The organism is Haloferula sargassicola, assembly GCF_040362925.1.
GTDB classification, from domain to species: Bacteria; Verrucomicrobiota; Verrucomicrobiia; order Verrucomicrobiales; family Akkermansiaceae; genus Haloferula; species Haloferula sargassicola.
Genome location: NZ_BAABRI010000001.1, coordinates 1 through 57,671 on the forward strand (window position 1 = coordinate 1; position 57,671 = coordinate 57,671).

Annotated in this window: 44 protein-coding genes and 1 CRISPR repeat array (1 of these 45 running past the window's edge); of the genes, 17 read left to right on the forward strand and 27 right to left on the reverse strand. The window is 63.8% G+C overall.

Annotated elements, in window-relative coordinates; translation table 11 throughout:
* The first annotated feature begins 165 nt into the window (after positions 1-165).
* Positions 166-3,811: direct repeats of the CRISPR family, unit length 33 nt; unit sequence GTTTCAATCCGCGCCCCTCGTGTGAGGGGCGAC.
* A gap of 185 nt (positions 3,812-3,996) precedes the next feature.
* From cas2 to leuB, 12 genes are all read right to left on the reverse strand, one after another.
* Complete coding sequence (gene cas2, locus ABXH26_RS00005; RefSeq protein WP_353564959.1) at positions 3,997-4,287, reverse strand: CRISPR-associated endonuclease Cas2; 291 nt, start codon at positions 4,285-4,287, stop codon at positions 3,997-3,999.
* A gap of 81 nt (positions 4,288-4,368) precedes the next feature.
* Positions 4,369-5,409, reverse strand: coding sequence for a type I-C CRISPR-associated endonuclease Cas1c (gene cas1c, locus ABXH26_RS00010; protein ID WP_353564960.1), 1,041 nt, complete (start codon positions 5,407-5,409; stop codon positions 4,369-4,371).
* A 46-nt stretch (positions 5,410-5,455) separates the two neighbouring features.
* Positions 5,456-6,097 carry a CRISPR-associated protein Cas4 gene (cas4, locus tag ABXH26_RS00015; protein WP_434783414.1) on the reverse strand — a complete coding sequence of 214 codons (642 nt, stop codon included), beginning with the start codon at positions 6,095-6,097 and terminating at the stop codon, positions 5,456-5,458.
* A 15-nt stretch (positions 6,098-6,112) separates the two neighbouring features.
* Positions 6,113-6,397 (reverse strand): hypothetical protein, encoded by a 285-nt coding sequence (locus ABXH26_RS00020; protein ID WP_353564961.1) that lies wholly within the window; start codon positions 6,395-6,397, stop codon positions 6,113-6,115.
* An 18-nt stretch (positions 6,398-6,415) separates the two neighbouring features.
* Positions 6,416-7,312 carry a hypothetical protein gene (locus ABXH26_RS00025; RefSeq protein ID WP_353564962.1) on the reverse strand — a complete coding sequence of 299 codons (897 nt, stop codon included), beginning with the start codon at positions 7,310-7,312 and terminating at the stop codon, positions 6,416-6,418.
* 3 nt (positions 7,313-7,315) lie between these two features.
* Complete coding sequence (locus tag ABXH26_RS00030) at positions 7,316-7,954, reverse strand: hypothetical protein (protein WP_353564963.1); 639 nt, start codon at positions 7,952-7,954, stop codon at positions 7,316-7,318.
* 3 nt (positions 7,955-7,957) lie between these two features.
* The gene (cas7c, locus tag ABXH26_RS00035; protein WP_353564964.1) at positions 7,958-8,809 is read right to left on the reverse strand and encodes a type I-C CRISPR-associated protein Cas7/Csd2; all 852 of its coding nucleotides are present in this window, start codon (positions 8,807-8,809) and stop codon (positions 7,958-7,960) included.
* A gap of 23 nt (positions 8,810-8,832) precedes the next feature.
* Positions 8,833-10,623, reverse strand: a complete 1,791-nt coding sequence (cas8c, locus tag ABXH26_RS00040) for a type I-C CRISPR-associated protein Cas8c/Csd1 (protein WP_353564965.1) — start codon at positions 10,621-10,623, stop codon at positions 8,833-8,835.
* Positions 10,624-10,648: 25 nt separating this feature from the next.
* Positions 10,649-11,368, reverse strand: a complete 720-nt coding sequence (cas5c, locus tag ABXH26_RS00045) for a type I-C CRISPR-associated protein Cas5c (RefSeq protein WP_353564966.1) — start codon at positions 11,366-11,368, stop codon at positions 10,649-10,651.
* A gap of 309 nt (positions 11,369-11,677) precedes the next feature.
* Positions 11,678-13,873, reverse strand: coding sequence for a CRISPR-associated endonuclease Cas3'' (locus ABXH26_RS00050; RefSeq protein WP_353564967.1), 2,196 nt, complete (start codon positions 13,871-13,873; stop codon positions 11,678-11,680).
* A gap of 190 nt (positions 13,874-14,063) precedes the next feature.
* Entirely contained in the window at positions 14,064-14,798 is a 735-nt protein-coding gene (locus tag ABXH26_RS00055; protein ID WP_353564968.1) for a hypothetical protein, read from the reverse strand.
* A 2,421-nt stretch (positions 14,799-17,219) separates the two neighbouring features.
* Positions 17,220-18,326: a 3-isopropylmalate dehydrogenase gene (leuB, locus tag ABXH26_RS00060; protein ID WP_353564969.1), complete on the reverse strand. Its 1,107-nt coding sequence runs from the start codon at positions 18,324-18,326 to the stop codon at positions 17,220-17,222.
* A 674-nt stretch (positions 18,327-19,000) separates the two neighbouring features.
* On the opposite strand from leuB, the gene ABXH26_RS00065 reads away from it, so the two are divergent.
* Positions 19,001-19,975 (forward strand): calcium/sodium antiporter, encoded by a 975-nt coding sequence (locus tag ABXH26_RS00065; protein ID WP_353564970.1) that lies wholly within the window; start codon positions 19,001-19,003, stop codon positions 19,973-19,975.
* Between the two features lies 1 nt (position 19,976).
* Here the strand turns inward: ABXH26_RS00065 and ABXH26_RS00070 are convergent, their stop codons facing one another.
* The 5 genes from ABXH26_RS00070 to ABXH26_RS00090 all read right to left on the reverse strand — a co-directional run bounded on the left by ABXH26_RS00070 (position 19,977) and on the right by ABXH26_RS00090 (position 25,034).
* The gene (locus tag ABXH26_RS00070) at positions 19,977-21,176 is read right to left on the reverse strand and encodes a peptidylprolyl isomerase (protein ID WP_353564971.1); all 1,200 of its coding nucleotides are present in this window, start codon (positions 21,174-21,176) and stop codon (positions 19,977-19,979) included.
* A 142-nt stretch (positions 21,177-21,318) separates the two neighbouring features.
* Positions 21,319-22,719: an AI-2E family transporter gene (locus ABXH26_RS00075; RefSeq protein ID WP_353564972.1), complete on the reverse strand. Its 1,401-nt coding sequence runs from the start codon at positions 22,717-22,719 to the stop codon at positions 21,319-21,321.
* Positions 22,720-22,788: 69 nt separating this feature from the next.
* The gene (gene nusB, locus ABXH26_RS00080; RefSeq protein ID WP_353564973.1) at positions 22,789-23,673 is read right to left on the reverse strand and encodes a transcription antitermination factor NusB; all 885 of its coding nucleotides are present in this window, start codon (positions 23,671-23,673) and stop codon (positions 22,789-22,791) included.
* Entirely contained in the window at positions 23,673-24,167 is a 495-nt protein-coding gene (gene ribH, locus ABXH26_RS00085; RefSeq protein ID WP_353564974.1) for a 6,7-dimethyl-8-ribityllumazine synthase, read from the reverse strand. The genes nusB and ribH overlap by 1 nt, the downstream gene beginning before the upstream one ends.
* Before the next feature lie 54 nt (positions 24,168-24,221).
* Positions 24,222-25,034 carry an ABC transporter permease gene (locus ABXH26_RS00090; RefSeq protein ID WP_353564975.1) on the reverse strand — a complete coding sequence of 271 codons (813 nt, stop codon included), beginning with the start codon at positions 25,032-25,034 and terminating at the stop codon, positions 24,222-24,224.
* Between the two features lie 118 nt (positions 25,035-25,152).
* Here ABXH26_RS00090 and mscL point away from each other — a divergent pair, with 118 nt between their 5' ends.
* Positions 25,153-25,551, forward strand: coding sequence for a large-conductance mechanosensitive channel protein MscL (gene mscL / locus ABXH26_RS00095; protein WP_353564976.1), 399 nt, complete (start codon positions 25,153-25,155; stop codon positions 25,549-25,551).
* A 6-nt stretch (positions 25,552-25,557) separates the two neighbouring features.
* Here mscL and ABXH26_RS00100 read toward each other — a convergent pair whose 3' ends face one another.
* The 3 genes from ABXH26_RS00100 to ABXH26_RS00110 all read right to left on the reverse strand — a co-directional run bounded on the left by ABXH26_RS00100 (position 25,558) and on the right by ABXH26_RS00110 (position 26,847).
* Positions 25,558-25,935, reverse strand: coding sequence for a type II toxin-antitoxin system VapC family toxin (locus ABXH26_RS00100; RefSeq protein ID WP_353564977.1), 378 nt, complete (start codon positions 25,933-25,935; stop codon positions 25,558-25,560).
* Positions 25,932-26,222: a type II toxin-antitoxin system Phd/YefM family antitoxin gene (locus tag ABXH26_RS00105; RefSeq protein WP_353564978.1), complete on the reverse strand. Its 291-nt coding sequence runs from the start codon at positions 26,220-26,222 to the stop codon at positions 25,932-25,934. The genes ABXH26_RS00100 and ABXH26_RS00105 overlap by 4 nt, the downstream gene beginning before the upstream one ends.
* Before the next feature lie 166 nt (positions 26,223-26,388).
* Positions 26,389-26,847 (reverse strand): c-type cytochrome, encoded by a 459-nt coding sequence (locus ABXH26_RS00110; RefSeq protein ID WP_353564979.1) that lies wholly within the window; start codon positions 26,845-26,847, stop codon positions 26,389-26,391.
* Positions 26,848-27,006: 159 nt separating this feature from the next.
* Between ABXH26_RS00110 and ABXH26_RS00115 the strand changes: the two genes are divergently transcribed.
* The 6 genes from ABXH26_RS00115 to ABXH26_RS00140 all read left to right on the forward strand — a co-directional run bounded on the left by ABXH26_RS00115 (position 27,007) and on the right by ABXH26_RS00140 (position 38,270).
* The gene (locus ABXH26_RS00115) at positions 27,007-28,152 is read left to right on the forward strand and encodes a class I SAM-dependent rRNA methyltransferase (protein WP_353564980.1); all 1,146 of its coding nucleotides are present in this window, start codon (positions 27,007-27,009) and stop codon (positions 28,150-28,152) included.
* 78 nt (positions 28,153-28,230) lie between these two features.
* On the forward strand, positions 28,231-29,832 hold the full coding sequence (locus ABXH26_RS00120) for an FtsX-like permease family protein (RefSeq protein WP_353564981.1): 1,602 nt from the start codon (positions 28,231-28,233) through the stop codon (positions 29,830-29,832).
* 85 nt (positions 29,833-29,917) lie between these two features.
* The gene (locus tag ABXH26_RS00125; protein ID WP_353564982.1) at positions 29,918-30,565 is read left to right on the forward strand and encodes a hypothetical protein; all 648 of its coding nucleotides are present in this window, start codon (positions 29,918-29,920) and stop codon (positions 30,563-30,565) included.
* Complete coding sequence (locus tag ABXH26_RS00130; RefSeq protein ID WP_353564983.1) at positions 30,562-32,643, forward strand: flotillin family protein; 2,082 nt, start codon at positions 30,562-30,564, stop codon at positions 32,641-32,643. Before ABXH26_RS00125 ends, ABXH26_RS00130 begins: the two co-directional genes overlap by 4 nt.
* Positions 32,644-32,687: 44 nt before the next feature.
* Positions 32,688-33,110 (forward strand): GxxExxY protein, encoded by a 423-nt coding sequence (locus ABXH26_RS00135; protein ID WP_353564984.1) that lies wholly within the window; start codon positions 32,688-32,690, stop codon positions 33,108-33,110.
* 51 nt (positions 33,111-33,161) lie between these two features.
* Positions 33,162-38,270, forward strand: coding sequence for a DNA repair ATPase (locus ABXH26_RS00140; RefSeq protein ID WP_353564985.1), 5,109 nt, complete (start codon positions 33,162-33,164; stop codon positions 38,268-38,270).
* A 355-nt stretch (positions 38,271-38,625) separates the two neighbouring features.
* Here the strand turns inward: ABXH26_RS00140 and ABXH26_RS00145 are convergent, their stop codons facing one another.
* Positions 38,626-39,258 (reverse strand): hypothetical protein, encoded by a 633-nt coding sequence (locus ABXH26_RS00145; protein ID WP_353564986.1) that lies wholly within the window; start codon positions 39,256-39,258, stop codon positions 38,626-38,628.
* Between the two features lie 88 nt (positions 39,259-39,346).
* Between ABXH26_RS00145 and ABXH26_RS00150 the strand changes: the two genes are divergently transcribed.
* From ABXH26_RS00150 to ABXH26_RS00175, 6 genes are all read left to right on the forward strand, one after another.
* A complete protein-coding gene (locus tag ABXH26_RS00150; RefSeq protein ID WP_353564987.1) occupies positions 39,347-40,270 on the forward strand; it encodes a helix-turn-helix transcriptional regulator in 924 nt (307 codons plus the stop codon).
* A 75-nt stretch (positions 40,271-40,345) separates the two neighbouring features.
* Positions 40,346-41,065, forward strand: coding sequence for a PEP-CTERM sorting domain-containing protein (locus ABXH26_RS00155; protein WP_353564988.1), 720 nt, complete (start codon positions 40,346-40,348; stop codon positions 41,063-41,065).
* Between the two features lie 62 nt (positions 41,066-41,127).
* Positions 41,128-43,296 (forward strand): SGNH/GDSL hydrolase family protein, encoded by a 2,169-nt coding sequence (locus ABXH26_RS00160; RefSeq protein WP_353564989.1) that lies wholly within the window; start codon positions 41,128-41,130, stop codon positions 43,294-43,296.
* A 62-nt stretch (positions 43,297-43,358) separates the two neighbouring features.
* Positions 43,359-43,925 (forward strand): ribonuclease H-like domain-containing protein, encoded by a 567-nt coding sequence (locus tag ABXH26_RS00165; protein WP_353564990.1) that lies wholly within the window; start codon positions 43,359-43,361, stop codon positions 43,923-43,925.
* 3 nt (positions 43,926-43,928) lie between these two features.
* Positions 43,929-44,795 carry a CvfB family protein gene (locus ABXH26_RS00170; RefSeq protein ID WP_353564991.1) on the forward strand — a complete coding sequence of 289 codons (867 nt, stop codon included), beginning with the start codon at positions 43,929-43,931 and terminating at the stop codon, positions 44,793-44,795.
* Between the two features lie 260 nt (positions 44,796-45,055).
* Entirely contained in the window at positions 45,056-47,002 is a 1,947-nt protein-coding gene (locus tag ABXH26_RS00175) for an amylosucrase (protein ID WP_353564992.1), read from the forward strand.
* A 12-nt stretch (positions 47,003-47,014) separates the two neighbouring features.
* Here ABXH26_RS00175 and ABXH26_RS00180 read toward each other — a convergent pair whose 3' ends face one another.
* Positions 47,015-47,818, reverse strand: a complete 804-nt coding sequence (locus ABXH26_RS00180) for a hypothetical protein (protein ID WP_353564993.1) — start codon at positions 47,816-47,818, stop codon at positions 47,015-47,017.
* 21 nt (positions 47,819-47,839) lie between these two features.
* The gene (locus ABXH26_RS00185; protein ID WP_353564994.1) at positions 47,840-50,755 is read right to left on the reverse strand and encodes a thrombospondin type 3 repeat-containing protein; all 2,916 of its coding nucleotides are present in this window, start codon (positions 50,753-50,755) and stop codon (positions 47,840-47,842) included.
* 281 nt (positions 50,756-51,036) lie between these two features.
* On the opposite strand from ABXH26_RS00185, the gene ABXH26_RS00190 reads away from it, so the two are divergent.
* Positions 51,037-51,549 carry a hypothetical protein gene (locus tag ABXH26_RS00190; protein ID WP_353564995.1) on the forward strand — a complete coding sequence of 171 codons (513 nt, stop codon included), beginning with the start codon at positions 51,037-51,039 and terminating at the stop codon, positions 51,547-51,549.
* Here the strand turns inward: ABXH26_RS00190 and ABXH26_RS00195 are convergent.
* Positions 51,546-53,030 carry an FMN-binding glutamate synthase family protein gene (locus ABXH26_RS00195; RefSeq protein ID WP_353564996.1) on the reverse strand — a complete coding sequence of 495 codons (1,485 nt, stop codon included), beginning with the start codon at positions 53,028-53,030 and terminating at the stop codon, positions 51,546-51,548. The genes ABXH26_RS00190 and ABXH26_RS00195 overlap by 4 nt on opposite strands.
* A gap of 311 nt (positions 53,031-53,341) precedes the next feature.
* Between ABXH26_RS00195 and ABXH26_RS00200 the strand changes: the two genes are divergently transcribed.
* Together ABXH26_RS00200 and ABXH26_RS00205 are read left to right on the forward strand one after the other, a co-directional pair.
* Positions 53,342-54,268, forward strand: coding sequence for a TerC/Alx family metal homeostasis membrane protein (locus ABXH26_RS00200; protein ID WP_353564997.1), 927 nt, complete (start codon positions 53,342-53,344; stop codon positions 54,266-54,268).
* 150 nt (positions 54,269-54,418) lie between these two features.
* The gene (locus ABXH26_RS00205; RefSeq protein WP_353564998.1) at positions 54,419-55,624 is read left to right on the forward strand and encodes a cation:proton antiporter; all 1,206 of its coding nucleotides are present in this window, start codon (positions 54,419-54,421) and stop codon (positions 55,622-55,624) included.
* On the opposite strand, the gene ligD (ABXH26_RS00210) is transcribed toward ABXH26_RS00205, so the two are convergent.
* The 3 genes in view from ligD (ABXH26_RS00210) to ABXH26_RS00220 are tightly spaced (each overlapping or abutting the next) and all read right to left on the reverse strand, a layout consistent with a single transcriptional unit that may run on beyond the window.
* The gene (ligD, locus tag ABXH26_RS00210) at positions 55,618-56,514 is read right to left on the reverse strand and encodes a non-homologous end-joining DNA ligase (protein WP_353564999.1); all 897 of its coding nucleotides are present in this window, start codon (positions 56,512-56,514) and stop codon (positions 55,618-55,620) included. The genes ABXH26_RS00205 and ligD (ABXH26_RS00210) overlap by 7 nt on opposite strands.
* Positions 56,511-57,512: a non-homologous end-joining DNA ligase gene (ligD, locus tag ABXH26_RS00215; RefSeq protein ID WP_353565000.1), complete on the reverse strand. Its 1,002-nt coding sequence runs from the start codon at positions 57,510-57,512 to the stop codon at positions 56,511-56,513. Before ligD (ABXH26_RS00215) ends, ligD (ABXH26_RS00210) begins: the two co-directional genes overlap by 4 nt.
* A protein-coding gene (locus ABXH26_RS00220) for a DNA polymerase ligase N-terminal domain-containing protein (protein WP_353565001.1) crosses the window boundary here: on the reverse strand, positions 57,509-57,671 show its 3' end. Its footprint extends 431 nt past the window's final position; the window shows 163 of its 594 coding nt (coding positions 432-594); its start codon lies beyond the right edge, outside the window — the gene reads right to left on this strand; its stop codon occupies positions 57,509-57,511. Before ABXH26_RS00220 ends, ligD (ABXH26_RS00215) begins: the two co-directional genes overlap by 4 nt.

Below are 57,671 nucleotides of genomic sequence, written 5' to 3' on the forward strand. Positions count from 1 at the left end.
CCCCATTTCGGGGCCCTCGCCACTCCACCCTTGCTTGAGAATCCAATCCAATCCTACCTCTCTGCCGACCCGCTCCACCATAGCTTAGTTTAGCCACTCAGTGGCCGGACTTTGGGGGCCAGCTCAGCGACCATTCCTCGAAGAGCACTCCATCCCATTTTCCAAGTTTCAATCCGCGCCCCTCGTGTGAGGGGCGACAAACGGACGAGCGGAGCGTGTCTGCCCAACGATAGTTTCAATCCGCGCCCCTCGTGTGAGGGGCGACCAGGAAGGGGAAGTAAGGAAGGGAAAGGAAAGGTTTCAATCCGCGCCCCTCGTGTGAGGGGCGACGGCGCCCGGAGCCCCATTGAACGAGCGAAAGATTGTTTCAATCCGCGCCCCTCGTGTGAGGGGCGACGAATGACGTGGGCATGCTGTGCGAGCTGGGCGAGTTTCAATCCGCGCCCCTCGTGTGAGGGGCGACGATCGACTTCGACTTCATGCGCGAGCGCCTCGTCGTTTCAATCCGCGCCCCTCGTGTGAGGGGCGACGCCTCGGCGTGACCATGCTCCCCGGGCTGACCGGGTTTCAATCCGCGCCCCTCGTGTGAGGGGCGACCGCGGAGTCCGAAAAGGCATAGATTGGCCTTCGGGTTTCAATCCGCGCCCCTCGTGTGAGGGGCGACACTGGCTCCAAAGCGTGGTGTCGTGCTGGGTGATGTTTCAATCCGCGCCCCTCGTGTGAGGGGCGACGGCCGGGCCGGCCACGTTAGCCCATGAGCGACTTGTTTCAATCCGCGCCCCTCGTGTGAGGGGCGACCCGTCAGGGATCTTTCCGCCTCAGCCGTTCCAACAGTTTCAATCCGCGCCCCTCGTGTGAGGGGCGACCTCCAGCCGCATCGGATCCCGGCTCATGCCCATGTTTCAATCCGCGCCCCTCGTGTGAGGGGCGACTCTACAGTGAAGGCGCGTCGTGGTTGGATGCGCTGTTTCAATCCGCGCCCCTCGTGTGAGGGGCGACATCGGCAAGCTTCCTTGGGGCGGCCTCTACTGGTCGTTTCAATCCGCGCCCCTCGTGTGAGGGGCGACGCTGCGGATCCAGGACTCCACCGAATCGACGTTTGTTTCAATCCGCGCCCCTCGTGTGAGGGGCGACCCGGCATCGGCGTCGACTACATCTCAATGAGTCAGTTTCAATCCGCGCCCCTCGTGTGAGGGGCGACAACTCGCCCCAGCGTGGACTCTCGATCCTCGGCAGTTTCAATCCGCGCCCCTCGTGTGAGGGGCGACACTGAAACGATGGGAGACTACGACAAAATTGGAGTTTCAATCCGCGCCCCTCGTGTGAGGGGCGACATGCTGGACTGGCTGCTCCTGACGAAGCGGCCTCAGTTTCAATCCGCGCCCCTCGTGTGAGGGGCGACTGCCACCTGTAACGCTCCACGTCCCGGAGCGAGTGTTTCAATCCGCGCCCCTCGTGTGAGGGGCGACTTACCTCATCTATGCCTGCGGCCTGAGGGTCAGCGTTTCAATCCGCGCCCCTCGTGTGAGGGGCGACATGAGGACGGTGTCGTTCACGTGTCCCGCGAGAAGTTTCAATCCGCGCCCCTCGTGTGAGGGGCGACCGCCCAAAGCTCAGCCTTGCGACCTGCATGAAGGTTTCAATCCGCGCCCCTCGTGTGAGGGGCGACGTTCTGAGGCGGTGGCACGGGCGGCAGCGTAGTCGTTTCAATCCGCGCCCCTCGTGTGAGGGGCGACCGCCCGCAATTCCGCGCCGGACTATGGCGTTGTGGTTTCAATCCGCGCCCCTCGTGTGAGGGGCGACACTATCGCAAACCGACTTTTTCGACCTACGGCGCGGTTTCAATCCGCGCCCCTCGTGTGAGGGGCGACGGGGCTGGGTTAACGAGGGTTTGCACCGTCACTGGTTTCAATCCGCGCCCCTCGTGTGAGGGGCGACCGGATTGCTCCGCGGTGGGGACCGCACCAGCGATGTTTCAATCCGCGCCCCTCGTGTGAGGGGCGACGCGCGGAGCTGGGCGGAGCGGGATCGTCGATACGGTTTCAATCCGCGCCCCTCGTGTGAGGGGCGACGCGCGTGATCCACGGCACCAAGGTGGACATGTAGTTTCAATCCGCGCCCCTCGTGTGAGGGGCGACACCTCTCGTCAACCGAACTTGGCCGTTTTCTGTGTTTCAATCCGCGCCCCTCGTGTGAGGGGCGACCGGCGGCAAGAGCGGCGGCATCCTCGTACTGCGGGTTTCAATCCGCGCCCCTCGTGTGAGGGGCGACGAGCGTCGGCGTGGCGAAATCCTCGATACTGACCGTTTCAATCCGCGCCCCTCGTGTGAGGGGCGACCTGAAAGGAATTCCCATTGCGGAAACTTCTTTCGGTTTCAATCCGCGCCCCTCGTGTGAGGGGCGACACGGCGAGGATGAGGTGGGGTTTCATGATAGTTCGTTTCAATCCGCGCCCCTCGTGTGAGGGGCGACCTGGCCCCGGCCTCGGAGGTCTCGGGTTATTTGCGTTTCAATCCGCGCCCCTCGTGTGAGGGGCGACCACGGCATCGGTTTCCGGCGTCTCGGAAGACGGAGTTTCAATCCGCGCCCCTCGTGTGAGGGGCGACGGTGCCCACGAACCGATGGATCCACCTTTATGCAGTTTCAATCCGCGCCCCTCGTGTGAGGGGCGACTGGAGCAGAGTCATCATGATGTCGCGTGCTTCGTGTTTCAATCCGCGCCCCTCGTGTGAGGGGCGACCGGAAGCGCTACGAGCTGGCCGGCCGGATCCAGGAGTTTCAATCCGCGCCCCTCGTGTGAGGGGCGACCCATCCCGCGGCTCAGCGGCAGATCCCAGCGAATGTTTCAATCCGCGCCCCTCGTGTGAGGGGCGACACGGTGGCCGTGGTAGTTCCCGCGGCCACCGGCTGTTTCAATCCGCGCCCCTCGTGTGAGGGGCGACCGCTCCCGGTTGTGCATGCCTCGTGCCGCCTGCGCGTTTCAATCCGCGCCCCTCGTGTGAGGGGCGACCTTTGATGCATTCAAGCAACGGCTCCTCATGGGGTTTCAATCCGCGCCCCTCGTGTGAGGGGCGACAAGCAGGACAGTCCCCGCCCGCGCCTCTCCAGCAAGTTTCAATCCGCGCCCCTCGTGTGAGGGGCGACACCACCACCCACGCCCGCCAAACCACTCCCAACGTTTCAATCCGCGCCCCTCGTGTGAGGGGCGACCGTCCCGCCACACCACCACCCAGGACTTGAACTGGTTTCAATCCGCGCCCCTCGTGTGAGGGGCGACCCTCGGTGACGGTGACGACGCCGACCGAGGGCGTGTTTCAATCCGCGCCCCTCGTGTGAGGGGCGACTCTTCGACGACGAGATCGAGGAGCCGGATCCAGTGTTTCAATCCGCGCCCCTCGTGTGAGGGGCGACAAACGGGCAATTGCGGTTCCAAAACGGGATGCTGTTTCAATCCGCGCCCCTCGTGTGAGGGGCGACTAGACGCTCTCGCTGCCACCCGTCCGCACCTTCTCGTTTCAATCCGCGCCCCTCGTGTGAGGGGCGACCACCGATCGCAGGCCCATCCCGCTGCCCCAGTCGTTTCAATCCGCGCCCCTCGTGTGAGGGGCGACGTCTTCCGCGGCCGCCGAGTTCGTGTAGTTCAGGTTTCAATCCGCGCCCCTCGTGTGAGGGGCGACCGGTCTTTCGCTGTGGATCCTAAGACATTGGAGCGTTTCAATCCGCGCCCCTCGTGTGAGGGGCGACCTCCGGGGCGGTAGGAAACACCCCGGAGCATGCTGTTTCAATCCGCGCCCCTCGTGTGAGGGGCGACCGTGGAAGCCTGAAGTCGTTCAGCGTGAATCACAAGCATTTCGAATTTCGCGAGCCCCCCGCGCGAGATTGGAAAACGCCCTGAGGCTTCTCAATGTGTTCTGTCAAAGACCTGAAAGCCAACAACTTCCGAAGAACGCGAACCTCCCGGGATTCAATGGGCGATCCGCGTTCGCGCAAGCTGGATTAAAGGATCAGCGGCCCATCGACATCATAGCCGGGCCGGGCTCCATGGTGCTCAACCTTGTGGTGCCAGTTCGAGCCCAAATGGTAGAACCGCACCGAGTCGGTTTCCTCATCGATCAGGTCCAGGAGCCTGCCCTTCAGGGTCACAAGCTGCGCCGGGTCCACCTTGCATTCGAACACCGAGTTCTGCACTCGCTGGCCGAAGTCTTCGCAGGCTTTCGCCACGCGACGCAGCCGTGCCCGACCCTGCGGAGTGGTGGTCGAGACATCGTAGGTGACGAGAACGTACATGGGAAAACGCTGAAACGCTGAAACGCTGAAAACTGAAAACTGAAAACTGAAAACTGAAATGCTGGAACGAGAAGGGTCGGGTCACCGTGCGAGGAAGGCGGGATAGGCGTCGAGGTCGCCGCGGAGATGACGAGCGAGGAGTCGCGCCTGAAGTTGCGGGAGCAGCCCGATCGTCGTTTTTTCATCCAGAAACGGATGCAAGATCTCAGCCTGCTTCCGTTCTTGCCAGGCGTGCAGAACGGTCTTGCGGGCATCCGGCTTCATCAGCACGGCACCGCTTTCCTTTATCTCGAAATCCGCACTCGTGAGCTGCCGCCGATTGAGCAAGGACAGCGCCGTCCGATCGGCGAGCCACGGCCGGAACTCTTCCATCAGGTCGAGCGCGAGCGAGGGCCGCCCCGGACGGTCGCGGTGGAGGAAACCACACTGGGAATCGAGTCCGCAGCTTTCCAAGGCACTTCGGCAGTCGTGCATGAGGAGCACGTAGAGGAATGACAGCAGCGCATTGATGGGATCCAGCGGCGGGCGGCGCGACCGGCCGGCCATCCGGATCTGGGGATCTTGGTTGGTCAGCAGATGGGGAAAGGAGGCGAAGTAGGCGGTGGCGGCGTCGCCCTCGATGCCGCGGATCGAGTCGAGCCCCGTGGCACGGGACAACAGCTGGATGCGCAGCGCGATGAAGTCCGCTCCCTGGGCCAGGGCGAGGGCCCGCTGCGGATCCTTGGCACCGTGGTCGCGGCTGGCGCGGAGGAGGACATGGCGGGAGTTCGCCAGCTTGGCGGCGATCATGTTGCGGGCGATCGCCGCAGCGGCGGGCTCATGGTCCGCCCGCCGGTACTGCTCCCGTCGTAGCAGGATGTTGCCACTCGCGAAGCCGTTTGAGGCGGCGAGGAACTTGCCGTGCGGCGTGTGGAAAGAGAGAGCCACCTTGGCATCGGCGCAGGCGGCCATCAGGGCGGCGGAGCAGGAGATGTCCCAGCCGAAGCAGGCGATGCCGTCCAGGTTGTGCAGCGGGACCCGGAGCTTCGTCTCGCCCTCATGCCGGATCTCGATGGCGGCTCCGTCTTTCCGCAGATAAGCGCCTTCGAGGGTGACGAAGAGGGTGTTGAGGTGGCGTTTCATCGAGGAAGATGGGAGATGGGAGATGGGAGATGGGAGATGGTGGGGGTCAGGGCTCCGGGGGGCGGCGGGTGGAGTTGAGTTGGGCGTCGAACCACGCCGCGACACCTCGCTTGAAACGCAGCGCTCGCGGCTGGCAGATCTCGATCAGCGAGCAGGCATCGCACTTCCGCGCCTCGTAGTCCGCAGGTGGCGTTTCGCGCTCGCGCATCATCGCGTGCAGCGCGGCTGCAAGCTCCCTGCAGAGCCCGCGCAGCTCCGCATCCAGCGCGACCTCGACCCGCCGATGGGTCTTTCCATAAAACAGCAGCGCTCGCGGAATCTCGACCCCGAGCATTTCCTCCAGCGCCATCGCCTGCGCCGCCACCTGCACCTCGTCCGCCCGGTGCGCCTTCGGCTTGCCGCGTTTGTATTCCACCGGCAGCACCCGGCCATCGGTGTGAAACTCGACCACATCGCACTGGCCGGACAGGCCGAGTTCGCGGGAAACCACCGGCATGCCCCGCGTGATCCGGATCCCCGGCCGCGACTCGTCCGGACCCTCGTGGGCGCGGGCGTGCATCCGGTTTCCCTCCGCCGTGTAGCGGTTCTCCGCCCAGGCCTGCTCCAGGTGGATCAGCGCGCACTGCCGCGGACAGTAGAGGAAATGCTGCAGCGCGGAGAGCGGGAGGAGGTCGTCGTCGGAAATCATGACGCGCGGCGTGTTTCAGTCGTCCTTCCGGACAACGCTCTTGATCTCCTCCGGGGTGAATTCCAGCGAGCCGATCCGGAGCCGCGGCTTGCCGTGCGAAGGTTTGGACTGAGCCAATTCGATCCGGCCGACGATGGACCGTGCATGGCCTTCGATCCGGATGCGCACCCGCCGGCCCAGAGGCACTCCCCAACGGCGCTCGAAACGAAGCCGCTCTTCGTCGAGCCGCTCCCTCCAGCGTCGGTATCCGCCACCGTCACCGGGGGCGTCGAAGTCGAACTCTCCTTGGTCGAAGCTCATGGAAAGACGGGGTTCTCGTTAGTCCGCCGTGTAGGGGTCGGGCGGCCAGCCCTCGGGGAAGTGGCCGAAGACGCCTTGGAAAGCACGCACGGTGGCAGGTGGCGGGCCGGCGCGGGCTTCGCGCTTCGCCGACTGGGTCATGCGGTCGAGCCGGGCCCGCTCGCGGGCGAGGTCCCTCTCGCGACGCTGGCGCTCCTCCGCCGCGGCCAGGGCGGCCGAGGAGTCATAGTTCTCCGCAGCTGGCTCCGGCGGATCGAAGGAAATGAGATGGATCCGCGGAAAGGCATATCTCCAGCGGGCACCGTGGGACTTCAGCCGGCGGAAAATGAACTCATAGATCGGGCCCAGATCGGTCCGACCGGAAACCATCCATGTGCCCAGGTAGAACCTGATGTAGTCGGAGCGATTCAAGCGAAAGTCATCGTCCGAGCCCCTGTTTCCTTCCATGAAGTCGGCGATCATCCCCCCGGAACCACGGAAGGAGCCGAGGCTGACGGCGCGGCCGTCACAGGCGATGACCTCATGGTTGTCCGAAAACACATCCCACAGGCACCTGCCGAAAAGCTCGGCGGCTTCCTCGTCATCGTCCGTGTCCGGCGATTCGGGCTGTTCCGACATCCGCGCGGCGAATTCCTCGAAGGTCTCGACCGCTTCGGGCTCAGGCGGAGTGGGGGAAGGAGGCTGGCTCGGATCGTCCGGCCGACGGAGAGCCCGCAACCTGGCCATGGTTTTCTGAAACCGCAGGTGCTCGGCAAAGAGCTGCTCCAGGCTGGGATGGAAAGCCGCGCGTAACGGCGAAGCCCGCCAGCCTTCGGGACAAACCTCGTCCCTCCATGCGTCGAATTTCCCGCCATCCGGGAAAAGCCGGTGCAGGAAATCCATTGCCTCATCCATGGAGTATTCGGAGGAGCCCATGAGTCATGGTGGAGGCAGCTTTTCCGCCAGCGCCACCCGCCGCGCGAAGTCGCTGCGGATGAAGTGGATCAGGAAATTGCCGAGGCTGCGGGAAAGGTTCGCCAGGTTCTCCGCCGGCAGTCCGTTCGGATGCGCGGTCAGGATGCCGTGGGCGAAAATGTGGCGCATGCTCGCGGCCAGCGTCAGCACGGAGAAATCGTGGCCGTCCCGGTATCGCGCGAGGAAGGTGGCGTGGGCGGGGAGGATGGATTGATCGAGCAGGAAGCCGATGAGCCGGTGCTCCGGATCGAGCGCCCGGCAGTGCGCCGCCAGCTCGCGGACGTGTTTTCGCGGATGATGGGCGAAAAGCCGGCGATAGGGTGCCCGGTCATTCGCCATCTCCGCGTAGCGCTCGAAGGCCGACCAAGCGAAGAACGCGCGGGTCAGCGCGTCATAGCCGCTGGTGGTTTCCTCGGTGAAGCCATCGAGCCGCAGGCCCTGGAAACAGGTCACCAGCCGGAAGCGGTTGGCGAAGCGGTAGAAATCGAACTTCGTCCCGACGAAACCCAGCGGAGCGACCGAGTCGCCCCGCGCCTTCACCACCGCCCGCGCCCGGCAAAACCCGGGCAGGGCGGCTTCGAGGTGGGCGGGGTCGTCTGACACGGGTCAGATGCGTTCGATGATCTCTACACCATCAGGGATCGCGGAACGATCGATCTCCACAGTGTAGTCAGAGAATGATCGAGGGACTTCGACATCGTCTTTTTTCGTGACCTTCACGGCATCGAACAGCTTGTGGCTCGGTGCTGAGCCAAGAGCGCTGTCATGTTTGAAAATGATGAGCGCGCGAGGGTTCATGCTGCCGGCGGGGCGGGCGGCGGACTGGTCGAACTGGAAGGCGTTCTCCAGCGATTGGAAGAGGAGTTCGAGGTCGTCGTCGCTGAATCCGGTTTGCTTGGCAAGGAAAGGGTTCACGAATCCTTGGGCTTTGTAGAGGCCGTAGGGGATGGTGAACTTGCGACCCATGGTGCGTTCTTTCTCGATGTCCTTCTCGTTGGTGACGGAGGTGCGGGTGATGGCGTGTTCGCTGGAAACGATCGGGTCAATCGAGCGGGCGAAGGAAATCTGCACGGGGCCGCGGACCTGGCCACAATTCACCTCGGTCGACATGACGGCACCAAAGGTCCGGATGTCGTAGTAGTTCTCGCACATCCAGGCGGTGGCCTTGTCCTTGATCTCCGGTTTCACGGTCTTGGCGGGTGTTTCTCCAATGGCTTCGTAAGCCTCCTTGTGCTGGAGGTTGTGAACGGCACCTTCGGTGAAGTAGATACGCTTGCCGTCTCTTCCTCCGCCAGTCATGGCGACGAAGTTGCGGATCTTGCGCTTGAGGCAGACGTCGGTGACGAGGCCTTGGCCGGACTCGACGTCGATGCGGGGAAGGTTGCCGGCATCGGGGTCACCATTTGGGTTGGCGTCCTGGGCATCGAAAAGGAAGAGGAAGTCGTAGCGGTGGTTCATGGTCAGTGTATCAGTTGAAGGTTTCAAGCGGCGGTGGTTTCAGTTTCGGAGGTAGTCTCTCTTTTGGTGAAAAAGTCTTTGCGTTGGTGGTAGTAGCCGATGGCGAAGATCCCTTGCTTCTTGAGGGGGAATTGGTTCGGGAAACCCGAAGCATCCAGATTGCCGAGGATGTCCTGCACCAATCGGTCGCGGACGATTTTTGCTCCTTCCCCGAGCTTGCTGAGGTGATGGGGATAGGTGCGCAGGATGCGAGGGAATACGCTGGCCGGCGTCGCGGAAGCAGCGCTGTAATATTTGTCGCGCAACCCAGCATTCACGCTGCCAAGCGCGTCTTCCTGGGTTTTTTCGAGTGCAGCGAAAAGCCGACCGAGAAGGTAGGCCGGTTCGGTATTGGCGGTGTCTAACATGACGGGGATGGTTTGTTTGTGATTTCTTACGAGCACCGCCTTGAGGGTGGCGGCACGGAGATAGTTGATGGTGCGGTCGGCATGGATGCGTCGGATGACGGCGGCGAAAAGACCTTCCGGGTAAGGAGTGCCTTCGATGATCGCGCGGGCGAGTGATCCGCCGAGCAAAGGCGGGATCTCATCGGCGACACGGGCGGTTTCCCGGAGGATTTGCCAGATGGCGGGGAACTCTGGATCCGGCATCCGCTTGCCGACCTGTTCAGTGAACTGACGCACCATTTCGAAACATCGGTGATGCCCGTGCAGCTTGTCGATCAGGTCCGCCACGGTCGAACGGTGGAAGAACCGGATGGAAACGCGCGCAGCGTTCGGTGCGAGGCCGAGGATGTAGAAGGCGGTCTGAGCTTCGCCAAGCTCCTGGTGGCGTCCTCCGCTCCGGATGGCTTCGAGGAGACGACGGATCTGCTGGCGCTTGGTGACGTCCTGGACTTCCTCAGCGGCCTGCGAGCCTCCTCCCAGAATGTCGGCGAAAATGTCTTCGACGATCGTCGGCTTGTCGGTCCAGAAAACGGTGGTGGTGTCGCCGATGCGGATTCGATGCGTGTCAGAGTGAGGCCCGGTAAGGAGGGAGTTCAGCGCCGTGCCGTATTGGAAGGCGGCGGTTTCGCTCACCGGGGCGTTATAGCTCTGGCTTTTTGCATAGGATTCATAGGCGGAAGCATTGAAGGAGACCAGGGAAGCACCGGCTGATTGGGCTCCAGTGACGCCTTTGATCTTCGGGTGCAGGCGGGCGATGGGGGAAACCGCGCCCGACAGGAGGCATTGACCCTGCTCAGTTTCCTCGCTCGCGGCGCCTGCGAGCGATTCGGTCCACCATTTCTTGATTCGCGCGACTTCATGGACGGGACGCTTTTCTCCTTGGAGGGCGAAGATGCCGAAGCCGGTCCCTACATCGTTAAGGATGGGATGGTCGGTCAGTTGTTCGGGGGACCAACCTTCGAGAAAGCGACAGACCGCGGAGAACGCTGGATCGTCGATGGCTTTTTCTACTTCCAAATGCCGCTGACGGAGGGCTTCAAACCGAGCCTGCCCGAATCCCTCGGCTTTGTCCTCAGGCTGCCGACCTAAGAGATAGGTCTGATTGTCCCAGAGCAGCCCGGGATTGATACCGGCACCCGAGGGCTTTGCCTCACCGGGAACCAGCATCACCGTATTCTGAAGCTTTCCCTTCTCGTCTGGCGTTCGCGCGTCCTCGATCTGGACAAGCGAGCCGTCTGGTCGAATGCGGATGCGGAAGCTGATCTTCTGCGGGGAGAATCCCGGCGGCGCGATTTCGTAGGAGGGATCGGCGGCGAGGCGGGAATAGAGATCGTTGAGGGCTTGAAGGATCATGACGAGGGAGGGCATGGCGGATAAAATCCGCCGCCACGGTTCAGATGGCGAAGGGAAGGGCGGGGACGGTAATGATGCCGTCGGTCATTGTGGCTCGGAAGAAGTGAGGAATGGTAGAGCGGACCTTCTTCGTTGCTCGGTCCTGCTCGAACTCGATGTCGTGGAGCATGAAGCCGAGGTCTTTTTCGCCAGCGAGCGAATCGTGGGGGGAGGGGAGTTCGGCTTCGTTTTCGATGAGTTCGAAGCGCACGGGAAACTCGCGGCAGCCGAAGTAGGGTTGGTGGAAGGCCTGTCCTTTACGGGCGCGGCGCTTGAACATGTCGAGGTGCTTGCCGATGGCCTCATTTTCCGGAGCCGGGGCGTCGCCCTTCTCCAACCGGGGATCGAGGATGTGAACGTGGGCTTTGATGAGGTAGGCGACATCCTTGAGCAGCAGGGACGCGCGTTGCTGGCGGTTCTCGGCGACATCCATCGCGGGGCGGATGGAGACATCGCGCATGGCAGCGTTGACGCCGGTGCCGCCTTGGACGGGGATTTTGGAGGCAACCTCGTTACGGCGGATATTCGTAAAGCGGATCGGGTTGAGGACGTGGATTTCGTCGATGATCCAGCGGATCTGGGGTTTCCAGTAGATCGCTTCGAGGATGCCGCGGGCGGCGGAAGGGGTCATGACGTCGTAGGAAACGCGCTCGACCTTCATTTCTGGGCGGCTGAAGAGGGCGTAGTCGCCAGTGGCTTTAAGATGAATTCCGTAGTTCATGGAAGTATTTGCGAAAGGGTGTTGACTTGGTGAGGGGATGTCGAGTAGGAAGTCCGCGGCACCGGAAGCTCGAGCTGGTAAAGCAGGCCCCAATGGACTGGTTGCAAATGCAGGTTCGAATCCTGCGGTCGAGTGCGTCACAAGGCTCGTGCTCCCGGTGCCCAACTATCTCCAGCTGATTGCTGGCGTGGGGCAGGCTTTTGCTGTGTCCCAAGTCATTCCTCACACGAGGGGTGCGGATTGAAACATGGATGTGTTCGCGAATACCGTCATCACGACTGTGATGGCGGCTATTCTTTGCAGGGAAGATTAACATATCAGGGAATTTGAGGCGGTGTCGCTTTCAAGAAAGCTGATGCCGAAGTCGGACGAGTAGTTGATCTCTTTGGAAATCAGGACATGGAACTGGCCATCACGAAGGACTTCGAACGACCGGATGTTCTCGTCCCGGACCTTCGGTGAGATCTGGACGGCGTAACGCTGGAGACCGCGGAGCAGGTCGCGATGGGGAGGGATCGCCGGGTTGCGAAGTTGCTCGATCAGCTTTCGGGCCTTTTCGTCGTAGGGGATGAGGACGGGAACCTGCCAGTCGTCGATCAGGCGGAACTTCTCGGCAACGCTGGCGAACTGGAAGCAAAAGGGGAAATCGCGGTCGTTGTTTCTCCTGAAGCTCTCCGTCGAGACGATGTCCTTCGAATCCCATCGGCTCTTCTGTTGGTAATAATAGAGGTCGAAGTAGGCGTGAATGGCCTCTTGGCCGAGCAAGTCCGGATTGAGGTCGATCAGGCCGCTGGCGACTTGTGCGGTCTCGCGAAAGTAGGCTTCGCCCTTCTGGTCTTCGGGAGCGAAAATGTAGGTTTCGCCTCGGGTAGGTAACTTGCCGTTCCGGTTGCAGCGGCCGGCGGCTTGGGCGATGGAGTCGAGCCCGGCGAGGGAGCGATAGACGACGGGGAAATCGACATCGACACCTGCTTCAATGAGCTGGGTGGAAATCAAACGGACCGGGAGGCCCTTTCGGAGGCGTTCGCGAACTTGGGCTAGAATCTCCGAGCGGTGCTCCGGGCACATGAGGGCCGAGAGATGATAGTTTTCTTCGGCATTGCCCAATTGACGGAAGAGCTCCCGGGCATGTTTCCGACGGTTGACGATGCAGAGGGCTTGAGGCTGCTTGAGAAGACGTTGAGCGAGTTCGGTATCCGCGAGCGAACCGAGGAAATGAAGATCGACCCGCTTAAGGGCGGCGAAAAGGGCGGCGGGATCGCGGATGATTTCCCGGCAGTTTTTCAAGCCGATCGGAAAGTCGTCGGGATGGTGATGAATGGCAGGCTGGGTCGCGGTGCAGAGGACGGTGGTGGTGTGATAGTGATCGGTGAGTTCGCGCAGCACGCGAAGGCAAGGGGAGAGGAAATCGACTGGGAGAGCCTGGGCTTCGTCGAGCACGACGACGGAGTTGGCGATGTGGTGGAGTTTGCGGTTTCGGGAAGTCCTCGCTGCGAAGAGTGATTCGTAAAATTGGACGGCGGTGGTGATGATGATGGGCGCGTCCCAGTTTTCCGTGGCGAGGCGCGATTGCTCGGTCTCCTTGTCCGGGGAGAGCGCGGAGTGGTGTTCGATAAGAGGGGTGAAGGTGTGGGTCTGGAGAGGAGCTACGATTTCGCGAATGACCTCGGCGTTTTGTTCGATGATCGAGGTGAAGGGAACGACGAAGATGACTCTTGTCTGGCCGTTGGCGATGGCGTGGAGAAGAGCGAAGAGCAGCGAAGACAAAGTCTTCCCTCCGCCGGTCGGAACAGTGAGGGTGAAGAGGCCGGGCATTTCAACCGATGCCTGGATGCAGTCATCGACGACGGCCTTTCTCTGAAGGTTGACGGTGTCCTCCAGGTTCGGGACTCCCAAGGAATCGATGTGAGCCCGGACGAGGTCGGCAATTTTCTCCAGAGCTTGGTCGGGAACGGAGTTCCGTGCCGAGGTTTGGCGAGAGTTCATGAAACTCTCGGTGGCAAGAAAATCGGCATCGACGAGGCCTGAGAAAAGGAGGCGGGTAAAGAAGCCGAGTGTGAAGTCGTCGCCTGACTTCAGGAAAGGGGGCGCATCAGGGAACGGAAACTCAAGAATCTCCTCAGGTGCGCAGGAGTAGTCCGGCAAGTCGGCTTTGGTGAGGCGGGCGCGTTGGCAGGCGTGATTCGATTCTGCATCCAAGAGGCCGGAGTGATGCCCGGCGATGGGGTAGGCGAGGAGATGGCCGAGAAGGTGGGTGGCGGCGGCGTGTCGGGCACCTGCGGTGGAGTGATCGGTTTTTCCGGTGACTTCGGCGACATGGGGGTCGGCCTTCGAAGCGAGATATTCCTGCCATCTCGGCGCGAACTTCCCGAGATCGTGCCAGAGGCCAGCGAGGTAGCCCCATGGGTGGGCGGCGTCGCGGTTGGGGCCGGGAGGGAACATGTCGGCGGCGAAACGGGCGGTCCAGTAGGCGACTTTGTTGAGGTGGCCGTGTTGCGGATCCATGGCTTCGCAGCGGGGGCAGTTGTCCCGCCCGCACTCGTCGGGGCCAGCGCCGAAGGGGGTGAAGAGAGGCTCCCACGGCCGACCAGATTCGGCGCTGTGGGCAAAGGGGGGACGAGACATGGGAGCGAACACTGGGTCGTTGGAAGATAGAGCCACCGGACCCGTGGGGGGCGGGCCCGGCGGTAGGAGGTCAGGCGGCGGGCGCTTCGGGTTCGGGAGTGCCCGGGGATTCGTCTGTTTCTCCGGCGCTGCCGCCGAGGTCGCGGATGATGCGGGAAGCGGCCCAGGCGGCGGCGAACTCGGGGCCGCCGGGGTTTCGCCGGAGGCGGGGGACGAGGCGGTCCATCTTTTTCAGCAGGACGGCCGCCACGCGGAACTTCGGCCGGAGGGCGGCGGTGAGCGCCTTGCGGCGGGAGATGGCCGCGGAGGGATCGGCCGTGACGCGCTCAAAATCGTCGGTTTCCTTCTTCAGCGCGGTGGCGTCGTCCGGGGTGAGACCGTATTCGGCGAGGCCGGCGGCGTCCTCGGCGAGGGCGGCGGTGAGCTTGGTGTGGAGCAGGCGGGCCTTGGCGATGAGTTCGGCGTCGCGCAGGCGCTGCCAGCGGTGGAGGGAGAGATCGATCTGGGCGGCATCGCCCTCGCGGTCGTTTTCTTCAAACCAGTCCGAGAGGGTTTGGCCGATCTCGTGGGCGAGGGTTTCAAGCTCTTCCTCCTCGCGCTCCTTGTCGCCGGCATAGCCGGTGGTGGCGGCTTGTTGGTCGGAGATGAGTTGGGTCAACCCGTTCACCACCGTGCCGAACTCCGCGGCGCGGGTGGTGAAGGCGGTGGGTTTCTGGTTCTTCCAGGCGGGCTGGAAGGCAGGGTTTTCGAGGAGTTTGAGCACGGTGAGGTGCATGTTCTGGCGGTTGGCGAATTCGTCTTTCATGGAGGTTGGGGGTTATCGTTGGTCAATTTTCAGGGGGAAGGTGTGATGCCGGGGGCTCCCGATGCGCGGTGCAAGCCGTCCAGGCCGTTGCGTAAGCTGACCGGGCCGTTGCGCGAGCCGACCGGGCCGTTGCGTGTGCCGACCGGGCCGTTGCGTGAGCCGACCGAGCCGTTGCGTGAGCCGACCGGGCCGTTGCGTGAGCCGACCGAGCCGTTGCGTGAGCCGACCGGGCCGTTGCGTGAGCCGACCGGGCCGTCGCGGGAACCGACCGGGCCATTGCGCGAGCCGACCGGGCCATTGCGTGAGCCGACCGAGCCGTTGCGTGGGCCGACCGGGCCGTTGCGCAGGCCGACCGGGCCGTTGCGTGGATCGACCGCGCCGTTGATAGGTCTGGCTTTGAAGTTGGGGGGAGGATGCCGGGCAAATGCTTGAATAGGCCGGTATGTCGCGGGGCGCTGTCCGGGGTTTCTTCATGGCACGGGTGAAGACCTTCATGGCATCAAATAGAGAGGTAGTTAGAATGCCTCGGGGATGGCAAGATAGAAATAGGGAGAATGAGTCACCCTGTGGTGCAGGGGCATGCAACATTGATATCGTGGGAGGAGGAGGTCATGACGGTTTTCCGAAGTTGGAGAGGTTGATGGGAGAGGTTCGGGCAAGGGCTTTCGAGTGTCTGGCTCGCTTTGAGAAGCGCTTGGCTCGGCGGATGGAAGCGGCCGCCACGGATCCCGCGCCGCGGGGGCAATGAACACCTCGCGACTCTTCGGGGGAAAGATGAGGTGGCCGCGGCGCGGGAAGATGTGTCGGGCGAAAAGGAGAAAGAATGAAGTGGGGATGGGAGCGGAGCCGGGGGATGGAGGGGGCGGAGAGGGCACAGGCGGGAGGTCGGTGCTTCTTTCTTTGGAAGATATTTACGTTAGCTTAATGAACTGACGAAGCGTGGAACGGGGGCATAGCGAAAAAGACGATGGGTGCAGTGTGGGTGACGGGCCAGCGCGAGGCGAGTATAAAAAAGCAAGACCATCGTAACGCACGATGGGTGCCGCGGCCGGCATGGGGATTTGGACGGCGCGGAGAGCGGTGGGAAACGAAAAAGGAGGGAAAGCCGCCTGCGGTGGAAGGCGGATGAAAAGGAGAAAAAGGGGGGCTGGGCAGGGGATCCTGGAGCGCCTCGGGCAGGGCGGGCGGCTGGGGGGGCGGAGGGTTTCGAGGGTGGGGCGCGATCGACCGGGGGCGGTCGACGCTGCCGCCGCGTTTTTAGATTTCGTCGCTTTTGTCGATTTCGTTGTTCCCGAGTTTGGCCGGGCTGCCCGTGTCCCTTCGGTGTTTCGGTGTTTCGGTGTTTCGGTGTTTCGGTGTTTCGGTGGTCGGAGCGCGTGGCGGGTGGCTGGTTTTCCGTGAACCGGCTGATGGGGGACGATGAGGCTCGTGGGGTGAGGCGCGGGCGATCGAGGGCGGTCGACCCTACCTTTGAAGCGCGGTCGATCGGGGGCGGAGGCCCGGCCGTTGGCATCTTCAGATTTCGTCGCTTTCGTCGATTTCGTTGTTCCTGAATTTCCCCGCGCTGCCTGTGTCCGTTCCGTGATTTCCGTGATTTCCGTGATTTCCGTGATTTCCGTGATTCGGATGGGAGGATGGAGGGCGTGGCGGGTGGCTGGTTTTCCGTGAACCGGCTGGTGGGGACGATGAGGCTCGTGGGGTGAGGCGCGGTCGACCGAGGGCGGTCGACCCTACCTTTGAAGCGCGGTCGATCGGGGGCGGAGGCCCGGCCGTTGGCATCTTCAGATTTCGCCCCTTTCGCTGATTTCGTTGTTCCTGAATTTCCCCGCGCTGCCTGTGTCCGTTCCGTGATTTCCGTGATTTCCGTGATTTCCGTGATTCGGATGGGAGGATGGAGGGCGTGGCGGGTGGCTGGTTTTCTGTGAACTGGCTGATGGGGACGATGAGGCTCGTGGGGTGAGGCGCGGTCGACCGGGGGCGGTCGATCGGGGGCCGCGACCCTGCCGCTGGCGTCTTCAGATCGTCGCTTTCGCTGATTTCGTTGTTCCTGAATTCCCCGCGCTGCCCGTCCCTTCCGTGATTTCCGTGTATTCCGTGGTTCGGATTGGAGTGGTCGGAGTGCGTGGCGGTCGACCGGGGGCGGTCGACCCTACCTTTGAGGCGCGGTCGACCGGGGGCGGAGGCCCTACCGTAGGCATCTTCAGATTTCGTCGCTTTCGTCGATTTCGTTGTTCCTGAATTCCCCGCGCTGCCCGTCCCTTCCGTGATTTCCGTGTATTCCGTGGTTCGGATCGGAGTGGTCGGAGTGCGTGGCGGTCGACCGGGGGCGGTCGACCCTGCCGAAAATGAGAAAGCCCGGCCGCGGGAGGGCGGACGGGCGGTTGGAGTGGAGGTCTCGGGCGGGCAGGTTGCCCGCTCTCCCTAGAGGGCGGCGAGGATGGCGTCGGCCATTTCCCGGGTGCCGACCTTTTTCTCGCTGGCGGCACCGGTGGCGATGTCGCCGGTGCGGTAGCCTTCGTCGATGACCCGGGCGACGGCGGCGTCGATGGCGTCGGCGGCTTTGCTTTCGCCGAGCGAGTAGCGGAGCAGCATGGCGGCGGAAAGGATCTGGGCGATGGGGTTGGCGATGCCCTGGCCGGCGATGTCGGGGGCGGAGCCGCCGGAGGGCTCATACATGCCGAAGTAGAGGTCGCTGCCCTCCTTTTTCCCGCCGAGCGAGGCGGAGGGGAGCATGCCGAGCGATCCGGAAATCATCGCCATTTCATCGGAAAGGATGTCGCCGAAGAGGTTCTCGGTGACGAGGACGTCGAAGCTGTCCGGCCGGCGGACGAGCTGCATGGCGGCGTTGTCGACGTAGAGGTGGCTGAGCTCGACTTCGGGGAATTCCTTGGCGATCTCGACGGCGGTCTCGCGCCAGAGGACGGAGGAGGCGAGGACGTTGGCCTTGTCGACGGAGACGAGTTTTTTCCCGCGACCCATGGCGGCGGTGAAGGCGACGCGGAGGATGCGTTCGATCTCGCTGACCTTGTAAACCATGGTGTCGAAGGCGGTGACTTCGCCCTCGCGGACTTCGCGGCCTTTCGGGGTGCCGAAATAGACGCCGCCGGTGAGTTCGCGGACGCAGAGGACGTCGAAGCCGTGGGGGATGAGCTCGTTTTTGACCGGCGAGGCGTGGGTGAGCGAGGGCAGGCAGACGCCGGGGCGGAGGTTGGCGAAGAGGCCGAAGTGCTTGCGCAGGGGCAGCAGGGCCCCGCGCTCGGGCTGGATCTCGGGCGGCAGGCCTTCCCATTTCGGGCCGCCGACGGAGCCGAAGAGGATGGCATCGGCCTGCTCGCAGGCCTCGACGGTGGCGGGCGGGAGCGGGTGGCCTGAGGCATCGATGGCGGCGCCACCGACGAGTTGCTCGTTGCGCTCGGTGGTGAAGCCGAATTTCGCTTCGACGGCGTCGAGGACGCGGAGCGATTCGGTCATGACTTCCGGGCCGATGCCGTCGCCGGCGAGGACTGCGATGCGATGGGTGCGAGACATGGGGGGGAAGTAGCCAGTAGCCGGTAGCCAGTAGCAAGGGGAAAGCGTGGAGCAGGGAGCAAGTAGCAGGGAGCAAGTAGCCAGTAGCAAGTAGCAGGGAGCAGGGAGCAGGGAGCAGGGAGCAGGGGCAGTGAGGCAGTTGGCAGTTGGCAGTTGGCAGTTGGCAGTTGGCAGTTGGCAGTTGGCAGTTGGCAGTTGGAAAGCGTGGCGATCCGGGAGACCGGGGGGCAGGGCACGCATCAAGGGGAAAGCACGAGAGGATTCAAGTTCTGCCCCTCCCCCAGCTACTGGCTACTGGCTACTGGCTACTGGCTACTGGCTACTGGCTACTGGCTACTGGCTACTGGCTACCGGCTACCGGCTACCGGCTACCGGCTACCGGCTACCGGCTACCGGCTACTGGCTACTGGCTACTGGCTACTGGCTACCGGCTACCGGCTACCGGCTACCGGCTACTGGCTACTGGCTACTGGCTACTGGCTACTGGCTACTGGCTACCGGCTACCGGCTACCGGCTACCGGCTACTGGCTACTGGCTACTGGCTACCGGCTACCGGCTACCGGCTACCGGCTACCGGCTACCGGCTACCGGCTACCGGCTACCGGCTCCCCCAGGTGGAAACCAAGGGCCCGATTCCAGTTGGAAATGTGCGGGACTGCGGCAGGGTCGCGCGGTGGACCTTCTTGTAAATCTCGGTTGGCTGGCGCTCGGGCTGGTGTTGCTTTCGGTGGGCGCGGACTGGCTGGTGAAGGGGGCCTCGGAGATCGCCCTCAGGGCCGGCGTGACGCCGTTGGTGATCGGGCTGACGGTGGTCGCCTTCGGCACCAGCGCGCCGGAGCTGCTGGTCAGCCTGAAGGCGAATCTGGATCCGAACACCCAGGCTGACATCGCGGTGGGCAATGTGGTGGGCTCGAACATCTGCAACATCGCCCTGCTGCTCGGGCTGGCGGCATTGATCCGCCCGTTGGTCGTCGGCAGCCAGGTGATCCGGCGGGAAATCCCGATCCTGCTGGGCGTCACGATGGTCTTCATCGCGATGATCTGGGACGGGGAGCTGGCGCAGTGGGAGGGCCTGCTGCTTTTCGCCGGGATCATCATTTATGTGATGGCCAGCATCAAGGTGGCCCGCAAGCACCCCGGCGAGGTGCCGGTCGATCTGCCGGACGACGTGATCCGCGAGTCCCGCGGTCCGGCGTGGAAAAGCGTGGCCTGGGTGGTGATCGGGCTGGCGGGTCTGGTTTTCGGCGCGGACCGGTTGGTCGTCGGCGGCGTGGCGATCGCCCAGAAGTTCGGCGTGCCGGAGGTGGTGATCGGCCTGACGCTGGTGGCGGTGGGCACCTCGCTGCCCGAGCTGGCCACGACCATCGCGGCGGCGCGGCGCCAGGAGACGGACATCATCGCCGGCAACATCATCGGCTCGAACCTCTTCAACATGATGGCGGTGATGGGGCTGGCCTCCGTCCTCAAGCCGATCGAGGTGGAAAACCTCAACCGCCTCGACCTGTGGGTGATGGGCGGCTTCACCCTGGCGCTGGTGCCGCTGCTCGCCCGCGGGGCGCGCATCAACCGGGTGGAGGGCGCCCTGCTGATGGTCGGCTATTTCACCTACTGCACCTGGCTGGTGAAGCCGGAGTGGTTCGGGGGGTGAGTCACTCCAGCCCGGCGATCGTGGCGGAGCCGGCATCGAAGAGTGTCCACTGCGTGCCGTTCCACGACTGGGTGTTGTGGCGCCCGGAGATGGTGCCGTCGCTTTGGTCATCGCAGCCGACCTTGATCAGGAAATACTGCGGGTTGAGGTTGGTGTCGGCGATGAAGTTGATTTCGTGGGCCGAGCTACTGCCGGAGTAGTAGTTGAAGGTCCCGCTGACGACGGAGCCTGTGGCGGGCGTGTAGGTGACGGTGCCGGCCGTGCCGGTCTCGTCGAAAGCGAAAACCAAAGAGGCGTTGGTGACGGCGAGGTTGAAGGAAAGGTTCGCCGTCAGGGAGGGCGCGACCGCTCCGGGATGCCGGGCGAGCACCGGGTGATAGAAGGCGCGGGAGCTGGAGGCGTCGTCGAGTGTGAGGGAGGTGACCGCTGAGGGATCCTCGTTGATTCCGAGGTGGTTTTTCAGCGCCGGCAACCAGGTGGCGAGGTCTTCCGAGCGGGTGAAAGCAAGCATGTCTCCGTGTTCGAGAGGGCTGCTGACGACGAAGCGGGACGAATCTCCGGGCGTGACTTCCAGGGCGCCCTCGAGCGGAGTCACCGTCGGCAGGTTCTGAGCGAATTCATCGAAGGCCTCCGCGGCGGCGTCGGTGCGCTCGAAGGTGATGGCCGTGATGGACGAGCCGTCGTTTCCCGCGGCGTGGATGGCATCGATGGTGGCGCGGCTGGCGGCGTCCGGCACGAGTCCGAAGAGGGTGTGGACGTCATCGAGGTGGGAAGGCGTGGAGTTTCCGACGAAGAAGATCTGGCTGCCGTTGGAGTTGGGCCCGCTGTTGGCCATGCTGAGGACGTAGGGGACGTGGCGGAGCGAGAGATCGAACTCGTCCTTGAAGGTGTAGCCGGGACCGCCGGAGTTGGTGCCGGTGCCCGAGCCGGTCTGGGCGATCTTGAAGGTGGCATCGTCGACCACGCGGAAGAACTTTTCCCCGATGTAATACGGCTCGTGGGAAAGGGCGCCGGTGTCGGCGTCGATGTGCGCCCGGGTGCCCTCGGTGAGCGTGATGAAGTTCGCGACGGCCTGCGGGGCCTTGTCGTATTGCAGCTCCACGGTGATGTCGCCCACCGTGGTGGAAACATGGGCCAGCAGGGCGGCCGGTGCGGTCGAGGGGAGGGCGGCGGCGAGGACAAGGATGAGGGCGAATCTCACGCGGCCGAGCCAAGACCAGAGTGGCTCATCCCGCAAGGCGCGAGACGGGCTGGGATTTGTCGCCAGTGGGCCGTGAGCAGGGAGCAGGGAGCAGGGAGCGGGGAGCGGGAGCGGGAGCGGGGAGCGCGGCGATGGCTGCGGCTCAGACCGGATCCGGGTCGAGGTCCCCGGGATCACCCACGGTCGAGGAGTCGGGCGGTGGGTTCCTGAGCGTTTTTTCCCAGATGTAGCGGCGGAAGAGCACCTTGATGGAGGCAGTGAGCGGCACCGCCAGCAAGGCACCGACGAAGCCACCGAGGATGAGCGACCAGAAGATCATCGAGAAGATGACGGTCATCGGGTGCAGGCCGACCGAATCGCCGACGATCTTCGGCGCGGTGAACATCGAGTTCACCTGCTGGGCGAGGAAGAAGATGGCGCAGACCGCGGCAACATTGGCCCACGGGTTGTCGCCGACGATCGAGGCGTGGCTGGGGTCCGAGTAGTGGAAGAAGGCCAGCAGGCAGGCGGGGATGAGGGTGAGGATATTGCCGACGAAGGGGATGATGCCGACAATCGCCATCATGACGCCGAACAGGATGCCGAGCGGCAGCCCGAAAAGCGTGAGGCCGATGCCGATGAACAGGCCGTCGATGAAGGCGACGAGCACCTGGCCGCGGAAGAACGAGATCATGTAGCCATTGATCTCGGTGAGCGTCTCGATGACCTCGGTCTTGAAGCGCGAGGCCTTGAGGGGGACGTATTCGTGCCAGTGCTCGCGGATCGAGGCGGAGTCCTTGAGGAAGAAGTAGAGATAGATCGGCGTCATGACGAAGCCGAGGATCAGGCCGAGGAATCCCAGGACCTTGCCCGTGCCGCCCTTGATCCAGCGCAGGGCGTCGTCGTTAAGGTCCTTGAGGTAGGACCACATCGAGGTGTCGTAAAAGTCCAGCGTCGGCGGCTCCGGTAGATCCTCGCCGGCGTTCTTCGCGGCCTGGCGGGAGGCGGAGTATTCGTTGAGCTGCTGGGTCAGCGTCTCGCGCGGCGGCGCGCCGGCATCGGCGGCCGGGGGGGCGGTCTTTTCCGCGGACTCCGGGGCGGAGAGCAGGGTGTCGATCACCGGCCGCGTCCAGCTGTAGTCGCTGCGGACGACGATCAGGTTGGTCACGATGCGCTGCTCGAAGGGTGCGTTTTTGGGAATGACCTCCTCGGATGCCGGGGTGAGGGAGGGGGAGTTGGCGCGGAAGGCGTTGATCTGGTTTCCGACCAAGGGGATGGTCAGCGCGACCAGCGCCGCGCCGAGGGCCAGGAAGGCGCCGAAGGTGGCGATCACGGCCCGCAGCCGGGTGAGCCCGCGTTTCTGGAACCAGCGGACCACGGGATCCAGCAGGTAGGCGATGATGCCCGCCACGGCCAGCGGCACGATGACCGGTTGGAGGAACCCGAGGGCCTTGCCGACCAGCCAGATGATCAGGGTGAGCAGCAGGCCGAGGACGGCGATGGCCACGCCGGTGGCGGCATTCCACAGGGTGCGGAGCTGGAAGGGAGTCGGGTGGCGGCGCATCGGGGGAGAGGCCTAGCAGTTCGAACGCCGCGGGGGGATGGGAAAATGCGGTCGCGGTTGGAACCGCGCTCAGCCCTTGGCGATGCGGTCGAGGATGCCGTTGACGAAGCGCGGAGAGTCGGTGGTGCCGAACTGGCGCGCCAGCTCGATGGCTTCATTGATGGCGACCGGCATCGGCACGTTGTCATCGAAGCGCACCTCGAGCGTGCCCAGGCGGAGGATCGCGCGGTCGATCGGATCCACGCGCTCGGGCGCGAAGTTCTCGATCACGCGTTCCAGCATGCGGTCGATCTCCTCCTTGCGGGCGAGCACGCGATCGACGAGGTGGTCCACGCTTTCCTGCAGCTCGCGCAGCTCGGCGCGGGACTCGCGGATGCGGGTCAGCTCGGCGTGGTCGGGGAAGTCCTCGGGCTTCTCGATCATGCTGAGCCGCGCGGAAACGCGGTCGAGACGCTTGATCGAGCCCAGCACCGGCTCCAGCCGGGCGCGCAGGCCGGGGAAGTCGAGCAGGATGCGGGACAACTCGTTGCGGGCGGCGATGAGTTGGCGGTTGATGAGGAAAAGCCGGTCGACCAGCGGCGTGAAGCGGGACACCACGGCTTCGTCCTCATCGTCCTGAGGCTGGCGGGAAAGCGCGGCCATCACCGAGTCCCATTCGTTTTCGAGGTCGGCGATGCGTTGGAGCTGGGCGGCCTGGTCCTCCAGATCCGGGTCGGCGCGCAGGGTGGCCAGGGCGGCGGGCAGGCGGGTGGTGAACTCGTCGCGGCGCTCCTCGCGTCCGATGTTCAGATGCTGGATCGTTTTGCGCGTGGCGAGGATGATCGCGCGGCGGTCCGACTCGGTGACGAACTGCCAAAAGGCCTCGCGAACCTGGGCCGGGTCGTCGCCGCCTTCGAGATCGGCGCAATAGAGGAACTGGATCGCCGTCCGGCGGATCTGGCGTCGGCTGGGCATCAGCGGGTGCCGATCGGCATCGTGCGGTTGATTTCCTGAAACACATCGACCATCGCGGTGGCGGCGCGGGCGGCTTCGCGGCCGCGGTTCAGATTGGCGCCGATGCAGCGCGCGTAGGCCTGCTTTTCGTCCTCGACGAGGAGGACCTCGTTGATGACCGGCAGCTGGGCCTCGATGGCGAGCTGCTGGAGGCTGTCGACCACCGACTTGGCGACCAGGTCGGCATGGGCGGTGGCGCCCTTGATGATCACGCCGAGGGCGATCAATGCGGCCGGTGCCTGGCGTTTCAGTACGGCGGCGGCGACCACGGGGATCTCGAACGCGCCGGGCACCCGGATGACATCGACCCGCGTGTTCGGCATCAGTTCGCCCAGCTCGGCGATCGTGTTTTCGACGAGAGCGTCGGAAAACTGCTCGTTGTAGCGGGAGGCGACGATGCACACGCGGGTGCGCGGGCCGATGATGCGGGGCTTGGGCGGGAGCGCCGTGGACATGCGGCTGCTATGGTCGGCCGTGGCTCAAATGTCAACGAAGCGCGCCCGCGATGCCTAAGACGCCGCCGTTTTCACCAGCAGCCCCCGCTCGCGGGCGACCGAAAGCGTCCGCGAAAACAACAGGCCGGCGACGGCGAGGTAGGCGACATTCAGCCCGCCGGCGAGCACCAGATCGCCCGGGTTCAAGGTCCCGGTGGCCACCATGCTGCGCATGCCGTTGAAAACGTGCGCCGGCGGCATCGCCAGGGCCACCCACTGCATCCAGCCGGGCAACACGTTCACCTCATAAAACACGCAGGCAAAGGGCTGGATCATGAAGGGAATCGCCCACGCCAGCGACTCCACCCCGTGCCCCCAGCGCAGCACCAGGGCGGTGGAGAGGATCCCGAGCGTCCAGCCGAAGATCATCAGGTTGGCGTAAAAGGCGAACAGCTTCCACTGGAACTGGAACAGGTTGAACTGGTAGGAAATCCAGGCGATGGCCGCCAGCACGACGCCGGTGATGACCACCCGCAGCAGGCCGACGACGAAGGTGGCGGACAGGTATTCCGTCATCCGGATCGGCGCGGCGAAGACGTTCAGCAGGTTCCGCGTCCAGACATCCTCGAGAAACGAGATCGCCACTCCCTGCTGGGAGCGGAACAGGGCGTCCCACAGGATGATGGCGCCGATGAGAAAGGTGATCATCCGCGCGAAGCCGTCCTGCCCGCCGCTGCCGGCCTGCTGCTGGAGATACATGGTCACGAAACCCCAGACCAGCAGCTGGACGATCGGCCAGAAGAACAGCTCGACGGCCCTCACCGGATTGCGGGTATAGAGCAGCACCTGGCGGGTCACCAGCGCCTGGACGGTCGAGGGGCGGAACATGGCGCGGCAAGCTGGCCGATCATCCCGCCGGAGGCGAATGGAAAGAGCACGACCGGGGAGAAACCGGTTGCGGGGGAATGAAAAACTGCGGAGTATCGCGGGAACCTCCTAACAAACGATGCTCAAGGAATTCAAAGAATTCGCCTTCAAAGGCAACCTCGTCGACATGGCCGTGGGCTTCATCCTCGGTGCGGGCTTCACGGCCGTGGTGAAGTCACTGGTCGACAACGTCATCATGCCGCCGCTGGGTCTGCTGCTCGCCGGTATCAACTTTTCCAACATCAAGTGGACGATCAAGGCAGCGGAAGGGGACACCCCCGCCGTGGCGATCAAGGTCGGCCAGTTCCTTCAGGACTTCGTTTCCTTCACCATCCTCGCCTTCGTCGTCTTTATCATCGTGAAAAAGGTGATCGCCGGGCTGAAGAAGGAGGCCGAAAAGCCGGTCGCCGCTCCGGCCGCTCCGACCCCGCAGGAGAAGCTCCTGATGGAGATCCGGGACTTGCTGAAGAAAGACTGAGCCGGATCACACCGCCAGCACGGCGATGCCGTAGTCGGCGAGGATCGAATCGCGAGTCGCCAAGGTCAGGCTTTCAAGCTGGCACTGGGCGATCAGCGCTCGATCGAAGGGGTCGCCATGAATTGCCGGCAGCGCCGTCGAGGCCATCGCGTGGCTGCCGGTGAAGGGCATCGCCTCGATCCCGTTTTCGGCGAAACGGGTATGAAAATCGAGCGGTAGCCGGAGTTTGCCCTTCGACACTTTGAGTCCCAGCTCCCAGACCGAGGCCGCACTGGCGAAGACGAGATTCGACGGATCGGAGATCGCCTGACGCGCCTCCGGTCGGACTCGCTGCGGGTCATCCATCCACCACAACAGCGCGTGCGAATCGAGGAGGATTCTCATTTCCCGGCGCGGTAAGCGGTGGGGTTCTCGGCCACTTTGCGGGAAAGGTTGGAGGGTTCGACTTCGCCTTCGGTCATCAGTTGGATCAGCTCCGGGTCGGCATCCCAGCAATCCGGTGCTTCCCAGATTTGGCCCGCAAGGAAGCCGCCGGTGCGAGGAGCGATCGGGGGCGCATAAGGAACCAGTTTGGCCATCGGTTTGCCCGCCTTCGCGATGACAATCTCCTCACCGGCTGCCGCCTGCTCGACTAATTTCGAGAGGTGGGTTTTGGCTTCGTGGATATTCATGCGACTAGACTAAGTTTAGTCCGGTTCCATTCAAGCAGGTTTTCTCCATTTTCTGAAAACGGGTCGTGACTCCGTCACATTCGGTTCACCGCCAACCGTTCCTGAAGCCAAAGAAAAAGCAGGGACCCCACGTGGAGATCCCTGCTGAAAACGGTTTCAGAGCGAATTACTTCTTCTCCATCTCCTCGATGTCGGCGCGCTTGAGGGGCTCTTTCTTGTCCGCCCACTTGGCCCGGTATTCCTTGGCCTGCTCCGGAGTCACCATGCCCGCGTCGTTGCCAAAGGAGCTGCGAACGTAAGTCATGATCGCGGCCAGCATTTCGTCGGTCTGGAAGGTGGCTTCGAGCGGAGCCATCACCCCCATGTAGTCCTGCGTTTCCTTGGCGATGCCTTTGAGGATCACGCCCGCGAAGATGTCGGGCTTTCCGGTGGCGATCGGTGAGCCGGCCAGCGATGGCGCCATCTTTTTGTCTCCGACCGGGAGGCCGGTGCCGTCCGGACCATGGCAGGCCATGCAGGTGGCGAAGGCGGTCTTGCCGGTCTCCATCAGCTTGGCCTTGGCGGCGTCATCCTGGGCGGCGGCGAGGCCGAGGGTGGCGAGAAGTGGGATCAGAATTCGGGTCATGAGCGTTGGGTGCTGTATTTCGGCGCCACGATGGAACCCGTTTCCCCGAAACGCAACCTCCGCGTATTCTCCCATCAGCATGTTTCTCTGTCATGGCCACGCCACGGTTGTCGTCGGGCCGGGCCGCGGTCAGGCTGACCGCCCATGGCGAATCCGTCCTTGAAAATCCGGCTCTTCCCGCGCGCGGAAACCACCGTCCGCGCCGGGCACCCGTGGGTTTTCGCCGAGTCGGTGAAATCGACCAATCGCCCCGGCGAACCCGGCGAACTCGCGGTGGTGTACGATCGCCGGGACCGCTTCCTGGCGGTGGGCTTCTGGGATCCGGAGTCGCCGATCCCGCTGCGGATCATTCACTCCGGAGCGCCGGAAAAAATCGACCGCGGCTGGTGGCTCGATCGGGCGCGGGCCTGTCGTGACCGCCGCTCCGGCTTCGGCCCGGACACCACCGGCTACCGCTGCATCAATGGCGACAGCGAAGGATTTCCCGGCCTGGTGGCAGACCGCTACGACGACACCCTGGTGGTAAAACTCTACAGCGCGGCCTGGGTTTCACGCTGGGCGGAAATCGAGAGCATCCTGCGGGAGGTCTTCGAGCCGCGATACCTGGTCCGGCGGGTGGCGAGGAACCTGGCGGACCTCGACGAGGGCTTCGTCGGCCAAGCCGGGCAGGAGGTCGTGGTGTTTTCGGAAAACGGACTGCGCTTCGAGGCGGCGGTGCGGCACGGCCAGAAGACGGGCTTTTTCCTCGATCAGCGCGACAACCGGGCCCGCGTCGAGCAGCTCGCGGAGGGTCGCGACGTGCTGAACGTGTTCAGTTTCTCCGGCGGCTTCTCGGTCTATGCGGCGCGCGGCGGGGCGAGCTCGGTGACCGATCTGGACATCAGCGCGCATGCCTTGGAGAGCGCCGGGCGGAACTTCGAGCTCAACCCGGAGGTGTCGGTGAAACGCGAGGCCGTCCAGGCCGATGCCTTCGCCTGGATGGCGGAAACGACGGGCCGCTGGGACCTGATCGTCACCGATCCGCCCTCGCTGGCGAAGCGCGAGCGGGAAAAGGCGGGAGCGCTGAAGGCGTATCGCAAGCTGAATGCCGACGCGATCCGCCACCTGCGGCCCGGCGGCGTGCTGGTGGCCGCCTCCTGCTCGGCGCACGTGAGGGCGGCGGAGTTCCTGGCGCTGATGCGCGAGGAGGCCCGCCGCAGCGGACGCCCGTGGCGGGAGCTTTGGACCAGTGGGCATGCCGCCGACCACCCGCCGGGCTTTGCCGAGGCGGAGTATTTGAAGGCGATCGCGATCGAGCTGGGGTGAGGCGGGGAACTTCGCGGCACTTGCCTCGCGGAGTGGTGACGCTTAGGGGGAGGCATGGCCCGACGTTCCTTCAGCTTCATGCTCGCCTGGCGATATCTCAACCCCCGGCGGGCGATGCTTTCCGTGGTGGCCATGATTTCCGTGATCGGCGTCATGCTCGGCGTGCTCGCGCTGGTGGTGGTGATGTCCGTCTACTCGGGCATGGAGCGGGAAATCAAAAGCCGCTTCCTCGGTTTCATCCCGCACATCCGCATGGATTACGCGCCGGACGGGATGCACTTCGGCCTCGCCGACTGGCGGACCATGGCCCGGCAGGTCGAGCAATTCGACGGCGTGGCCGAAGCCGGTCCGGTCGTGCAGGATTCGCTGATGATGGACGTGGAGGGCCGGCGTCTCTATGGCACTTTCCAAGGCATCGATAGCGAAAGCGCGGCCGCCGTGAAGGGATTGCAGGCAATGCTCGACATGGAGGACTATCCCGGAAGTTCGGCCGACATGAGCATCGACGACCGGGTGGTCATCGCCTCGCGCACCGCCAAGCAATTCGGCATCGGCGTGGGCGACAAGATCAGCCTGCTCACCATGCGCAATCTGGAGGAAGTCGAGCGCGTGTTCGACAAAACCAAGCAGCCGCCGGTCAGGGAAAAGTTCGCCGCCGAGCTGGAAAAAGTTCGCGAACTGGTGGCCACGACCTGGAAGGAAACCGACGAGGGCTCGCAGCTCACAACCGACGACTTCAACGCGATCTACACGCCGCTGCTCAACATCCTCCAATCCGAGCCCCGCCAGCAGGAGGAGGAGATCGTTTTCAATGCCGTGACCCTGCTCGACTCCGCGGCAAACGACGAGGTGAACCGCATCCAGAAGCTCGGCAAGGCGTCGCCGGAGCAGTTTCTCGCCATTCTCGACGAGCTCAAGACGACCGACGTCGAAAAAATGGACGCCGGCGCGCTCAAGAACATCGAGCAGTTCGTCCTGCCCAAAGAGGCGGTGGTGATCGGCGTGTATGCGGCCTCGCAGATGGCGATGACGCCCGATGTCTTCATGCCGCTCGGTTTGGCGCAGGAGCTGGCCGGGCTGGATGGCGAAGTGCAGGCGATCGGTATTCGCCTCGATGATCCCTACCTGGCCCGCCAGGTCGCTCAGGAGATCGCGTCCAAGCTGGGTGAGCCGGGCTGGATGCTGACCCCGTGGATGGAGGTGGAAGTCATGAAGAACTTCTCCGTGCTGATCGAGCAGCAGCGCGTGATGATGTATTTCGTGCTGTCGTTCATCGTCCTGGTGTCGGCCTTTTCCATGACTGCGGTGATGTTCACCGTGACCATCCAGAAACGCCGGGAGATCGGGGTGATGAAGGCCCTCGGAGCCGCTCCGGGCCAGATCGTGCGGGTCTTCGTCTATCAAGGCATGGTGCTCGGCATGTTCGGCGCGCTTTCAGGGATCGGTCTTGGATTGCTGGTGATCCGGGTGCGGCAGCAGCTCCAGGTCGCCCTGCGCGGCGTCGGCTTCGATCCCTTCCGCGCGGACATCACGGGCTTCAGCGTGCTGCCGGCCCACGTGAACCCGGCCGAGGTAGTCGTCATCGGCGTCGTCGCCTTTCTCCTCTGCGCGCTGGCCGCCTGGCTGCCCGCCCTGTTCGCCGCCCGCAGCGATGCCGCGAGGTCATTGAGAAATCTCTAACCTTGGAAAAAACCGACCGTCTTCGAATGTCGGACTCGCTTTGTAGTGGCCCTCGGGACGCTGCTCCGCTGGGATCCGACGCAAGGTGATCGAAGAAATCTGGAATCTGGCCATCAGCCCGGGGGTGTTGCCCCTGTCGATTCTGCTGATCCCCATGGCCCTTTTCTGGGTCACCTGCCTCATCGGCAGCTTCGATTTCGATTTCATCGGCTTCGATGGCGGCGAGGGCGGGTTCGACTCCGGCGATGGCGGCGACCTCGTCGGCGGCTCGATGCGCTGGCTGTTCCGTTTTTTCCATGGCGATGAAGTCCCGGTCGCCGCGCTGCTCAGCTTCCTCCTCGTCTACCTGTGGGGCGGGGCCATGCTCGGGCACTACTTTTTCCCGCCGGGAAACGACGGCGTCGAAGCCGCCAAGCTCGATGCCTGGGCGCTCCTGCCGGCCTTGGTGCTGACCAAACTCACCGCGCTCGCGCTGCGGCCGATGTTCATTTCCCTGCGCGGACTGGAGGGCGAGGCCAAGCCCGTCCTGGGTCGTGCCGGTCGCGTCCGCAGCCGCGTGTGCGATGCCAGCGCCGGCCAGGTCGAGGTCGAGGACCCCGAGTCCCCCTTGCTCATCAACGCCCGCCTCGCGCCCGGGGCCGAGCCGCTCTCCCGCGGAACCCGCGTCATGGTCGAAAGCCGTGACCCGGACCGCGACGTCTATCTCGTCAAAGTCCACCCCGAGAACTCATGAACCTAACATCATACGTCATCGCCGCGCTGGAACTCCCCGCGTGGATCGGCATCGTCGGTCTCGTCATCGGCATCCTCCTCGCCGTGCTGGTCATGGTCAGCGGCGTCTACGCCATGCTTTACCGCAAGGTGAAGAAGGGCACCGCGCTCGTCCGCACCGGCTTCGGCGGCACCCAGGTGAACTTCAACGGCATGCTCGTCTTCCCGGTCTTTCACCGGCTGGAAACGATGGACATCTCGCTGAAGCGGATCGAGATCGACCGCACCGCCAAGGGCGGCCTGATCTGCAAGGACAACCTGCGCGCCGACATCAAGGTCGCCTTCTTCGTGCGGGTGAACCACGCCTACGACGACGTGCTGCGCGTCGCCCAATCGGTCGGCTGCGAGCGCGCGAGTTCCCAGGATTCGATCCGCGAGTTGTTCGACGCGAAGTTTTCCGAGGCGCTGAAAACCGTCGGCAAACGCTTCGACTTCATCCAGCTCTACGAGGACCGCGACACTTTCCGCGATGAGATTTTGAAGGTGATCGGCACCGACCTGAACGGCTTCGTGCTCGACGACGCGGCGATCGATTATCTCGAACAAACGCCGGTCGAGTCGCTCGATCCCGACAACATCCTCGACGCCGAGGGCATCAAGAAGATCACCGAACTCACCGCCGGTCAGGCGAAGCTTTCCAACAACATCCTCCGCGACAAGGAGAAGGTCATCAAGCAGCAGGACGTCGAGGCCCGCGAGGCGATCCTCGAGCTCGAACGACAGCTCGCCGAGACCGAGGCCAAGCAGCAGCGCGAGGTCGAGAGCGTCCGTGCCCGCGAGCAGGCGGAAACGCAGAAGGTCCGCGAGGAAGAGCGCCAGAAGTCGGAGCGCGCGCGCATCACCGCGGAGGAGGAAATCCAGGTCGCGGAGGAGAACAAGCAGCGCCAGGTGCTCGTCGCCCAGCGCAACAAGGAGCGCACCGATGCCGTCGAGGTCGAGCGCGTGAAACGCGACCAGCAGCTCGAATCGATCGAGCGCGAGCGTCTCACCACGCTCAAGGATATCGACAAGGAGAAGGCCGTCGAAGTGGAGCGCAAGGCGATTCAGGACGTGATCAAGGAGCGCGTGGCGGTCGAGAAATTGGTCGTCATCGAGCAGGAGCGCATCAAGGACACCGAGGCCTTCGCCGGTGCGGATCGGGAGAAGCAGGTCAAGGTCACGCTCGCCGAAGCCGCCGCGCAGGAAGAAGTCATCCGTCGCGTCAAGGAGGCCGAGGCGGTGAAACAAGCCGCCGAGCTCGCCGCCGACCAGAAGGTTTATGAGGAAGTGAAGGCCGCCGAGGCCGCGCGCAAGGCCGCCGAGCTGAAGGCCGAGGAGCGGATCGTCATCGCCGAGGCCGAGCAGGCCGCAAGCGAGAAGGAGGCGAGCGCCAAGAAGATGCTCGCCGAAGCCACGACCAAGGAGTCGGCTGCCGTGGGCATCGGCGAGGCCGAGGTCATGCTGGCCAAGGCCGACGCGACCCAGAAACAAGGAGCCGCGGAAGCCGAGGTCGAACGCCTCAAGTTCGAGGCCGAGGCCGAGGGCATCCACAAGAAGGCCGAGGCGATGAAGCTCTTCGAGGAAGCCGGCCAGGCGCACGAGGAGTTCAAGCTGACGCTCGAAAAGGAGAAGGCCATCGAGTTGGCCGAGATCCACATCCAGAAGGACATCGCCGAGGCGCAGGCCGCGGTGCTCGGAGAAGCCATGAAGTCGGCCAAGATCGAGATCATCGGCGGCGAAAATCGGTTCTTCGACCAAATCACTTCGGCCATCGCCCGCGGCAAGGCCGTCGATCGGCTCGTGGACCACAGCGAGACCCTGCGCGACGTGAAGGACACGTTTTTCAACGGCGACCCCGACTACTTCCGCGCCCAGCTCAAGGACTGGGCCGGCCAGTTCGGCGTGACCGCGGAAGACGTCAAGGACCTCACCGTGGGTGCGGTGCTCGGCAAATTGCTCGTCGACGCCAGCGGCGAAACCCGCCGCAAGCTCCTCACCTTCCTCGGCGCCGCCGACCGCTTCGATCTCGCGGACACGAAGGCGACCGAGGTTTTGAAATGAGGAGGAACAACGAAATTGGCGAAATGGACGAAATCTGAAGAGGGATGAGTGGGATTCTCTACAAGGAGGAAAGCTACCAAGTCATGGGGGCCTGCTTCGAGGTCTACAAGGAGAAGGGGGCTGGATTTGTGGAGCCCATCTACCATGAGTGCCTTGAGATTGAATTCGAGCTGCGGGAAGTCCCCGCAGTGCATCATCCTCACCTTCCTCTGACCTACAAAGGACGTCACCTGAAGCGCAGCCACCAGGCCGATTTCGTGACCCACGACAAGATCCTGCTCGAAGTCAAAGCCGCCAAGGCGCTCGACGACAACCACCGCGCCCAAGTCGTGAACTATCTCAAGGCCACCGGTCTCAAGCTCGGCATCCTCGTCAACTACGGCCGGATCGGTGGCCTCGAATGGGAACGCATCGTCCTCGCCGACTGGCTCCGCGACCAATCGGTTCCTCCATCTCTCCAGTCTTAAATTTCGTCCATTTCGACCCTTTCGTTGTTTCCCCATCCGGAGCCCCAGCCCATGCCAGAGGAGAATCCCAAACCAGACCAGCTCGAAGGCGGTGTGTATGAAGTCATCCGCGCCCGCCTTGAGAAGCACGGCCAGACGCTGCGCGAAAAGCTCGAAAGTCTCAATGCCGAGCGCCTTTCGGTGTTCGGAGGCGTCGAGACCGCCCTGCTCGGCACCGAGCGGGTGTCCACCGAGCACAACTGCGTCGCCCGCGACCTGGTCACGGTGGGGAAACACCGCTTCCTGTTCGGCTACAACATCCAGTTCGGGCTCAAGCAGACGACCGATATCCAGGACGTCTTCGCCGCCTACGATTACGATCCGGAAAGCCGCAGCTTCACGCCGGTGCCGGTCAGCGAAATTCTCGACGATCCCCGTTTCTCCGAAGACTTCGCTTATCTCTACAAGTACTACCGCGAGACCGTCTTCCAGAAGTTCATGGTCATCGGGCCGCATCTGTTCATCGCGATGCGCGCCGGCAAGACCCTCCAGGACATCAAGGTCTTCAAGTGGCGGATCGTCGGCGGGAAGCTCGAATATGTCGGCAACCGTTCCGATCACGAATATGTCTATCCCAAGCAGCACGAGTTCGAGTGGCAGCGCGCCCACCGCGGCATGCATCGCTCGGGGCTGCATCCGCATATCTCGATCGAGGACCGGGTCTTCGTGGAAACGGTCGGCGGCGACCTGACGATCAAGGTCGAGGACAACACCGAGTCGGGCGAGGGGATCTATGCCGAGCCGGTCACGGAGAGCGACCAGACGCTCGACGACGCCGAGATCTTCTACGCCTGCGTCGGCTCGCTGATCCTGCTCAAGATCCTGCCCTATCGGGAAAGCCTGCACCGCTATCTCGTCTTCAACGAAAAGACCAAAACGGTGCATCGCCTCGATGCCATCGGCGATTCGTGCGTGCTACTGCCCGACGATCACGGCATCGTTTTCGCCAACGGCTACCTGCTCCAAAGCGGCGAGCTGAAGACCTTCGACCACGGCCTCCTCGACATGCGCTTCGAGCGCCGGGTGGCGTCGTCGAACGGCGAGGACGTCCTGTTTTCCTTCTACAACCGGCCGAACGGCGAATACGTCCTATTGTCCTACAACCGGATCCAGCAGAGCGTCGAAACGCCGATCCTGTGTTCCGGCTTCTCGCTCTTCGGCGATGGCCAGCTCGTGCTGTTCCGCACCGACGGCCAGCCGCAGAAGCACCACGCACTTCAGATATGGCAAACGCCGTACTTGGACGACGAGGCGGCGCTCGACAGCGCGACCGACCCGAGTTCGTTCCTGTTCAAAATCGGTAATCCCGAGCTGGTCCGCGGCATGGCCGAGGCGCGTGAGCTGCTGACGCTGCTGCACAAGGACGACTCGTTCGCCGGGCTCTACCTCGACCTCGTGAAGCGCGCCGGCGACCTGCTGGACGCGTATTTCTGGCTTGATCGCGACGAGTGCGGCTCGCTCGCCGCGCCGCTGCGCGAAATCAAGCAGGCGGCCGAGGCGGCGATCGGCGAGTTCGAGAAAGTCCAGCGCCTGCGGGAAACCGCAGCCGAGCGGACGAAGGCGGTGAAATCGGCAGTGGAGGCGGCCGTGCGCGAAGCGAAGACCGCGCCCGGCGACGAGCTCAAGCCGCTGGTCCATCACCTCGCCACGCTGCGCAAACTGCGCGGGGAAATCATCGGCCTGCGCGAGGTCCGCTACACCGATCCGGCGGTGATCGATGTGATGGAAAAGGAGGTCGTCGAAACGACCGACGCGACTTCGCAGCGGACGGTCGATTTCCTGCTCGGCGAGGACTCGCTCAAGACCTACGCGGACGCGATCGACGAACAAGAGGCCGGGCTTTCGAAGATCACGAAAGTCACCGAAGCCGACGAGGTTGGCGAGGCGCTCGACAAGGCGGCGGGCGAGCTGGAGATGCTGATCGAGATCGTCGGCGGCCTGAAGATCGCCGACGCGACGCAGACCACGGCGATCATCGAGCGGATCTCCGCGCTTTACGCAAAACTCAACGGCACCCGCGGGTCGCTGCGCAACCTACGCAAGGAGCTGGCAAAGGGCGAAGGCGAGGCGCAGTTCGCGGCGCAGATGAAGCTGCTGTCGCAGGCGCTGGCGAACTACCTCGACCTCTGCGACACGCCGGAGAAGTGCGACGAGTCGCTGACGCGCTTGATGGTGCAGGTCGAGGAGTTGGAGGGGAAATTCTCCGAGTTTGACGAATACATCGAGCAGCTCACCACCCGGCGGGAGGAAATCTACGACGCCTTCGAGGGTCGGCGGACGCAGCTGATGGAGGCCCGCCAGAAGCGGGCGGGCGCGCTTTTCAAGAGCGCCGAACGGATCCTCAACGGCATCCGCAACCGCGTTTCGGCCTTCAAGGAAATCGAGGAGGTTCACAGTTATTTCGCCACCGATCCGATGATCGAGAAGGTGCGGGACATCGTCGCGCAGCTCACCTCCCTCGGTGATCCGGTGAAGGCGGACGACCTGCAGACGCGGCTGAAAACGCTGCGCGAGGACGGCGTGCGGCAGTTGAAGGACAAAAAGGACTTGTTCGTCGACGGCCAGAACGTGCTGCGCTTCGGCAAGCATGCCTTCAGCGTGAACACGCAGGCGCTGGAGATGACGATCGTGCCGCACGAGGACACGATGGCGTTTCATCTGGCAGGCACGAAGTTCTTCGAGCCGATCACGGATCCGGCGTTTCTCGCGACGCGGGATGCGTGGGATTTGGAGGTGCCGAGCGAGGGGCCGGAGGTGGCGCGGGTGGAGTATTTGGTGTGGCGGTATTTGCTCGCGCCGGCTGAAGCCAGCGCTCCGATGGCGGGTGACGAGCTGCTGGGGAGGGTACAGGCCTTCATGCAGCCGAGATATGCCGAGGGATATACCAAGGGCGTGCATGACGAGGACGCGGCGAAGCTGCTCGATGCGTTGCTTCCGGTGCACGCGGAAGCGGGGCTGCTGCGCTACGGTCCGCGGACGCGGGCGGCGGCGATGGTGTTCTGGGAATCGTGGAGCGATCCGGCGAAGGAGGTGCTGGAGGGGCAGTTCGCGAGCTACGGGAAACGTCGTGGTTTGTTCAGCGAGGGCGGGGATTTGGAGCGGTGGAAGCTGCGGCTCTGGAAGGCCTTTGTGGCTTGGGAGGAGGAGATTGGATTGTTCGGGGGCATGGCGGATGGAATCCGCCGCCACGTGGTGGATTATCTCGGCGATGAGCTCGCGGGGGGCGATGGCTTTGTGGTTTCCGCAGCGGCGGCGGAGCTGGTGCGCGGTTTGGAGCATGCGTTGGTGGCGAAACGGGGGGAGAAGATGTTTGCGGAGTCGATCGACGGGCTTTCGCCCGAGGTGAAGTTTGAGGTCGCGCGCGATTGGTTGCTCGGTTTTTCCGCGAGCGGCGAAGGGGTGCTGGAATCGATGCCCGCGGGCCTGCGCCACGCGGTGATTGATGAAGCGGCGGCGCATCTGGCGCGCGGGGGATTCGAACAGCGCTCGGTGAAGACCGTCGAGCTGGCGGTGAAGGTGGACGGGCTGAGATCGAGCCATTCGCGGATCGAGGGCGGCGAGCTGGAGATTCACTACAGCGAGTTCCTCGACCGGGTGGCGCGGCACGAGGCCACGGTGGCGAAGGATTTCCGCGAGCTTTCCACGCTGAAGCAGCGGATGACCGAGGAGCGTCGCGCGGAGATGCGGCTGGATGAGTTCAAGCCGAAGGTGATGAGCGCCTTTGTGCGGAACCGGCTGATCGACGAGGTCTATCTGCCGCTGATCGGCGACAACCTCGCCAAGCAGCTCGGCACGGCCGGCGCGGACACGCGGACGGACCGCATGGGCATGCTGTTGCTCATCTCGCCGCCGGGCTATGGCAAGACGACATTGATGGAATACGTCGCCAACCGGCTGGGCCTGACTTTCGTGAAGATCAACGGCCCGGCGCTGGGTCACGACGTGCTGTCGCTGGATCCCGGCGAGGCTCCGAACGCCGCGGCGCGCGAGGAGGTGATCCGCTTGAACCTGTCGCTGGAGATGGGCGACAACGTGATGATCTACGTCGATGACATCCAGCACACGAATCCCGAGTTCTTGCAGAAGTTCATTTCGCTCTGCGACGCCCAGCGGAAGATCGAGGGCGTGTGGAAGGGCAAGGCGCGGACCTACGACCTGCGCGGTAGAAAGGTCGCCGTGGTCATGGCCGGCAATCCCTACACCGAGAGCGGCGGCAAATTCCAGATCCCGGACATGCTCGCCAACCGGGCGGACACCTACAATCTCGGCGACATCCTCGGCGGACACGAGGCGGCGTTCAAATCAAGTTATATCGAAAACTCGCTGACTTCGAATCCTGCGCTTTCGCGACTCGCGAGTCGCTCGCAGAAGGATGTGCTTACGGTGATTCGCATCGCGGAAACCGGCAGCCGCGATGGAGCGGACTTCGAGGGCAACTACACGCCGGCGGAGATCGACGAGATGGTCGCGGTGACGAAGCACCTGCTCGGTGTGCGCGACACGATCCTGCGCGTGAACCTCGAATACATCCGCAGCGCGGCGCAGGAGGATGCGTATCGGACCGAGCCGGCGTTCAAGCTCCAGGGCTCGTATCGGAACATGAACCGGATCGCGGAAAAGGTGCTGCCGCTGATGACGCCGGAGGAGGTGCGGCAGATCGTGATCGACCACTACCGCGGCGAGTCGCAGAACCTGACCAAGGCCGCCGAGGCGAACCTGCTGAAGTTTTACGAAATGGAGGGTCTCTTGGATGACAAGCAGGCCGCGCGCTGGGAGCAGATCAAGAAGGACTTCAACAAGCACAAGCTGCTCGGCGGAGCGGGGGAGAACGACCCGGTCGCGCGGGTGGTGGCGCAGTTGACGCAGTTCAACGACGGGTTGCTGTCGATCCGCGAGGGGATCGCGGCAGCGGGCACGCACTATGCGAAGCCGCAGACGCTGGGGGAGGAGACCGTGGCGAGATTGCGGGAGATCATCGAGGGCTTGCGGGCGGTGCCGGTGGAGGTGGACATCAAGGTGGTGCCGGTGCAGGACCTGGATGGGAGCATCGAAAAAATGGAGAAGTCGTCGTCGCCGATCGACGTGGACCCGGAGATCCGGCAGCCGCACGAAGAAAGGTGAGAGCGGTAAGCGGCTGTAGGTAGTCCCCCCTTCAGGGGGTTGCGGAGAGCGGGTTTTTTGATGGGGGCGCTCTGGCAGCGCGGCCCCCTGAAGGGGGAACAACCTGCGGATGGGGGCGGAGTTGTTGGGGTGGACGGAGGGCTGTAGGTAGTTCCCCCTTCAGGGGGTTGCGGAGAGCGGGTTTTTTGATGAGGCGCTCTGGCAGCGCGGCCCCCCTGAAGGGGGAACAACGTGCGGATGGGCGCGGAGTCGTTGGGGTGGACGGAGGGCTGTAGGTAGTTCCCCCTTCAGGGGGTTGCGGAGAGCGGGTTTTTTGATAGGGGCGCTCTGGCAACGCCACCCCCTGAAGGGGGAACTACGTGCGGGTCGGTTCCGTCTCAAGGATGTCGTCGGCCGGGGCGGGCAGTTCGTGCTCGATCTCGCTGCCGAAGAGCTCGATGGCGGTCCTGGCCACCCGGGCGGTGTCATACCAGGCATAGCCGCCGACGCCGACGGCGCTGAGCAGGGGGATGATCCGTGAGATGCCTTTGCCCAAGGCGCGCTGGGTGACCTTGATGCCGACCTTTTTCGCCGCCAGCTCCAGCGAACGGTAGCTCGCGCGGCGGACCAGGTAGCGCTCACCGACGCGGACGACGAGATCGCGCACCGCCTGCGCGGCGGTGTGGCGGAACAGGCAGTAGAGCATCTGCTCGCGGGAAAGCTGGGCGCGCTTGTCGAAGACGGCGGCGATGTCGGCCACCATCTGGGCCTGGATTTTCCACACGGCGATGATTTCCGGCAGGATGGTGGCCCAGGCGAGCGGTCCGGGCGGCAGGGCGAGCACGCCGGCGGTGGTGGCGGCGCGCGAGGCGGCCGCGCCGGTGATCCGGCGCGCGGCTTCTTCCGGCGAGGCGGCGGGGTGGCGCTGGCTGTCCGGGATGTGGCCGAGGAAACGGAGGATGGCCTCGCTGAGGGCGTGGGCTTGTTCCTTGGGAAGGGTGGCGTTCATGCGGTTGAATTCACCTCTAGCATGGGCCCGTGCGCCCGATAGGAAAACGATTGTTCTGCCGTAGCGAATTCTCCATGTTCCCCCGCTGATGCCTTCGCCAAGTCCGTCGCCCTTTTACCAGTTCACCGATCGGGAAACCCGCAGCGGTCAGGCGCCGCGGAAGCTCGAGGCCAGGCGGTTCCGGCCGGCCATCCGCCTGGCGCACGTGTCCATGGGTGTGGTGATGGAGCCGCGGGAGGTTTATGATTTCTGCCTGGTGTATTTCTTTTCGGCCTCGGGAAACTGCTGGATCAATGGCAAGAGTCATGGCTTCACGCCCCGGACGCTGCTGGTCCAGCCTCCGTTCCAGCCAAGCCATTTCGAGATGGATGCCTCGATGTCCACCCGCCATGTCGCGGTGCATTTCGACCTTTGCGAAGGCTTTCCTGATCGCAAGCCGATCTATCTTCGCAAGCCTTACGAAGTCGATCTTTCTCCGGATCTCGAGGTTCCGGTGGAGACGGTGTTTCCCGCCGGATACCCGCTGGCCCAGGCGCTGCTGCAATTGGTCGAGGCCTGGCAACACCAGGATACGGTGGGCGGGCTTCAGGCGAACGCGATCCTCAGTCAGGTGTTGCTGGATGCCTGCAGGTTTTCTCGGGTAGCGAACGAGCCCCGGGGGTCGATGCGGGTCCGCGAGTCGGTGGCCGTGGCCATGCGCTATCTCGAGGAGCATCATGCCGAGCCCCTCAGCCCTGAGATGGTGGCCGAGGTGGTGGGCTACAGCGCGAACTATCTGTGCCGGATGTTCCGCCAGGATACGGGGTCTTCCGTCATGGAGTTCCTCACGATGGTGCGGATGCGGCGGGCCATGGAGTTGTTGCGCAGTCCGAGATATTCGGTGAAGGAGGTTGCGCGGCAGGTGGGATATCGGAATTCCCGCTATTTCAGCCGGATCTTCCAGGAAATCCGCGGGGTCACCCCGACGCAATGGCGCCAGGCGAGGAGCGGATCCGATCCCCTTGAGGAGTAGCGAAGCACGTCCAGTGCACCCTTTCCCCGGATCAGGGACCTTACGCCCGGGAGCATGTTTGCTAGGCTCCCCATCGTGAAAAAACTCCCCTTCCTTCCGTCCCTGGCGGCCAGCGCCGCGTTCGCCGTGTCCGTTTCTCAGGCCGCCGTGATTTTCACCCCGCAGGAGGGTCCCGCGCGGACCTCCTTCGATGGCGAGATCAGTCCCAATCTGATCACGGCGGGGCAACCATCGCTCGCCTCGATGTCCGCGAGCCATCCCGGTCAGTTTCCAGGCACCTTCCCGACCACCGGGTTGAACGACGGAAGCGCCGCGGCCAATGGCAACCTTTCCTACTGGGCGACGATGAACAACGGCGACCCGGCAAACTGGATGCCGGTCACGATCACCTTCGAGCTGACGGGCAGTGCCACCGGCTATGACCTCACGGAAATCCAGTCGATCGCCGGTTGGAACGACTCGTATCTCGGCGACCAGAGCTTCCAGCTGCTTTTGTCGATCGGGGGCGGTGGGTACTCGGATTTCGGGACCTACACGAACACCTCCACCCTGAACGGCGGTACCAATGCCACGCTCATCTCCTTGACCGACACGACCGGAGCGATCGCCAGCGGAGTGACGGGCATCCAGTTCGTCTTCATGAACCCGGGAAGCACCCAGGGTGGCGATGGTGGCACGGTGATTCACGAGTTGCAGGCCTTCGGCACTCCCACGGTGGTGCCGGAGCCCGGCGTGCTCGGCCTCGGCGGATGGGCCGCCGGGCTGTTGGGCCTCGCCCGTCGTCGCCGCGGCTGAACGGCCGTCGCCTGGAGCCCAGAGCTGGCGGGGTGATCCCGGCCGGCTGCTCTTTCTGACCGATGACTGCTTTTGAAAAAACCGGCCTGCTGGTGGGAATGCTGGGGCGATGGTGCCTCGTGGTGCTGTGGATCGGCTGGGGCGCGGCCCGGGCCGAGCTGCGCATTCTGCCACTGGGGGATTCGATCACCCGCGGCGAGGGTGCTGCGGCGAGCCTGATTCCCGGCGGCTACCGCGACCCGCTGGCTCATGACCTCAGCGGCGGGGCGATCTCCTTCAAATTCGTGGGCGACAACTCGTCGAACCCGACGGACTACCTCACCGATACCTTCCAGGCCCAGCACAGCGGCCACGGAGGGTGGCGGATCGACCAGATCCAGAACAACATCACCAACTGGCAGGGGGCCTTTCTTCCGGATGTGGTGCTGCTCCATATCGGCACCAATGACATCCTGCAGAATTCCGACCTCGGGACCGGCTCGGGAGCGGACACCTCGCACGCGGTGGCGAGGCTGGTCGCCCTGCTCGACACCCTTTTCGCGAACCATTCCGAACTGCATGTCGTTCTTTCCACGCTGATCCCGATCCAGGACGGGCGGGACGACTTCGTGAAAGACTACAATGCCGCGCTGGCCACCACGGTGGTGCCGGAATTCCTGAACCAGGGCTTCTCCATCGTGCTGGTGGACAATTACGCCAACTTCGTGACGGCCACCGGCGCGTGGCGTCCCGAGCTGTATTCGGATGGCGTCCACCCCAATGCCACCGGCTATGAAAAGATGGCCGACAGCTGGTTCGCCGCGGTGGAGGAGATTCCCGTCCCTCCCGATGAGCCGCCGCCTCCACCCCCGCCCGCCACGCTCCGCTCGACCTCGGAGGTGGCACCCGGGATGACGGCATTCGACGGTGATATCCGGCCGAATCTGGTGAGGGCGGGGGCGCCGACGCTCGACGGCGTGACCACCAGCCATGAGCCCTCGATCCCCGGCACTTTCAAGACGGCCGGGCTGAACGACGGGTCCGCGGCCGCGTTTTCCAACCTCACCTACTACGCGGTCAACGAGCCGGTGGGCAACCTGCCGGCGCTGGTTACCTTCACGCTCGCCGGCAGTGCCACCGGCTACGACATCACCGGCGTCGAGTCGCTCGCCGGGTGGCAGGACTCGAACATCGGCGACCAGAAATTCCAGCTCCAGCTCTCAATCCAAGGTGGAGACTTCCTCGATTACGGCACCTATTCCGCCGTGGGCGAAATGGGCGGCTTCGCTTCCAAGGTGAGCGTCACCGACGAGTCCGGCGTGCTGGCTGGCGGAGTGACGGCCGTGCGGTTCCTGTTCCTCAACCCGGATGCGGTGCAAGGCGGGAATGCCGGCACGGTGGTGCGCGAACTCCAGGTTTTCGGCACTCCGAGCGAGCCCGCGGAATCGCCGCCACCGCCGGACACGTTGGAGTCCTCGATCGACTTGATGGAGGGAATGGACGGCTTCGACGGCGCGATCCGCAGCAACCTGATCCAGGCCGGGCAGGCCACCTTGGGCGGGGTGGCGGTGAGCCATGGTCCGTCGCTGCCGGACCTGTTCACCACCGCCGGATTGAATGATGGCTCCGCGGCCTCGACCGCGAACCTGACGTATCACGCCCTTACCGATGCGGCTGGGAACCTGCCGTGCGTGATCACCTTTTCCCTGGCCGGGAGTGCGACGGGCTACGACATCACCCGCGTCGAATCGATCGCCGGGTGGCAGGATTCGAACATCGGCGACCAGAAATTCCAGCTGCTGCTGGCGCGCTCCCACGGCGCCTTTCTGGACTTCGGGACCTATCGCGCGACCGGCGAAACGGGAGGATTTGCGTCGCGGATTGCGGTCGGGGATTCGTCCGGCACCCTGGCGACGCAGGTGACGGCGGTGCGTTTCGTTTTCCTGGATCCCGAGGCCAGCCAGGGGGGAGACGGCGGGACCGTGATCCGCGAGCTTCAGGTCTTCGGCCAGCCGAGCGACGCGGAGCTGGAAAAGGTGGAGTTCCACTTCGTGCCGGGTCCTCCGTCATCGGCCATGCTTTCCACCCCGGTGTCGGGTTCGGCCACCTACGTGTTCCAGCGTTCCGGAACCTTGCTGCTGTGGGAGGATCTGGAAAGCCGGGAGATCGGGCAGGGCGACCCGGGACTGCTGGAGTTCACGGACTCCGAGCCGCCGGCCGGCCGGGCGTTTTATCGGATCCTCCGCCGCTAGGCAGGGAGGCGAAAGTCCGACTCCATTCTTGGAATGCGGCCCGGCTCTTCTAGCTTCGCCGCGTGGCGGAGAGAAACATCGTCTATTTCGACCTCGAGACGCAGCGCAGCTTCAACGACGTGGGCGGATCCGCCCACAAGGACAAGATGGGCATGTCCGTCGGCGTGACCTACAGCACCGGCAGCGGCGAATACCGGATCTACGGCGAGGCCGAGGTCAACGCACTGGTCGATGAGCTGGTCCGCGCCGACCTGGTGGTCGGCTGGAACCACGTCGAGTTCGACTACCCCGTGCTCCAGGGCTACACGATCTACGACCTGCCGAACCAGACGGTGAACCTCGACATGATGCTCGACCTGCAGGAGCGCCTCGGTTTCCGCCTGAAACTCGATGCCGCCGCCGCCGGCTCGCTCGGCATGGGCAAGACGGCCGACGGCCTCGATGCCCTGAAATGGTGGCAGGAATACAAAAAGACCGGCAACAACGAGCCGCTGATGAACATTGCCGAATACTGTGCCTTCGACGTGAAGGTGACCAAGTGCGTGCACGAGTTCGCGCTCGGCCATGGCCACCTGAAATATCACGACCGCGGCGGCCACCTGCAGGAGGTCGAGGTCGACTGGAAATGATTTATGGCTGACCTGGGTGACATCGCGATGCTGCGGGTGGTCCGCGAACGGAAATACGGGCTCGGTCTCGATTCCGAGGGGCCGCTCGGCGAGGTGCTGCTGCCGCGCGCGGAAATGCCGGACACCTGGGAAATCGGCGGGCTGGTGAGCGTGTTCCTCTACACTGATTCCGACGACCGCCCGATCGCCACCACCCGCCGGCCGAAGGCGAAGCCAGGCGAGTTCGCGGCGCTGAAGGTGGTCGCGACGACGAACTTCGGCGCCTTCCTCGACTGGGGCCTGACGAAGGACCTGCTGCTGCCCTTCGGCGAGCAGAAGACCCAGGTGCGGACCGGCCACCGGATCGTGGTCCGCGTCGAGGTGGATGAAGAAAGCGGTCGCATCATCGCCAGCCAGAAGCTCGGTCGCTACCTCGAGCAATCGATGCGCCCGCCCTTCGTCGCGGGCGACGAGGTCGAGGCGCTGGTCTACGCCCGCACCGAGCTTGGCTACAAGGCGGTGGTGAACGGCCGCTACGGCGGGCTGATCTACCAGAACGAGGTCTTCCAGCCGGTGCGGCCGGGCGACCGCTTGACGGCCTTCGTTTCCCTGGTGCGACCCGATGGCAAGCTGGACCTTGCGCTCCAAGCCAAGGGCCGCGCGAAGATCGACGATTTCGAGGCCGACCTGCTGCGTTATTTGCAACGACTCGGTGGCTTCTCGCCGCTGAGCGACCGCAGCCCGGCCGGGGAAATCCACGACGAGCTCGGCGTCAGCAAGAAGACCTTCAAGCAGGCCGTCGGCGCCCTTTACCGCAAGCGGAAGATCACCGTTTCCGACGAGGGGATCCGACTCGTGGGTCAAAGCGATTGGTCGCCGGGCGAGGAGTGATCCGGGAAGTTCGGGCGCGTTGGGGGTGGAGTTGCAGGATGAATGGGATTGGAAGGATCGGCTTGATGGAGTGGGGAGAGGTTCAGCGATCCGCCAGTCACCTTTTCAGGCCGGGCACCCATTTCCCCCAAAAGCATCCCATCCATCCTGCTCCCGAACCCTCAAGAGCTCGACGCCCCTGCGGCAGGAAGTCCGTTGACCTGCGGCGGATGGCATGGATGTTGCCTGAAACGATCTAACGCCCGCCTTTTCTTCTGACGATGCACCCCCATTCGCTGCCACCCACGATCCACGAAAGCCGACTCTCGCTCAACCGCCTGCTGCCACGGCTGCGCAAGAGCTTTCCCGACGACATCGAGACCGCGGAATGGTATGCCTTCGAGGACCGGCTGGAGCGACATTTCCCGGTGCTCTTCGACCTGCTGTGGCGGGTCTATGGGCCGAGCTACGACTTCTTTTTCCACGTCGAGCAGATCCTCCGCACCTGCGCGGAGTCGTGGCTGGCGCGGCCGCCCGAGTTGAAAAGCCTCGACGCCACCCGGGAAGGGCATGCGCACTGGTACACTTCCAACCGGGTGGTGGGAGCGATGGCCTATGTGGACCTCTTCGCGGGCGATCTCGAGGGGATGCGGGACAAGGTCGGCTACCTGAAGGAACTGGGGGTGACCTACCTGCACCTCATGCCGCTCTTCAAGAGCCCGGCGGGCGATGACGATGGCGGCTATGCGATCAGCAGCTACCGCGAGGTGGACGAAGAACTCGGGACCATGGATGATCTCCGCCAGCTTTCCGCGGAGCTGCGTCACCACGGGATCTCGCTGGTGCTCGATTTCGTCTTCAACCACACCTCGGACGAGCACGAGTGGGCGATGAAGGCCCGCAAGGGCGACGAGAGCCACCAGGCCTACTACTGGATGTTCCCGGATCGCACCGAGCCGGATCAGTATGAAAGGACGCTGCGGCCGATCTTCCCCGACGCCCATCCGGGTTCCTTCACCTACCGGACCTCGCTGGGGAAATGGGTGTGGACCACGTTCAATAATTTCCAGTGGGACCTGAACTACCGCAATCCCGAGGTTTTCAACGCGATGGCGGGCGAGATGCTCTATCTCGCCAACGCCGGGGTCGAGATGCTGCGCATGGACGCCGTGCCCTTCCTGTGGAAGGAAAAGGGCACCAACTGCGAGAATCTCCCTGAAGCGCACCTCCTGATCCAGGCCTTCAACGCGGTCGCCCGGATCGCCGCACCGGCGCTGATCTTCAAGTCGGAGGCCATCGTGGCGCCTGATGATATCAAGAAGTATGTGTCCGAGGAGGAGTGCCACCTTTCGTATAACCCGCCGCTGATGGTGCTGCTGTGGAACTCGCTGGCCTCGCGCAATGCCAGCCTCATGCTGCATGCGCTGCCGAAACGCTTCGAGCTGCCGCAGGGCTGCTCGTGGGTGAACTATCTGCGCTGCCACGATGACATCGGCTGGGGCTTCGAGGATCGCGACATGTGGGAGCTGGGGATGAACCCGCACGATCACCGCTGGTTCCTGAACCGGTTCTTCATCGGCGAGGAGGGCACGAGCTTCTCGCGCGGCAAACTTTTCCAGCACAATCCGACGACCGGCGATGCCCGCATCTGTGGCACCACCGCCTCATTGTGTGGATTGGAAAAAGCCCGCTACGAGGACGACGAGCACCAGACCGAGTACGCCATCCGCCGTATTTTGCTGCTCTATGGAATCATCTTCACCATGGGCGGCATCCCGCTGATCTATCTGGGCGACGAGATTGGCCTGCAGAACGACTACGATTACGAAAAGGACCCGGAGAAGGACGGCGATGAACGTTGGCTGCATCGCCCCTCCTTCGACTGGGAGGCCGCCGAGCGCCGGAGGGAGCCGGGGACGGTGGAGGACCGGATTTTCCACGGCATGCTGAAGCTGTCTCTCATCCGCAAAAACAACCAGGCGTTTCATGAGACGCGGACCGAGTTCGTGGATGTGGGAAACCACCATGTCTTCGGATATTTCCGGGTCCACGAAGGCCAGAGCATCCTCTGCCTCGCCAACTTCAATGACTATCCCGAGGAAATCCCGGCCACGCGATTGCGCCAGCTCGGGCTGCGAAAAACCTTCACCGACCTCATCGCCGGCCAACCGATCGTGGCGACGGAAAAGCTGGTGATGGAGCCGCTGCAGTTCATGGCGATCCTGTGAAGAAAGGATTCTTCAGCGGGTCGGACGGGTCCTCCATTTCCAGAACGCGGCGGCGAGGGCCAGGACCAGCAGCGTTCCGGCGATGACGGCCACGGGGCTCCGCGGCGGCTTCTTTCCGGACTCCGCCACCGGTTCGGGGTTCCGTTCATCGAAGGAACGGCGGGGCCGCGGGGGAGGGGCCATCACTTCGCCCTGGAAGTCGTAGCGTTTCTTCGATCCTTTGAAGGCATAGGTCTGTTTGCCTTCGCGCACCCGGTCCCGCCATTCGAGCCAGAGGTCCATGCGCGACGAACTGTTGACCGGAGGATCTTCCAACATGCCAGCCAATTTGCTGGCGGAAGCTTGACCTAAGGTGGCTTCAAGATCCGGAAGACGCCGTTCGTCGTTATCATCCAGAAACCCCGCAAACATTTCAACCATCTCGGGGGTGTGGATTTGGGAAAGAGCGGAGAAGATCCATCGCCTCTCCGTAAGATAGCGATGATAGGCGGGACTGTTTTCTTCCAACCCCCTATGCTTTAACCCGCGAATCCTGTCAGCGAAATAGTCGGCGTAGCCTTCGGACGAAGACAGAGCTGCGACCGCCCGTTGGTGAACGGGCAGGGACGCCGCTTGGTTCGCGTAGATCGACGGCTGGTGCAGCTTGTTGATGGCCTCGATCAGGAGTCCGAATTTCTCCGCGTCCGGCAAGGATCCGCAATTTTCAATCTTCGTTTTCCACTCTTCGAGGGCGGCGGCTTCTTCTTCCGGCGGAGAGACAATGGCCCGGCATGGAGCCAAGGTGAACATGAGCAGAAAAAGCAGGATCCATTTCATCGAATTAAGGAGAAGGGTTGTTCATTTGCCCCGGCCCACCAACCACGCATCGATCGCATCCCACTCCCCCTTGACCAGCAGCCGTCTTCTCGCCGGGCCGCGGTGAAATGGATCCGAGAACATCAAGCGGTCGGAGTAGCGGGTGCCCGCCAAAGGCGCCGGGCCTCCGCCTTGATTCGGATGTCCTCCACCCATCATCACATGTCCGATCTCGTGCGCCAGTGTGTTGAGTAGCTCTCTTTTGCTCAGCCCCATGTTTCCGGAGAGCCAGATGGTGCGGGAGTCCGGATGGGCGAAGCCCCTGTAACTTCCTCCAGCTCCAAGGGTGCCGTTGCGGACCTGCCAATCGGCAATTTCATCCGCTCCTCCCACGAGATAGGCGTTGATGTCCACATCGGCATCGGTTCCCGCGGAGGTGAGGATCTTGTTTTGTTCGGTGCCGATGTCGCGACCGTTCGAATCCAATGATCCATTCCCTGGGGCAGGCTTCGGAGCGTCCGGCTGCTGGAAATCCGCCCCTGTGGCGACGTCCCAGTTCACGGGGATCGGCTGGGTGGCGCCGGAGACGTTCACGTCCCAGAAGGCGTTGACCTGCTTGCCGTAGAGGTCGTCGAGATATTCCCCGATTTCGGTGGGGGTGAAGGTGTGTTCCGGGTTCACCCGGCCTTCGAGGCCGTGGTTCTGCGCGATGTGCCAGAAGTGGAGTTTCACGGTCCTTCGTTTGATCGCCTTGACCCCGATCGGGGTGGAGAGGCTGTCGGTGTCTCCGAAGGAGATTTCGACCCGCTGGTCGGAGGATGCGGTTGCGTCCGAACTCCAGTTCACCTCCGTTTCGTCCTCGGACAGGGAGTCCGGTTGGATGCCGGCATTCCCGACCTCCAGCGAGAGGCTGGTGCCGGGGGCGGTCGGCACATGGACCACGCTGGCGTTGGGCGGTGAGCCGCCGGCGGGGGCCATGATCCAGATGCGCCCGCCCTGGCGCTGCTCTTCGGGCCGCGCGGTGGCGGAAACGTCGTCCACCCCGGTGGCGAAGACATCGTCGTCCACCCGGATGGGGATGGCACTGGCCACCTTGGAGAATTCCCCCGGCGAGCCGGGCGAGGGGAGGGCCGCGAGCAGGGCACCGGAGCCGGCGATGTCCAGAAACGAGGCGGCGTTCCATTCCCCTGGGTCGAGGCCCGGGGCGAGTTCGGGCAGGTAATGGACCAGCCGGTTCCGCCAGATCAGGTGGCTGTCTTCGATTCCCGTGCCGTCGCTGGAAATGTCGCGGATGTCCTCCAGTTCGGAGATCGTCTCCCATTGCCCGGAAATCCTCGCCCGGGGTGGACCGGGCCCGGCCGTGAGCACCAGGGTGGTTTCCGAGTCGCCGCCGCCCACTCCGACCAACTTCTTGTAGGCAGCTTCGAGGTCGCCCAGGTGTTCGGAACCCGTGCCCAGGCCCGTCAGGTAGGTTTCGATCTCGAAGAGCCGGTTGCCCCAGATGGCGCCCGAATCGTGGATGTAGATTCCAAAGTCCGGAGCGGGAACGAAGGGCGGGGCGGAAGGGTTTTCAGGTTCGAGGTCCCAGATGACCGTCTTGTCTTCGTCCACCCACAGGTAGGGATAGGCGTGGCCTTCGCCCGTCTCGATTTTTTTCTGGGTGCGGACGATGATTTTCCCGTCCTCGGACAAGGCGGAGCCGAATCCGGCGGATCCGCTCTTCAAGACGAAAGTCCCCTTCGCCGCGGTGTCTCCGTGTTTCAGCTCCTGAACGGTGGCACGGGGGGTTGCCCACCAACCGAGATGGGGTGTGATGCCGGTGTCAGCGTCCTCGAACCACGCATCGCCGACGATCATGCCGCGGTCATTCATGGCGAGCAACCGGGTGTCTCCGCCGAAGTCGATGATGTCGCCCCGGTCCCAGACCTTGGTCCGGAACATGACGCGGCCCGCATGGTCGATTTTCACCGGACCTTCGTCCGGCACCCACGGCAGCTGGAGGTCGCCCAGGGGCAGCTCGAAGACCGCATAGACGGAGAGGGGCGATTTCCGCCAGCGGATCAATGGGTTTCTGGGGGCGGCGTCTTCGGCATCGGGAATCGAATCGTTATCGGAGTCGAGCTGCTCTCCGTCCGCGACGCCATCGCCATCGGCATCTCCGACGAAAGGCGAGCCGAGAAGGTGCTGGGGATGGGCGGGATCCAGCAGCAGGGTGAATTCCGCCCAGTCCGGGCTGCCGTCGGCGTCCGAGTCGAGGTTCCAATCGGCCACCAGCCGCAGGAATTTCCTTCCGCCGGGGGAAGGCGGCGGGGGCGGGGGCGCGGCCCGGGCGGTCGCCACGGAGTTCGCAACGGCATCATTCATTTCCGGAAGGTGATCCTGGAAGGCTTCGATCATCGCCTCGTCTTCGGGGGCCAGCGGCGCTCCTCCTGCGGGTGCTTCCTGCGGGGAGGGGAGATGGAAGATCAAAAAGAAGTAGTCTCCATCGTGGTCGGCGAACAAGGGCATGGAGGACCAGTCCGGGTGCAGGGCCTGCGGGATGCGGGCCGTCATGGGAGCCCCCGATGCCAGGGAGGGCCAGGAGACCACCGTGCCGGTGGCGGGCGGGGCCTCGGGCGCGATCATGAGGCTCACATGACGGGTGGGCGCTTGCTCCGGGGGTGGGTCCCCCGGCTCCGGCGGAGGGGCGGGGGCGATTTCCACCAACGGCACCACCTGCTGGTGCCCGAGGCCGTAAATCTCTTCGAGAGTTTCCCAGTGGAGCAGGTCCTGGCTGGATTCGATGCGGTAGCCGACTCCCGGGGCCGACTGGAATACCCAGGATTTCTGAACGGAGCCATCGGTCGCTGCGACCTGCTCGAACCATCGCGGGGGAAGCAGGTCCCCCGATTGGGCGGAAAGGAAGGCCATGCCCATGAAACCCATACTCGCGGCGATGCCGCCTGCATGAAAATTCATGCCAGCATCCCACCATGGAGACGCCGCCGGGGGCAATCGTTTTCATACTATGGCGCGTCATGTCCCACCTCCAAGCGAAGCTGGTCGCCCTGGCCGCCGTCATGCGCAACATGCCCACCGTCCTTCAATAACTCCTCGTAATCCTTAACTCAACCTTGCATGGGCCCCCTCTTGCCTGATCCAAAAACCCCGATCTCCGGCGGTTCTTTCTTCGATCACCCTGATGCCCAAGCTCCGATTTCCTGCTTTTCCCCCCACGGCGGGACGGTAAAAGGAGGATCATGCACGGCTGGGACATCGAGGAGGCCTTGGGGGCCGGGCTGGCGGAAGGCGTGAAGCGCGGCTTCGCGTTGTTCTCCTGCCTGTCGATCGCGGCCGTGCTGGCGGTGGGAACCTCGTGGGTCGGCGTGGCGATCGAGCGGTTTCTTCCCTCGGCCGTTGATGAGTGGTTGGTGGCCGTTGAAAAGCTCGAGTGGCTCTCGCCCATCGGCATTCTGGCCATCCTGGTCACGCTGGTTGCCTGTGCGGTCCGCGCCTTCGCATCCGACGAATTTTTTCCGCGGGAGTATTTCCGTTTCCTCGCCGCGCTTTCGATTTTCGCGGTGCTTGCCGCGCCGCGATGGGGATGGGAACGCTTTATCTCGCTCGGAGTGCTGGTCGGTTGCCTCGGCTCGATCTGGTTTGTCTGCATGGCCATCGCGCAGGCTCGCTGGGCGAAGTACCAGGCTGAGTTGATGGCGCTGAAGGAGGAAAACCAGCGCAAGCGCGAGGAGCTCGGCAAGAAGTTCGGCTAGCCGGCGCGGACGCCGCCTTCGGGCTTCCACTCCAGCCCGCGGACGATCAGGTCGGGATCGAGGTCGCCGACCTGCTTGATGCCGCAGGCAAACATCAACTCCATCGCGGCGTGGACCGTGTGCTTGTGGTAGTTCGCCACACGCGGGGCCTTCTGTTCGGGGACCAGCCCGCGGACGAGCTTCGGGTTCTGGGTGGTGACGCCGGTCGGGCAGCTGTTGGTATCGCAGCGCTGGGCCTGGATGCAGCCGACCGAGAACATGAACGCGCGCGCCGAGTTGCAGAGGTCCGCTCCGAGGCAGAGCATCTTCACGAGGTGGAAGGCGGTGACCACCTTGCCGCTGGCGATGACGCGGATCTCATCGCGCAGGCCTTGCTGGCGCAGGGCGCGGTCGATGAATTTCAAGGCGGGTTCCAGCGGGTAGCCGACCGAATCGGTGAACTCCAGCGGCGCGGCACCGGTGCCGCCCTCCGCGCCGTCGATGGTGATGAAATCGGGGCGGATCCCCGTTTCGTGCATCTGCCGGCAGATTTCCTCGAACTCCTCCTTGCGGCCGAGGCAGAGCTTGAAGCCGGTCGGCTTGCCGCCGCTCAGCTCCCGCAGCCGCTGGATGAAACGAAGCAGACCGGCGGCGTCGGAGAACTCCTTGTGGCCGGGCGGCGATTTCACGGTCTGGTGCGGCTCGATCTCGCGGATGTCCGCGATTTCCTGGTCGTTCTTCACCGCCGGCAAGACGCCGCCGTGGCCGGGCTTGGCGCCTTGGGAGATTTTCAGCTCGATCATCTTCACCTGCGGCTTGGTCGCCTTGTCCTGGAAGCTGTCGGGATCGAAGCCGCCGTCCTTGGTACGGCATCCGAAGTAGGCGGTGCCGATCTGCCATACGATGTCGCCGCCGTGCTCCAGATGATACTTGCTGAGGCCGCCCTCGCCGGTGTTCTGATAGAATCCGCCGAGCTGGGCACCATGGTTCATTGCGAGCACGGCGTTCTTGCTGATGGCCCCGAAGCTCATCGCCGAGATGTTCAACAAGGAGGCTTCATAAGGCTGCGTGCATTGCGTTCCGCCGATGCGGACCCGCGGTGGCTCGTCGGGCGGATCCTCGGCGTAGATCGAGTGGCGCAGGCCCTCATAGGAGTCGAGATAGAGGTCGAGCTCGGTGCCGAAGGGATGGGTTGGCGTCCGGTCCTTGGCGCGCGAGTAGACCAGATTGCGATGATTCTCCGAAACCGGCGTGCCGTCGGTGTGGCGTTCGATGAAGTACTGCTGGATCTCGGGGGAGATGAACTCGAAGAAGTAGCGCAGGTGGCCGAGCAACGGGAAGTTGCGCAGGATGTTGTTGCGCGTCTGGAGCAGGTCATAGAGGCCGATGCCGACCAGCGGGCCGATGACGACCATCGCCCACCATGCGGCGGGAAAGAACCAGCCGATGGTGGCGACGAGGGCGATCGCGAGGACGCTGAGGATCAGGAAAAGCCTTGGCATGGGGGAACTCAGTCCTTGTGGGGGAGCAGGGCCTCGAGCGCGTCCTTGAAGGTCTGGCGGAGGTGGTCGCTCGCATTCATGAGAGAGTCCTCGCAGGTTCCGCGCAAGATGGTCGGACATGACACGAAAGTCGCCGAAGGGCGCTCCTTCCGCGAGCTTCCGGCCCTCTCGTGAGTTTGGGGGCGAATGGCGAAACGTGCTCAATCTTGTGCATCATTCACGGGATGCACGACACGGACTGCATTTTGCGCGGGCTCGTGAAAGTGGTGTCGCCGCCTTGCGAAAGCCCGGGCGGGTGATTGATTTCGCAGGTGAATGCTGCGAGTGAAACCCCGCTGGGGGTCTGGGGACTGTTCGCCGGAGTCGTGGGGGTCCTCCTCGCCGCCGACCTGCTGGCTTATCGCGGCAAGAGCTCCGAGTCGCGACGGGTGACGCTTGTCTGGAGCATCATCTGGATCGCCGCCGGCCTCGGCTTCGGCGGCTTCATCGCCTGGCGCTCGGGCGGCGAGCTGGTCGGGGAATACTATGCCGCCTATGCCATGGAAAAGGCGCTGAGCATCGACAACCTGTTCGTCTTTTACGTGATCTTCCAGAGCCTCGGCGTGCCGAAGTCCTCGCAGCATCACGTGCTGTTCTGGGGCATCCTCGGAGCGGTGGTGTTTCGCGGCATCTTCATCTTCGTCGGGGTGGCGGCGATCGAGCGCTGGGAGTGGATTTCCTATATCTTCGGTGGCCTGCTGCTCTACGCGGCATGGCATTCCTACCGGCAGGATCCGGCGAAGCAGGAACGCAGCCGGGTGGTCGATTGGTTGTCGGAGCATCTCCCGCTAAGCGCCCGCACGGACACCCGGCACTTCACGCTGCGCGAAAGCGGCAAGCGGGTCGCGACGCCGCTGATGTTGGCGCTGATCGCGATCGAGTTCAGCGACATCCTGTTCGCCATCGACTCCGTGCCCGCGGCCCTGTCGATCACGCGCGACCGCTTTGTCGTTTATAGCTCGAACATCTTCGCCATCCTCGGCCTGCGCGCGCTTTATCTCCTGATGGCGGCGACCATCGCCGGGATGCGCTATCTCCATTACGGACTCGCGGCCGTGCTTGCGTTTGCGGCGGTGAAAATCGTCGCCCACCCGTGGTTCGACATCCCGCCGCTGGTCTCGCTCGGCGTGATCGTCGCCATCATCGGCGTCGCCGTGGTCGCCAGCCTGCGGGCGCGGGTCGGGCTTCGGGCGGACTGATGGGCGTGGCCGTGGTCGCCGGTGCGGGGTTGCTCGGCCATTATCTTCGGGTCCCGCATGATCTGATCTCGGTCATTGGTCGCCTTCCGGAAATGACATGGCAGCGATGCCGGGTTGCGGCAACGGGAGGTGGCGTTAGGGTGGAGGTCCATGCCTTTTCCCAACCTGATGGCGGCCTCCTCCTCGACCGGCGACTCGACGCTTCTGCTCTTCGCGCTGGTGCTGCTGCTCTCGGTGCTGGTTTCGCAGTTCGCGAACCGCAGCGTGCTCTCGACCGCGGTGGTGTTTCTGGTCGCCGGCTTCATCTGCGGGCCGGGGGTGACCGGGGCGCTGCGGCTGAGCCCGGACCAGCCGATCGTTTCCGGCTTCATCGAGCTGGCGCTGTTCAGCGTGCTCTACACCGACGGCATGCGGGTCGGCATCCGCGACCTGACCTCGGCATGGAAACTGCCGGGGCGGGCGCTGCTTTTCGGCCTGCCGCTGACGCTGGTGGCAGTGGGTGTGGTGGCGAAATTCCTACTAGGTCTGTCGTGGACCGAGGCGGCGGTGATCGGCGCGGTGCTGAGCCCGACCGATCCCGTCTTTGCGGCGGCGATCGTCGGGCGCGAGGAAGTGCCCTACCGTCTGCGCCACCTGCTCAACGTGGAAAGCGGGCTCAATGATGGGCTCGCCCTGCCGCTGGTTCTCATCGCGCTGGGGATCGCCGGAAAAGCCGAGCTCGAGCTGGCGACGATGCTCACCGAACTGGGCGTGGGAGTGGCCATTGGCGTCGTCGTTCCATGGATCGCCATCCGTCTGGAAAGCACGCGCGTCTTCGCCTCGTCGGAGCCCTATCGGCCGCTGCTGGGCTTCGCGATCGGCCTGACCGTGCTCGCGCTGACGCGGATGTTTCACGCCAACGAATTCCTCGCTGCCTTCGCTGCCGGGATGACGATCGCGACCAAGGACGAGAAGCTGCGGGAGCGCTTCCACGAGCTGGGCGAGCTGCTGGCCGAGCTGTTCAAGCTGGCCGCGCTGCTGATTTTCGGCGCGCTGATCGACCCCTCGTATTTCGGAGAAATCGGTCTCACGGGGTGGACCTTCGTTTTCCTGACCCTGGTGCTGGCGAGGCCGCTGGCGATGCTGGTGTCCTTTGCCGGCACCGATCTGACGAAGCGCGAATGGGTCGCCGCGGCGTGGTTCGGGCCGAAGGGTTTCGCGTCGGTGTTCTTCGCTTTCCTCGTGCTTCAGCACCACCTCGACCACGGCGTGTGGATCTTTCACTTGTTGGCGGTGACCGTCGGGACATCGATCATCGCGCACTCTTCGACGGACGTGATCGTCGCGCGGTGGTTCGATGAAGAAGAGGCTCAGTGACCGGCGGTGAAGTCCCGGGCGGATTTGATCGAGCGCGCGTGGCGGCGAATGTCCTTCCACGGGCAGTCCTTCTGGCTGAGACGTCGGAAGATGCTTTTCAGCGTGTGGCGCTGCGAGATGTCATCGGCATCGACCTCGTCCCACTCGAGCGGGGTGGCGACGGGCGCGCCGGGTTTCGGCCGCACCGCATACGGCGGCGTGACGGTCTGGCCCCAGGCATTGCGCAGGGTGTCGAGGAAGATGCGGTTGCCCCGTTTGTTCTTCCGCTGCTCGGTGGTGAAAAGCTCGGGGTCGCGCCCGACGAGAATCTCCGCGAGGTCGCGGGCGAGCTGGCGGACTTCGTCGAAATCCGGACCGCGGCGAAGGGGCGAAACGACGTGCAAGCCCCGCGAGCCGGTGGTCTTCACGAAGGGTGCGAGGCCGGCTTCGTCGAACAGCTCGCGGGTCATCATGGCCGCCCGGCGGAGGCCCTTGAAGTCGCCGCCCGAAGGATCGAGGTCGAAGACGAGCAGGTCGGGTTGATCCGGTTCATCGACCCGACTCAGCCAAGTGTGCGGGGTGATGCAGGCCTGGTTGGCGAGATAGACGAGGGTGGCGGCGTCATCGGCGATGACATGGTTCACCGTGCCGCCTTCCTTCTTCAGCTCGCTGGTCCGGATCCATTCGGGGAAATAGTCGGGCGCATCCTTGTGGTAGAAGGTCTTCCCATCAATGCCGTCGGGCAACCGCTGCATCGTGATCGCACGATCGCGCAGATGGGGAAGCATCGTTTCCGCGATGTCGCGGTAATACTCCGCCAGATGGCGCTTCGTGATGCCGTCGTCGGGGAAAAGAAGCTTGTCCTCGTGGGACAGCTCGATGCTGCGGTTGTTTGCCTGGATGCTGCTCATGTCGATTCGCGGACGACGTCCTTGGGGTTTTTGTCGCGGCGCAGCCCGAGGAAACGCGGATGTCGCAGTTTTCCCGAGCCGGTCCATTCGGTGAAGCCAACCTGACCGACGAGTTCCGGTCTCACCCAGTGGACGCCTGTGCCGGGGAGGTCGGGGTCGGAAAAGGGCGGCTCGTCCTGTTCGAGCTTCTTCAATCGGCCGCCGAGATCCTCGAGCAACTCGTTGTTGTAGCCGGTGCCGACCAGGCCGGCGTAGCGGAGTTTCCCCTGCTCATGATAACCTAACATCAACGCGCCGAATCCCGCCCGGCTGCCCTTCGGGTCGGTGAATCCGCCGATGACGAACTCCTGCTCGCGGACGCACTTGAATTTGAGCCACTTCTCCGAGCGCGAGTGGACGTAGGGCGCGTTCGCATCCTTCGCGATGAGGCCTTCCCAGGCCCTCTCGCAGGCTTCCTTGTGGTAGCTCTCGCCGTCCGCGTTGCGGTGCGCGCTGAAGCGGAGAGGCGCCTTGAAGTCGATCGCCCGCTTGAGCAGTCGCTTGCGCTCGCGCAGGGGCAGCGCGGTGGTGTCGTGGCCGTCAAGATGCATGAGATCGAACAGATAGTAGGTCACCGCGATGCCCGACCGGCGCGCCGTGTCCGGGTCCCTGACCTGCATGCGGCCCTGGAGGCGCGAAAAGCTGGTAACCTTGCCATCGAAGGCGACCACCTCGCCGTCCGCCACGAAGTCGCCGCAGGCCTGCGCGAGCAGCGCATCGACGAGTTCGGGATAGGTGTTGTTGATCTGCTTGCGGTTGCGGGTCATCAGCCGGACTTCGTTTCCCTCGCGGAAAACGAGCACGCGTTCGCCGTCGAGCTTGCGCTCGAAAATCCAGTCGTCGTTGGAGAAGTAGTCCTCGGTCAGCGTGGCCAGCATCGGCCCGCACCATCCCGGGTGATTCTGCTTTTTGAGGAGTTGGCGGCTTTCGTCGCCGAGGATGTCGAAGCGGTCGCTCATGAGTCATCCTCCTTCTTGAGATCCTCGATGGTGTCTCCACTGAGCACCGATTCGGGCTCCGTGCTGACCGGATTGCGGCGGGCGTCGGCTTCTTCGTCTTTCATTTTCACCAGCAGCCACTGGGGCTTGTCGCCCTCGAGGATGCGGGTGATGGCGTAG

Coding starts and splice junctions, on each gene's coding strand:
- cas2 (WP_353564959.1), bottom strand. CDS start 4,287: ATGTACGTTCTCGTCACCTACGATGTCTCGACCACCACTCCGCAGGGT.
- cas1c (WP_353564960.1), bottom strand. CDS start 5,409: ATGAAACGCCACCTCAACACCCTCTTCGTCACCCTCGAAGGCGCTTAT.
- cas4 (WP_434783414.1), bottom strand. CDS start 6,097: ATGATTTCCGACGACGACCTCCTCCCGCTCTCCGCGCTGCAGCATTTC.
- ABXH26_RS00020 (WP_353564961.1), bottom strand. CDS start 6,397: ATGAGCTTCGACCAAGGAGAGTTCGACTTCGACGCCCCCGGTGACGGT.
- ABXH26_RS00025 (WP_353564962.1), bottom strand. CDS start 7,312: ATGGGCTCCTCCGAATACTCCATGGATGAGGCAATGGATTTCCTGCAC.
- cas7c (WP_353564964.1), bottom strand. CDS start 8,809: ATGAACCACCGCTACGACTTCCTCTTCCTTTTCGATGCCCAGGACGCC.
- cas8c (WP_353564965.1), bottom strand. CDS start 10,623: ATGCCCTCCCTCGTCATGATCCTTCAAGCCCTCAACGATCTCTATTCC.
- cas5c (WP_353564966.1), bottom strand. CDS start 11,368: ATGAACTACGGAATTCATCTTAAAGCCACTGGCGACTACGCCCTCTTC.
- ABXH26_RS00050 (WP_353564967.1), bottom strand. CDS start 13,873: ATGGATCCGCAACACGGCCACCTCAACAAAGTCGCCTACTGGACCGCC.
- ABXH26_RS00055 (WP_353564968.1), bottom strand. CDS start 14,798: ATGAAAGACGAATTCGCCAACCGCCAGAACATGCACCTCACCGTGCTC.
- leuB (WP_353564969.1), bottom strand. CDS start 18,326: ATGTCTCGCACCCATCGCATCGCAGTCCTCGCCGGCGACGGCATCGGC.
- ABXH26_RS00075 (WP_353564972.1), bottom strand. CDS start 22,719: ATGCGCCGCCACCCGACTCCCTTCCAGCTCCGCACCCTGTGGAATGCC.
- nusB (WP_353564973.1), bottom strand. CDS start 23,673: ATGCCCAGCCGACGCCAGATCCGCCGGACGGCGATCCAGTTCCTCTAT.
- ribH (WP_353564974.1), bottom strand. CDS start 24,167: ATGTCCACGGCGCTCCCGCCCAAGCCCCGCATCATCGGCCCGCGCACC.
- ABXH26_RS00090 (WP_353564975.1), bottom strand. CDS start 25,034: ATGTTCCGCCCCTCGACCGTCCAGGCGCTGGTGACCCGCCAGGTGCTG.
- mscL (WP_353564976.1), top strand. CDS start 25,153: ATGCTCAAGGAATTCAAAGAATTCGCCTTCAAAGGCAACCTCGTCGAC.
- ABXH26_RS00100 (WP_353564977.1), bottom strand. CDS start 25,935: ATGAGAATCCTCCTCGATTCGCACGCGCTGTTGTGGTGGATGGATGAC.
- ABXH26_RS00105 (WP_353564978.1), bottom strand. CDS start 26,222: ATGAATATCCACGAAGCCAAAACCCACCTCTCGAAATTAGTCGAGCAG.
- ABXH26_RS00110 (WP_353564979.1), bottom strand. CDS start 26,847: ATGACCCGAATTCTGATCCCACTTCTCGCCACCCTCGGCCTCGCCGCC.
- ABXH26_RS00120 (WP_353564981.1), top strand. CDS start 28,231: ATGCTCGCCTGGCGATATCTCAACCCCCGGCGGGCGATGCTTTCCGTG.
- ABXH26_RS00130 (WP_353564983.1), top strand. CDS start 30,562: ATGAACCTAACATCATACGTCATCGCCGCGCTGGAACTCCCCGCGTGG.
- ABXH26_RS00135 (WP_353564984.1), top strand. CDS start 32,688: ATGAGTGGGATTCTCTACAAGGAGGAAAGCTACCAAGTCATGGGGGCC.
- ABXH26_RS00140 (WP_353564985.1), top strand. CDS start 33,162: ATGCCAGAGGAGAATCCCAAACCAGACCAGCTCGAAGGCGGTGTGTAT.
- ABXH26_RS00145 (WP_353564986.1), bottom strand. CDS start 39,258: ATGAACGCCACCCTTCCCAAGGAACAAGCCCACGCCCTCAGCGAGGCC.
- ABXH26_RS00150 (WP_353564987.1), top strand. CDS start 39,347: ATGCCTTCGCCAAGTCCGTCGCCCTTTTACCAGTTCACCGATCGGGAA.
- ABXH26_RS00160 (WP_353564989.1), top strand. CDS start 41,128: ATGACTGCTTTTGAAAAAACCGGCCTGCTGGTGGGAATGCTGGGGCGA.
- ABXH26_RS00170 (WP_353564991.1), top strand. CDS start 43,929: ATGGCTGACCTGGGTGACATCGCGATGCTGCGGGTGGTCCGCGAACGG.
- ABXH26_RS00175 (WP_353564992.1), top strand. CDS start 45,056: ATGCACCCCCATTCGCTGCCACCCACGATCCACGAAAGCCGACTCTCG.
- ABXH26_RS00180 (WP_353564993.1), bottom strand. CDS start 47,818: ATGAAATGGATCCTGCTTTTTCTGCTCATGTTCACCTTGGCTCCATGC.
- ABXH26_RS00185 (WP_353564994.1), bottom strand. CDS start 50,755: ATGAATTTTCATGCAGGCGGCATCGCCGCGAGTATGGGTTTCATGGGC.
- ABXH26_RS00190 (WP_353564995.1), top strand. CDS start 51,037: ATGCACGGCTGGGACATCGAGGAGGCCTTGGGGGCCGGGCTGGCGGAA.
- ABXH26_RS00195 (WP_353564996.1), bottom strand. CDS start 53,030: ATGCCAAGGCTTTTCCTGATCCTCAGCGTCCTCGCGATCGCCCTCGTC.
- ABXH26_RS00205 (WP_353564998.1), top strand. CDS start 54,419: ATGCCTTTTCCCAACCTGATGGCGGCCTCCTCCTCGACCGGCGACTCG.
- ligD (WP_353564999.1), bottom strand. CDS start 56,514: ATGAGCAGCATCCAGGCAAACAACCGCAGCATCGAGCTGTCCCACGAG.
- ligD (WP_353565000.1), bottom strand. CDS start 57,512: ATGAGCGACCGCTTCGACATCCTCGGCGACGAAAGCCGCCAACTCCTC.